Source organism: Brucella daejeonensis, assembly GCF_014199265.1.
Classification (GTDB): Bacteria; Pseudomonadota; Alphaproteobacteria; order Rhizobiales; family Rhizobiaceae; genus Brucella; species Brucella daejeonensis.
In genome coordinates, this window is sequence record NZ_JACIJG010000007.1 from 170,949 (window position 1) to 225,467 (window position 54,519).

Consider the following 54,519-nt stretch of genomic DNA (forward strand, 5'->3'; position numbering starts at 1 on the left):
CTGCGGACCGGTGCCACCATGACGAACAAGGAACGTTTCGCCCGTCAGATCGGCCCAAGTAATTGCCTGCTGTCCAGCAAGGCAATGCCCCTCCGGCAATACGGCCATCAATGTTTCGGTCCATATGCGCCGGGAATGGCAGTCCGGCAGTTCGGGCGCACCCGCTACGAACGCCACGTCCAGTCGGTTGGCGCGAAGCTGCATGACCGCATCGCGTGCCGTGCCCTCGGCAATCTCAACCTCGATGCCGGGATGGTCTTCCCGATACTGCCCGATCAGCTCGGCGGGGAAGCTACCCGGAATCAGGGCATGGACACCGATGCGCAAGCGGCCACATTCTCCCGCCGCCGCCACGCCAGCCGTCTTCACCGCATGGTCCAGTTGATCGACGCCTGCCGCTATCCGCTCGACGAAGTGGTGTCCGGCCTCGGTCAGTCGGACGCCGCGCGCGTGACGCTCGAACAGGAGGACGCCAAGGTCTTCTTCCAGCGCCTTCACGCGGGCGCTGACGCTGGATTGCGCTACGCCGAGCGCATTGGCCGCGTGGCGGAAGTTCAGATACTCAGCGACGGCAAGCGTCTGGATCAGCGATGCGAGGGGGATGCGCGAGCCGAGCGTGGTCGGCACGCCCCATGGGCAACCATTCATCGGTGCTGATCGCCGCCGTCGCATCGCTCAAATGCCACTACAGTCCTTCATTGCACGCCGTAGCGGACGCAGTTGCTTGGCTTCCTTAGAATGACGCATTGGATTGCCCCCTCCCTCTATGTCGCCTACTACGCACAAGTGACTTGCATGATGGAAGTTACACCATTATGGATGTGTCATGCAACGAACAAGCTTTCTGTCATTAGAGTGTCCCGCAGCCCGAGCGCTGGAAAGCGTCGGTGACTGGTGGAGCATCCTGATCCTGCGGGACGCCTTCCAAGGGTTGAGCAAATTCGATGAATTCGAGAGGAATCTCGGTATTTCCGCGAACATTTTGGCGAGGCGATTGAAACATCTCACAGCCGAAGGGTTGTTTGAAAGGCAACGATACAATGATCATCCGCCTCGATTTGAATACGTCCTTACCGACAAGGGGCGAGATTTCTATCCGGTAGCAATCGCCCTGTTTGCATGGGGAAACCGGAACCTTGCGCCCAATGAAATAGCCATGCGCCTTGGCGACAGAGCAACCGGTAGGGAACGAAACGCCATCATAGTCGATGCGGATACTGGAGAAAAAATCACTCCTGAAAACACGGTTCTTCTAGCAGGCCCAGCGGCAACGGAAGAAACGATGCGCGTCATAAACCGCGTGAAGCGGATAAGCTCAGAAAAAGGAGCGGAATAATCCAATGCGTCGAATTGTTGTGACCGGCATGGGTTTAGTCGGCCCCCTTGGTTCCGGGGCTGAAATAAGCTGGAAAAGACTCCTTGACGGGAAATCGGGAATTAGGAGTTTGCCCGATGAAATCTCCAACGATCTGCCGGTGAAAATCGGGGGAATCGTTCCTAGCCAGATTGAAGATTCCGAAGCCGGTTTCGATCCCGATTTGATCGTTGACGCAAAGGATCAACGAAAAATGGATCGCTTCATTCTGTTTGCACTTGCGGCCGCGAAGGAGGCTCTTGAAACGGCGGGATGGCATCCCACAAGCGACTACGAACGTGAGCGCACGGCGACAATTATCGCCTCTGGTATAGGCGGGTTTCCTGCAATCGCTTCGGCAGTTCGCATAACGGATACACGGGGAGCACGGAGGCTCTCACCCTTTACCGTGCCATCGTTCCTCGCCAACCTCGCGGCAGGACAGGCTACCATTAGGTATGGATTTACAGGCCCAATTGGCACGCCTGTAACCGCCTGCGCTGCCAGCGTTCAGGCCATCGGCGACGCCGCGCGGCTGATACGCTCCAACGAGGCGGATATCGCTCTGTGCGGCGGAGCAGAAGCTTGTATTGACAAGGTTAGTCTCGGGGCATTTGCCGCCGCGCGAGCACTATCCACCGGCTACAATACTACCCCGGAACTGGCGTCGAGGCCGTTCGACACCGAGCGCGATGGTTTCGTAATGTCTGAAGGGGCGGGTCTGATCGTCATAGAAGAATTAGAACATGCCCTCGCTCGGGGTGCCAAGCCCATAGCGGAATTGGTGGGATACGGCACAAGCGCCGATGCACATCATATGACTGCCGGTCCAGAGGACGGCCGAGGCGCGGCCCGTGCGATGGAAATTGCACTCCAGAGTGCCGGGTTGAAGGCAATCGATATTCAACATTTGAACGCTCATTCGACCTCCACCCCCGTAGGAGATCGAGGAGAAATTGCCGCGATAAAATCCGTGTTTGGCAATCATGATGTGGCCGTAAGCGCCACGAAATCGGCGACGGGGCACCTACTTGGTGCCGCAGGTGGTATTGAGGCAATCTTCACGATACTCGCCCTACGGGATCAAATCGCTCCCCCCACGAGAAACTTAGAAAACCCCGATCCTGTTGCCGCAGGTATCGACCTAGTTCACCAATCTGCGCGGCCCATTCTCATGGAACATGCCATTTCCAACGGATTCGGCTTTGGCGGCGTTAATGCAAGTGTCGCTTTCCGGCGATGGCAATAACAGTCCCGGACGGTGCTTCCGCGACCACTTCGGCTCACGCCCTCGCTATCCGTGGCAGTACCGAATTCGTGCAGACCTGCCGGCCCATGTCGTTGGCGAGACTGAGCAGGTTACGAAGCGCCGCGCTGCGGTTGGACGGCGACCAGACAGCCGAGAAGGCGACCGGCTCCGGCTCGTCGGCGAAGGGCAAGAAGACAATGCCGGTTGACGGCAACAGCGCCGTGGCCGCACTGACGATGGTGATACCGAAGCCCTGTCCGACCATGGACAGCAGCGCGCCGCGCCCCACGTCGAAGCGCAGGATCGACGGCGCGGGCCAGAGTCCGGCATGGCGCAGCACGATATGGCTATGAACTTGCGGGCCAGTGCCGCCATGCCGAACAAGAAACGTCTCGCCCGCCAGATCGGCCCATGTAACGGCCGACCGCTCGGCGAACGGATGCCGCTCCGGTAACACCGCCACGAGCGGTTCGGTCCATATGTGGCGGGAATGGCAGTCGGGCAGCTCGGGCGTGCCGGCCACGAACACCACGTCCAGCCGGTCGGCGCGAAGCTGCATGACCGCATCGCGGGCCGTACCTTCGGTCATTTCGACTTCAACGCCGGGGTGGTCTTCGCGGTATTGGCCGATCAGCTTTGCGAGGAAGCTGCGAGGGATCAGGGCATGGATACCGATGCGAAGCCGGCCGCTTTCTCCGGCTGCCGCCATGCCGGCGGTCTTCACCGCATGGTCGAGTTGGTCGATGCCTGCGGCTATCCGCTCGACGAAGTGGCGTCCGGCCTCGGTCAACCGAACACCCCGCGCATGGCGCTCGAACAGAACGATGCCAAGGTCTTCTTCCAGCGCCTTCACGCGGGCGCTGACGCTGGATTGCGCCACGCCGAGCGCATTGGCGGCGTGGCGGAAGTTCAGATATTCGGCGACGGCGAGAGTGTGAACTAAGGTCATCATCGGCACTCGCCCCGAGAGGAGATGATGGCTCAACGGATTTAATCCGTCATTCCTCGTAAGTCTACGCATACCAATTCGCCATGACTCAATCACAATGAAGTTGCGAAAGGTCTGCGTAGTATTGGCAGACATATTAAATAGAGAATCGCGCCGACAATCCAAACCCAACCGTTCCATGCTCCTATGGTAGCAGAATAGAGTGCCGTGAAGCCAAGCGGTCCCGCGATAGAGCTTAGATTGGTGAGGCTTGTAAGCGTTCCCTGTAAAGCTCCTTGCTTGTTACTGCTGACATTGTTTGAGAGCATTGCCTGCAAGGCCGGCATGCCAACACCTCCGGCGGCAAGCAGCAACAAAATCGGGAACACCATCCATCCCTGCGTGGCAAAAGCCAGAAGAATGAAGCCAGTCGCATCCGCAGCCATGCCAAAGAGTAGCGTACGCCGCTCTCCAAGCCGGCCTGAAAGCGGGCCGGTAACAAACGCTTGGAAGATCGCATGTGTTGCTCCAAACGCCGCAAGCGACAAACCAACAGTCGTGGTGTCCCACTGAAAACGGTCCTCGCCATAGATGACCCATAGAGCCGCAGGCACTTGGCCGATCAGTTGAATGATGAAGAAAACTGCGAAAAGCGCAGCTAGCCCGCGCAATGTATCATCCAGCCGGAACAGAATGAATGGTTTGATGCGAACCGGCTTTCCGGTCCCGCCATGGCTGCGATGAGTCTCCTTGAGAAAAATGCAGGCAAGCAGGAACGCGAAGCCGTTGAGAAGGGCAGCGGCGATAAACGGAGTATGGGCAGAAATACCACCGAGCATACCACCAAGTGCTGGCCCGGCAATCATGCCTGCCCCATAACAGGCCCCCATGTAGCCGAACCAGCGTGCGCGAGAACCTTCCCCAGTCGAATCCGCAATGGTTGAGGCAGCTACAGCTCCGGTTGCGCCCGTGATGCCGGAGACGAGCCGGCCGATATAGAGCACCCATAAGACCGGCGCTGATGCCATAATCGTGTAATCGACTGCGGCTCCCGCAAGGGAAGCCAGAAGCACCGGACGCCGACCGTAAGCATCTGAAAATTGTCCAAGCACGGGCGCGAAGATGACCTGCATCAACGCATAGAGTGACAGCAAGGCACCATAGTGACCAGCGACCTGCTCCGCCGGCACAAGCTCGCGCAGAAGCGTCGGAAGGACCGGCATGATGAGGCCGAGTCCCATGGCGTCGAGACTGACGATCAGCAGGGCGATGATGGCAGAGCTGCGCACCTGAAACTCCAGCGCCGCTCAATGCGAGCGACTTTATCAATGATAAGGACATAGACATAGAACTTATCGGTGATAAATTGTCAAGCGTTGGCGAAGGAACGTGAATGACCAAACTGGACAAGGGCACCGTGATCGCAGCGGCGCTGGAGCTGCTGAACGAGGTTGGCATGGACAACCTGACGACGCGAAAGCTCGCTGAACGCCTCAAGGTTCAGCAGCCTGCGCTTTACTGGCATTTCCAGAACAAGCGCGCGCTGCTTGACGCACTGGCCGAGGCAATGCTGACGGAACGCCACACCCGCTCGCTACCCGAAGAGAACGAAGACTGGCGGCTATTCCTGAAAGAGAACGCCCAGAGTTTCAGAACGGCGTTGCTCTATTATCGCGACGGGGCGCGCATCCATGCCGGCACTCGACCGACAGAACCGAATTTTGGCGCTGCCGAGACACAAATACGCTTTCTCTGCGCGGCGGGCTTTGGTCCGAAGCACGCTGTTTGGGCGCTCCGGGCGGTCAGTCACTATGTGGTCGGTTCCGTTCTCGAGCAGCAGGCATCTGATGCCGATGAGAGAGTTCCGGACAGGCCAGATGTGTCCGAGCAATCACCGTCGTCCTTCCTGCACGATCTGTTTCACGAGTTGGAAACAGACGGCATGGATGCTGCGTTCAACTTCGGACTCAACAGCCTCATCGCGGGTTTCGAGCGGCTGCGTTCATCTACAACAGATTAGAGGCTTATGCCCCTTTGCCGCCCCAACTGCCACGACACCGAACCGCCCTGCATGATACCCGCGACCTCGCGGCCGAGCTGGCGGTCGATGACCGGCCGCCACGGGACAAGCGTGAACTCATGGCTCTTTTCCACCACGGCGAACTTGCCGCTCGTTAGCTGAACAGTCCCGGTGAACTTGCCGCTGACGTTCTCGCCGTCCGTAGCGGCACGGAACGGCAACCCCTTGCCCTCGGCCATCTCCGCGCCGATGCGAGCAACCTCGCGTTCGCGCAGCGTAGCGAGAAGGTTGCGCCGATAGAAGATGCGACCGTCCCGCGCTCGGCTGGCGTCGCGCTGCTCGACATGATGCTCGCGGCGCTGCTCCATCGCCTCGCGCACCTGCTGGCCGAAGCCGGTCGGCGCAGGGCCGGCCGTCTCGCCATGGATCAGCCGCCGGTCCAGCCAGGTCGCGCCGTCCGATCCGATCTGCCTGTCCAGATTGACGGGAGAGACGACGCGAACGCTGGCCTGCCGGTCGCGGCCGGCATCATAGGCGGCGGCGCGGCTCTCGAAATCTTCGGGAATGCGCCACTGGTCGGCGTCGATGCGCTCGACGATTCCGGCGCGGCGTAACGCCTCCAGCCGGCGCACATGAGCATCGACATAGCCCTCGTAGTCGCCGCCCGGAACACGGCCCTCGAATTTCGCCTGCTCCAGATGACGGCTCGGCCGATAGATACCGTCCTCGGCGATGGCGGTGATGGTGCGGTCGGACGGCCGGGGTGCTGCCTCGGCCGGGCCGATCTGGATGACGCTGCCGATGCGGGCGTCCTCCAGCCGCTCGGGCGCGATGCCCGCGATGTGGTGGGTGCGGCCGTCGATCCCGTCCACCACAACGGTCAGGTTCTCCCCCAACTCGTCGGACAGGTGCTTGTCCACGACGCTGCCGATGATGGGCGTCTCGGGCGCTCCGTCATGGATTTGGAAGCTCATGGGATCGCGTTCGCCGCCCTGCGGGCCGAGCGCCTTCTGCATGGTGCGGATAATGTCGCCGCGCTCGCCTAGCTCGCGCAGGGCTGGCTCCATGTCCTTGCTCAATTCCCAAACGGCGGGCGCGTGCTCGGTCGCCAGCCCCATCTTCTCCAGCTTGCCGAGACGGCGCAGGCGTAGCGTCCGCTCGAACTGCCGCCTCGGCTCTGCCGGTTCATGGCGCAAGTCGAGGAAACGGGCATCGGCTTCCTCGGTCATGGCGCGGTCGATCCGGGTGAAACGATCTTGGTCGATTTCGGCCGACAGCTTGCGGGTCTGCTCGATCTCGGTGACGGGGCCGAGTTCCAGACTGGCAAGCTCGCTGGCGCGTTCGCGCAGGCCGGCGGAAAGGTAGTCGCCGTTAATGACTAGATCCACGCCCGTATCGTCGCGGCCGTTGACGATGATATGCACATGAGGATGGCCGGTGTTGTAGTGATTGACGGCAACCCAATCGAGTTTCGTGCCGAGGTCGGCTTCCACCTGTTTCATGAAATCGCGGGTGTAGGCCGTGAGGTCCGATAGCTCCGCGCCGTCCTCGGGCGAGACGATGAATCTGAATTGGTGGCGGTCGTCCTTGCCGCGATCAAGGAAGGCGTCGCCATCGGCGCGGTCCTCGGTCGCCGAATAGAGCCGGCCGCGCTCGCCGACGCGTGAGGTTCCGTCACGCTGGACATAGCGCAGATGCGCGCGGGCACGGCCGCCCTTCCACGCGGCCCTGACGCTGCGCTGCTTGACGATCACGCGGCGGCTGCCCGACTGGCGATGATGCCAATGGCCGGAGATATTGCGAGCGCGCACGAAGCTCGCGCCCCGGCCGCGCTTCACGCCCTTGCCGCTGGCGACCTCGGCACGGGACCGGCCCGGCGATGACGGGCGGGCGGATGACGGCATGGAAGGATCGCGGGAGGCTGCCGCCTGATGCTGCCGGGTGATCTTCTTGACCTGCGTGAAAAAGCTCTTGGTCTTGCCGGCCTTCGGCGTGTCGGATCGGATGCGGCCGGGCTTCGGACGGAAGCGGTTTTCGTCGTCGGCGCTCAAGGATGCGACTCCGGCCAAAACCCCCGGAAACCGGCCGATCTGCGCCTATGGTGCCGCTCGAAACCCAGCAAAGCCAAGGCTTTGCGCAAAATCGCGGCACGCGGCCCCTCAAAACCATGGTGCCGGAACCGGCCACCTAACCAGTGTGCAGACAACAATAATTTCCAGAAGCGGCCCGATATGGTGCCGTCTTCTTTAATCTTGCCCTCCGCCCTTTCTGCCTTTTCTGCCCCTCCTGCCGGGAAGCCTGCCGGGCGAAAACCTGCCCGACTGGACACCGGAATGAGCGCCGCCGAGCGCGGGAACGCCGTCCTCATGGCGTTCCCGAACCGCTCGCGTCGGCGACGAAAATGCTGTCGCCCTGCGGCTCCGCACGGGCGGGGTCGCGCGCCGGAACGGCAGCGCGGCCGTCGCCTGTTTGCACCTCGAACGGCGGCGCGGCGACAGCCCGCGCGTCGCCCGGACGCATGACGAACAGCGGTGCCTCGCGCCAATCGGGCGGCGGTGGCGGTGCCGATGACGGCGGTTCGGTTGCAGCCGCGCCGCCGAGGATCGGCGCTAGCGCGGCGATATACGCCCGCGTTTCGGCGGGAAGCGGGCGGCCCGTCGCGCGGTGCTCGTCATAGCGGCCGGGGCCGGCATTGTAGGCCGCAAGCATCGCCGCGACATTGCCGTAGCGGTCGAACATTTCGCGCAGATAGGCGGTGCCCGCCAAGATGTTGTCGCGGGGGTCGTAGGGATCGCGGCCGAGGCCATAGCGATCGCGCAGTTCCGCCCATGTCACGGGCATCACCTGCATCAATCCCATTGCCCCGGCCGACGAAATCGCGCGCACGTCGCCCGCGCTCTCGGCGCGCAGCACGGCGCGAATCCAGTGCTCGGGGATGCCGAAACGCTGCGACGCCTCGGCGATGTGCGCCGCGTAAGGATGGGCGGCGGCCGGGCGCTCGACCGGCACGGATTGCGCGACCGCGACGCCCGATCCGGCGCAGACGGAAAGCGCGCCGGCCAGCAGCAGGACGGCATAATGCCATGCCGGCCTGTCTCCGCAACAACGGCAGCCTGCCAGCGTGCTCGCTGCGGTCAAGGGCAAGGCGCAAGCGCCGGCCGATGGCCGCCCCTGACCTTCGCTGCGCGCGCCGGCCGTCTGGTCGCCGAGCGGGACGGAGGGATGAGACGGTTTTTTCGCGAACAAAGGGATGCCGATCTTTGACCGGATGGCGGGCCGGACGCGCGCGGCCGTCATTCCTCATCCTCGATCTTCCGCGCGTGCTTCCAACGCAGGGTCCAGACCGAAGGATCGTCGTTCGACTGGAACAGTTTGGCGCGGATCGGGGACGGGAAGATTGGCCCCTCCAAACGCATCGACACGAACTCGCCAGCGTTCTCGCTGGAGTCTTTCCATGCGGGGCCGGCGTCCGGGCCGTCCTCGCTATCGAGGCGCACGCGATAGTCGGGCGCGTTCTTCACGTCGCTCGGCTTGGCCGGGACGATGAACAGCTTTTCGTGGAGGCCGAACGAATGAAGCTCCCCCGCATAGCCGGTTTCGGTGCGGGTGAAGGTGCCTATCTCTGCCATGGGAAATCTCCTGCGGTTGGTTTTCGGGGGGTGGTTTCAGTGTGTCGGCGCGCGCCACTCGTAGCGGCCGACGCCTTCCTCATCGGTCCAGAGCGGGACCGCTCGGCCGATGATGGAAGCTGCGGGGATGGGTCCGAAGTAGCGGCCGTCGAGGCTGTCGCGGACCTCCCAATTCATGAGGAAAAGCTGGTCGTCGCCGATGACGCGGCAGCCCTGCCAGATGGGCAGATCGCGGCCGAGGCTGTCACGCTCCAGCGCCTCGCCCATCTCGATCCTGTTCACCGTGATCGTGCGGCCGGTGCGGCAAACCCGCTGTCCGGGCAGGCCCAAGACGCGCTTCAAGAGCGGGACGCCTCGCGCGATATAGCCGCGCTCGACCATGAAGGCGGCGAGCGGTTCGGGCGGCATGACGGCGACCAGCTCGGGCACGTCGATCCGCTCGGCCGGCTCGATGGTGTAGAACCCGACCGGCGCGCTGGCGGTGGCGTTCCAGATGAGCCTCAATGGCGTCTCGACCGCGCTTGCGGCGGCGATGCCGATCACCGCCAGCGCCGTCACCGTAAGGGTGCGGCGGCGCGTCATGGGTCGATCCTTCGGCGGTGAAGCCAAGCGGCATGTCGCTCGGGCGTGTAGGCGTGCGGTTCCAGATTGGCGGTCAAACGGTTGTGGACGTGCCGCCAGTGATCCGGCGAGGCGTCGGCCGGATCGAGGCCGAGCGCATCCACGGCGTCGATAGCGGCAAGCGCGCGCTGCACCTTGGACCAGCTATCGAGGCGCAACAGGATTTCGCCGCCGGGGCGCACAAAGGGCAATGTCTGGAACGGCTCGCCCCGGCCGATGGCGCGCACAATGTCGATGCGCGAAACGACAGTGCCGTGCTCGCCTTTCGCCCATCGCACGAAGGCAAAGACGCTGCCCGGCGCGAAGCCGACGACGCTGCGGCGGCGGTCGATGATCTGCTCGTAGCTCTTGCGGCCGAAGCGTATCCAGTGCTCGACCTTGCGTTTCTCGAAGGTCAGTTCGACCAATGTCGTGAAGGGCGCAGGCCCGTCCGGCAGCGGACGGTCGTGCGCGCTGCGGTGGGCGCGACGGGTCATTGTTCTTCTCCGGTGATGTGCTGGGGGCTGCGCGGGCGCAGCGCGTCGAGCGCGGCCGTCATGGCTCGCCCCTTCGGGCAGAACCGGCACCACGCTTCGCCTGCGCGCGTGTCAAAGAAAAAGAGTTAGATTCTCTGTTAGATAAGTTAGCGGTCGGATTCCGCTTTTCAGGCCAAAGCGTTAGCTGCGGTTCGTGCGCCTGATCTGCCGATAGTGGTGCGCCCGATGTGCCGATACCCCGTGCGCCTGATCTGCCGATGGCATTAACAGGGTTATCAACAGTGCCTGTTGACAGGTTTTCGGGGCGGATGCGCAGCAGCTCGCGGCCGTCTTCCCGCTCGATCTGGAGGCGATAACCGGGGAGCTGCTGGCGGGCCGCGATCCGGCGCAGGTCAAGCGCGAAGTCGGACGGCCGGGCGAGGCTGCCGGATTTCTGGTGAAGGTGCGCGACCTCGAAAATCCAGCCGTGGCGCTGGTGCCCGGCGTGCTTTCTGGCGACACGGTAAAGCCAACGCTCGATGCCGCCAGTCAGCCGGAAATAGGCCGGGTCGATTGTCAGGACCAGCGAACGGTCGATGACGCTGTTGTAGAACCATTCGGGCAGGACGAACTCCATGCCCTCGACGCGGCCGGCGCGCGTGGTCATTTCCTCCCACTCGTTGATCCATGAGAATTGCCGGCGACGCCAATGCGGGCCGTTGCGGATGGTGGTGGCAATGACGGTCGATTGCAGCCGCGCCAGTGCAGCTTTCAGAAGCCTGTATTGGTGATTGCCGGTCGGCCGCCCGATGGCGCGCAACAGATGGTAAGGCGTAAACCGGACAAAGCGCGAAGTGGTGAGGCCGTTGTTCTCGGCCGCGACGATCTGCGAGGCCGCCCATATCAGCACATCGGCATCCCATATGGTCGCCATCCCATGCTCGGGCATCCCGAACACCTGCACCTCTATGTCGGCGGTCTTGTAGAGAATCGGCTTGGTGCGCGGGGTCTTCGCCAGCGAGAAAAACGGCCGTTCCATCAAGTCGCGCTGGTCGCGCGGCGGCGCGTCGCCCGTTGCGACCACGAAGGGGTCTAGACGGCTGCGCTCGCTATCCTCGGCCGGCTGCGCGGGGTCGTGATCGTCCTCGCGCAGCATCTAGCAGTCGCCCCGTTCTTCGGGCGTGAGGGGACGCGCGGGAAAGACTGTGCCGGCGGTCTTGTCGCGGGTGGATTTGCGCTCGCCGGCCGCGCTCCAGTCTTCCAGATCGCGGACGGTGTAGAGGACGCGACCGCCGACCTTGCGATAGGTCGGCCCGGTGCCATAGGTGCGATGCTTCTCAAGGGTTCTGATGGATATGCCGAGGAAGCGCGCGGCTTCCTTGGTGCGCAGCAGGCGCGGCGGCAGGCCCGCAAGCGGGTTGGGCATGGATCACCTCCAGTCGGGATTGGGCTGCCGGGGGGCGGCAGCGGACTGTGGCGAACCATGGCGAGGGATCGGCGGCGCGTAGCGTGCCGCATTTGCGCCTATGCGCTGGCGGCACCCCCCTTCGGGGCGGCGCGGCTAATAGTTGAGGGATTTCAGCGGCTCGATGCCTGCCGCGCCGAATAGGCAAAGACATTCGCGTGCAGCTCGGCTAAGATTGTGGGTGGAGCAGACGCGCTGCTCTGGGGCGTAGTAACCCCTCACGAATGGCCGGTGCCAGCCAGAACGGCACCAACTCCTTGACCTATGGTCGGGGAGCCTGTGGCGTATACAACAGGCTTTCCGAGCTAAAGGCCATGGGGCCGTTTCGTGACGGTTACTAACTCCCCGATCACCAAGAGTCAGAGAGAATCGTTTGCGGGGGCGCACCGCAGACAAGCTCTCTCAGATACGGGGAATGACTATGCGGGTTCCTGTCGAACTCGATCCCGATGTGGACGACGAAGCGCCGACCGGCGACACTATAACCGTCTATGACGAACGGCACTACGTCACCTATCTACGCTTGCTGGATGCCAAGGCCGAGGGCGCGGACTGGAAAGAAGTCGCGCGGATCGTGCTTCACCGCAATCCGGCTGCCGAGGAACTTCGGACCTATCGTTGCTGGCAAAGCCATCTCGAACGCGCGCAATGGCTTTCGCATGAGGGCTATAGGAAGATTCTGGAACAGGCGGCAGCTAACAAGGCGTGAGCATCGGCGGTTTTCAGCTTACTTCACCTCGCAGGCTTTGGAATTTTACGATATCTGACCGACAGGAATCGACCTAATCGCTGACGTTTCGAGTGGCTTTGACGCGTCCTAAAAGCTGATATGCCCCTCAATTGTTGGCCCATTCTGAACAGGTCAACTCATACGTTACCTCGCCGTGCTCCGTGCCGGGTATGGGGTCGGGAAAATCCAAGAAATCCGTCCGCGTGTGTTTCATACCAATCTTCTCCATTACACGGCGCGACCCTTGGTTGACCGCCATTGTATTGGCCACAATCTTGTCATATCCTGCGACCTCGAAGCCCCAACCGATAAGAGCCAAAGCTCCTTCAGTTGCCAGCCCCTGACCCCAAGCTTCCCGGCGCAGTCGATATCCGATCTCAGCTAACGCCCTCCCTTTCGGCAACAAGCAGAACCAGCCGACGAACTCGTCATCCGCATTGCGTCGCGCTGTCCAGACGTTCGGCTCGGTTCCTCGTGGCATGAGAAATGGCGCGGTCGTCGAATCGATCCTGTCATGATCAACCGCACCATTGTTAAGAAACCGCATCACTTCTGGGTCAAGCTCTAGCTGGATGAAGTTAACACGATCCACCGGGGCGCAAGGACTGAGAATCAAACGCAGCGTCTTTAGTAAGGTCATGGAACATTCCTCAAAATAAATTTCCGGCATGGTCGTGCGAAACCATGGATTGCGCAACGAGTTATTCAGTTGAGCAGCCGCCTTGCCGTTCTTGACACATGAAGCAGTCTGTTAGCTCCACTCCATTCTTGCTGAAATTCTCGTAGGAATTCTAAAGTCCGCAACATTTCCCCGAGGGCTGGCTTTCCGGCTCTTTTCGTATCGCACCTCTTTGTTGCAACTGGCAGTAAGTTTGCGACTTGCAACAAGACGGTGCTCGCTAACGATCAACGCTTGCCGGGCTTGATAGGGTAGTGGAGCAACAGGCGATAGCCGCCGCACATCATCTTGATGCCGTGCGCAACCAGACGGCGGGCCTTGTTCTTGCGCGGGTCATTCTCGAAATCCTCCTTGGTGCCGCGAAAGCCGAGCAGGACTTCGGCGACGGTGCGATAGCTCTCGTCGCGTAGGCGGGCGTCGAGCGCGCGGAGGGAAAGGGTGTGCCATTGCCGGAGCTGGGCGGGAACGGCCCGGAAGTCGGGACCGGGTGCGCGGCCGTTGAGGGACCGCCAGAAACGGCGCGCAGCGTGTGCGCGAAGCTCCAGAAAGGAATCCATCGGCAGGGTGACGGCATAGAAGGCGGCGGCATCCGGCACCGGCTCGGGAAGCCAGAATTGATGTGCGACGCCATCCACCTGCCAGATGCCGTGCCAGCCATCGGCAGCGCGGCGCAGATCGAGGCCGGCGAGATGGGCAAGCGTCAATATCGGTTCGGTGTCGCCGTCCTTATGCTCGACCGGCGAGAGCATCACCGCTTGCGGTTGAAGGCTCGGACTCCAGATTGGTGGCGGCCGGTCATGCGGCGCGTCGGGATCGCACGGGAAATCGCAACCCCCAGCGATCTGCGAACGCTTCAAGGTCACGGCCGGACGGTCCTCCGGTTAGTGCGATGGTCTGGAACTCCTGACGATAATCGTCATTCCGGCGCAGATATTCCCAAGCGAAACCGGCGGCCGAAATGTGCTTCGCGTGCCTGTATGCCACCGGCGAACGCCAGTCGATGCTAAGCATGGCGTCACCTCCCAAAGCCGGGGCGCGCAAGGCAGCGCCCAGCCCTTAGAGGTTCAAAGATCGCTGGAAATATAGAAGCCGCTCAAAGCAGATACCTTGAGCGGCCAGCCCGATCATTCTTGGTTATTTTCTGCTTAACACTATTTCGATGATTCTGCGAGACGCCCGCCCGCAAAAGTGCGGGCAAGACGCTCCGGCTTTCATTGGCTGGAAAACACATGCACCTCGTCATGTGCGGTTTCGACTGTGAAAAACTCGCCGTTCATTTCAGCGTCGCGGGCCATTGCTTTCCAATCAATGTAGTAGCGTAGCGCCTCGGGGATCGCCATGCCGCTTTCAGCGGTCAAGTCCTCCATGAAGTCGGCAAGGCTGGCGAACTGGCCGTGATAGCAGTCCCGCAAGGCGGTTTCGGCTTGGTCCATGTCATCGTCGCACTGATCCAGCAGGCCAGCGCCTAGCGCGCCATGCTCGGCGATGAAAGCGCCCATGCGTGCCACGGTGTCGATGCCGGCATATTCGCTGATCGTGACGCCCTCGAAGCCCTCATAATCATGGATGGCATATTCCTCCGCGTGCTCGATGGGGGACCGTGCGAGCATGGCCGCAATCTCGTCCCTGATTTCGTCCGCGTCCTGATCCGCCTCGATCCAAGCCCCATGCAGATAGCCGTTATTGTAGGCGGCAAGGCAGGCGACATAGATGCGGGGATTGCTGTCGGAAAGGTTGGTCATGTCTCTGATCCTCGGGTTTGGGGTTCAGAGCAGCGCAGCGCCGCTCCTGAACCCTTGCCCGGCGGCGAGCCACGGGTAGCAAGGCGCAGGAGAAGTCTTTGGCACCGTGGAATAAATGGAGGGGACCCGCTTGCGGGGAGCGGGCCGTTTATGCCGCGAAAGGCCGGAGAGTTTTCTTGCGCCGCGCGAGGGCAACGCCCTTAGCAATTTTCTTCGTAACGATCAGATGAGACGCGGCGGCAGCCGCGCCGGCCCGGAGGCGAACGCGCTACCACATTGCGCTGTAGAGAGCCGGAGAGCCGCCAGTGACAAAGCCCCGGCGCTTTAGCGCCGGGTCCGCAGAAACACATGGTGAAAACGTATCGACCGGAAACCCATTGTAATACCATTGGTTTCCGGTCGATTCTCGGTCCCTGATTTATAGGGCTATGGAGTAAACGTAGTTGTCATCTTCACCCGGTGGGGCGCGCCATTTCTTCTTCATCACTACAGTATAGTAGCTGTGCCTCGACAATAATCTTGGCCATTGGAAAGCTACTGCGTATTTTACCGCCGATAGCCGGTTTCGGCAGGGATCACGTTTCGATCTGATTGAATCAGACCAGCGCTCTAACGTCTTTTTTGCTAAGGTCGCCCGAACATTACAAAATCCGGAAGTCATATGTCCCAGGTCGACTGGCTGAGCCAGCTTTCGCGCATGATCACCGTCACCGGTCAACTGGAGGTGCGCTGCGCCTACGGCGCGCCATGGCGCGTCGCCTGGGCCCGGTCCGCGGCGCATGAAATCCCCTATCACGTCGTGCTCAAGGGGCGCGCCGTTATCGAGGACCCGGAAACAAAAGCCGTCAGGGAGCTTGTGGGCGGCGATATCGTGCTTTTGCCGCACGGGGCGGCGCATGTGCTGCACGACGGCAGCGGACACGAGCCGGGGCTTACGCACAATCGTCAGGGGTCGGCCGGATGGATGCTCAGCGAGAATGACGGTCAGGGCGAACATCTGGACATGCTGTGCGGACGTTTTTTTATCGCGCCGCCGCATGACCGGCTGATCCATAATTACCTGCCCACGAATCTCGTGGTACGGGCCATGGACGACCATGGTCAGGAAAACGTCGGAGGCGCTTCGGGCCAGTTGGCCAGCCTCGTGGGGCTGATGCGGATGGAGTCCGCCAGCGACCGGCCGGGCGGACGCGCCATTCTCAACGCACTTTCCTCGGCGTTGTTCACACTGGTCATGCGCGCGGCGAGCGAATCGGAACAGGCCCCGGAAGGCCTGCTCGCGCTGGCAGGCCATCCAAGACTGGCCCCCGCAATCTCGGCAATGTTCTCCGATCCCGCGCAGCCGTGGAAGCTGACCGAGCTGGCCGATTTGTGCCATATGTCGCGCGCCACCTTCATGCGGCACTTTCAGAACAGGCTGGGGCGTTCGGCAGCCGAACTGCTAACCGATATCCGGATGAGTCTGGCTGCCAACGAGCTGAAAAAACCGGCAATGGCCACCGAAGCCGTGGCCGAACTGGTCGGCTATCAATCCATTTCGGCCTTCCGGCGCGTGTTCGCCGACAGAATGGGCATGACGCCGGGACAATGGCGGCATCTGGCCAGCGAACGCGAATAATACCAAAGCCCGTGCGGCGGCGCCCTCAATGACCGGGGAGCATTTCGCGCGGGCACCGCGCCGCGTGAGCTATCATCCGCAGATTTGATCCTTTTGAGCATTATATTGAGGTAATATCGTCTCGAAGTTAGCATTTCCGAGACCTAAAGTGGGGTTCCTAACCAACTGATGAGGAACCGCCATGACAAACGCCGTCATCGAGAATCTTTTAAGCCGCAGCGCCGCCAAATATTACGATCCCGCCGCAACCCTGAGCGACGACCAGATTCGCGAACTCGTGCGGATCGGCACCTCGGCCCCGACTTCCTTCCACTTGCAGAACTGGCGCTTCATCGCCGTGCGGACGCCCGAAGCCAAGGCGCGGCTGCGCCCGATCGCCTGGGACCAACCGGCGATCACCGATGCCGCCGTCACCTTTATCGTCATCGGTCGGCTGGCCGATGCCAGCACAATACCGGACCGCCTCGCGCCGGTGGTTGAGGCCGGCATCATGCCGGCAGAGATGGTGCCGGACTGGGAGATCGCCGCGCGCGGCCTGTATTTCGAGCAGCCGCAGCGCCAGCGAGACGAGGCCGTCCGCACTGCAACCTTTGGCACGTCGGCAATCATCTATGCGGCCCGTTCGCTGGGCCTCGGTTCCACGCCGATGATCGGGTTCGATGCGGAGGCCGTACATCGCGAATTCGGCCTCGCCGAAGACGAAGTGCCCGTCATGCTTCTGTCGATCGGGCCGGAGCGCCCCGGAAACTGGCCGCAAAAGCCGCGCCTGCCGGTGATCGATGTCCTCGATCTCGCATAACTTCCCAAAAAACAGCAACTTAAGGAGAATACAATGTCCAGAATCACTGTGCCTAATCCGGAAAATGTGCCAGCCGCTTCCAAACCGACGCTCGATGCGTTCACCAAGAATATCGGGTTTACCCCGAACATGATGGCGGCTTTCGCGCTGAGCCCGATCGCGTTCAATTCCTGGGCCACCCTGCTTGGATCCCTGAGCAAGGCGCTCGACGTGAAAACGCGCGACAGCATCGGCCTTGCCGTCTCCGAGGTGAATGGCTGTGACTATTGCCTGACGGTTCACAGCTTTACGGCCGAGCACATGGCCAAGTTACCGGCCGATGAAATCGTTCTGGCCCGCAAGGGCCATGCCAGCGACCCGAAGCGGGACGCCGCCGTCCAGTTTGCCCGCAAGGTCATCGAAACCCGCGGCAAGGTCAGCGATGCCGACATAAAAGCCGTTCGCGATGCCGGTTATACGGATGCGAATGTCATGGAGATCGTTTCGCTGGTTGCCATGTATTCGCTCACGAACTTCTTCAATAACGTGTTCGATCCGGAAAGGGATTTTCCGGCTGTCATACCGGCTGGCTCGATCTGATCTCTCGTGTGGTTTACGGATTCGAAGTTCCTAAACGTGGATGCCAGACAAATGATAGAAACTTCAAATCCACCACACCAGCCCGGCCCGGATGCACCCGGAATTCTTTTCGGGTGCATCCGGGCCTTTCGTATATAAAGTTACGCAAACCAAGTCCCGGAGAAAGAAATGACGTTGGATCATCCGATTTTCGCACGCTGGCCCGCAAAGCATCCCGACAGGCTCCAGCTCTTTTCCCTGCCGACGCCAAACGGGGTAAAGGTCGGCATCATGCTGGAGGAGACGGGCCTTGCCTATGAGCCGCACCGCATCGATATTGGAGCGAACGAGAGCCATGACCCGGCTTTCCTGGCGCTTAATCCCAATGGCAAGATACCCGCAATCTACGATCCTCACGGACCGAACGGAAAGCCGCTCGCGCTGTTCGAATCGGGCGCGATACTGCTCTATCTCGCCGACAAGACCGGACAGTTTATCGCCTCCGATCCGAATAGCCGCTACGAGACGATCCAGTGGCTGATGTGGCAGATGGGCGGTGTCGGACCGATGTTCGGTCAGCTCGGCTTCTTCAACAAATTTGCCGGCAAATCGTATGAGGACAAACGTCCGCGCGACCGCTATGCGGCGGAATCCGCGCGACTGCTTGGCGTCCTCGACGAGCGGCTTGCAACTCGTGACTGGGTGATGGGCGCCGATTACAGCATCGCCGATATTTCGCTGCTCGGCTGGGTGCGCAACCTGATCGGCTTTTACGAAGCGCGCGAACTTGTAGGCTTCGACCGTTTTCTTCATGTGCAGGCGTGGCTCGATCGCGGTCTGGAACGTCCGGCGGTGCAGCGCGGGCTGAAAGTGACCGAAGCTTGAGACAAACTGCCATTTGCCGCCACCCATGGCGGCTTTTGGCACAGGCTCTCGGGTCAGGGCTGGACCCGAATGATCGTCTTGCCCCTGCGCTTTTCGGACGGGTTGAAAGCCGCCACAGCATCGTCAAGCGTGGAAATGCGGCCGATATTCGTTCTCAATCGCCCGTCCCGCACCCGCTGGACGATCTCGTTCAACTGGGCACGATTGGACTCGACAACGAAATCGACCGCGAGACCATCGACGGGTCTTGCCTCGACCGGTCCGACGACGGAAACCAGCGTCCCGCCTGCCCGAACCAGATTCGCGGAACGCTTGCCGATATCGCCACCGATGACATCGAACACCAGATCGATCCGACCAGCTTCCTCAAGGGGATCGTTGTCGAGGTCGACAAATTCCCGCGCGCCGATGTCGAGCACCGTCTGACGGTCGGCGGCGCGTCCGGTCCCGATGACGTAACCGCCAGCCTCGCGGGCGAGTTGCGTCACCATCGACCCGACAGCGCCAGCCGCACCATGCACCAGAACGCTCTGGCCCGCCTGAAGGCGGCCATGATCGAACAGTCCCTGCCATGCGGTCAGCCCGGAAATCGGCAGGCTGGCGGCCACCGCGAAATCGACATCGCCCGGCAAGGGAGCGAGATTGCGCGCCTCGACAGCCACATACTCCGCAAGGGTTCCGTCGCGGGTCCAGTCCGTGAGGCCGAAAACGCGCTGCCCCACCGTCAGTCCGGTCGTGCCGTAGCCAAGGGCGGTGACGACCCCGGCCACTTCGTGTCCGGGGATCGAGGGCGTCCGGTCCCGATCAAGACGATCGGTCCATGTCGAAGGCCACTCCAGTTCGGTGGAAACAAATCCCGAGGCGAAAACCTGAACGACCACGTCGTTTATCGATGCCTGCGGCTCCGGGCGTTCGGCAAGTTTCATCCCGGCCGTTCCCGCGGCCTGCTCCGTCACTACGATAGCCTTCATGTGTATTGCCTCCTCGGCCGAATATCCATGTGAGCCTGTTCCAGAAATCGCCATTTGCAGTCGCTCACGGCAATTTTTGAAACAGGCTCCGACACTTTCAATGTCGATGGCCATTTGTCGCATGGCGAAATGGCAATTTCCAATGCGCGGAAAACATAGTTTCCATAGTTGCGATGTATATACCGGAAATACCATCGCCACTTGAGAAACATATTGAATTACAAAGCTTTCTTTTATGGAAACTATACATTTCAGTCTTTGATAAAGTCGCATTTTTGACAGCTATTACCGCCCGAAATCAAACAGACCATGCCCCGATTCAAGTTTTCCGTGCAATTTTCCGATTTATCGGCTTGCGCACATCAAGAGCGCCTGCTATCCATAATATATGAGTGAGTCATATATATAATTCTGAGGGCAATACGATGGAAGCGTCGGATCGGCTGGTAAATCTCCTTGGCGTCCTGGCTGTAGGCGTGTCGGACAGGATACGTTCGGCAGTGGCCGAGGCAATGCCGCAAGGGGGAGAGACCGTGTCGGCGGTGATTGTGATCGGACATGCGCCGGCAATGTCCATCGATCAGTTGAGCCGCGTCCTGAGATTGACTCATGCAGGAGCGGTTCGGCTCGTTGATCGTCTGATCGGGCGCCAGCTCGTCGTTAAACAACCCTCCGCGAGCGACCGCAGAATGATGACTTTGACCCTGACGCCGGACGGACTGCAATTGCGCGACAAAATACTCGCCCTTCGTCATGAGGCATTGGCCTCCCTGCTCGGGCATGTGTCCCCGGAAGATCTGGCCGTTCTCGAACGCATAGCCGAAACAATCGTCGGCACGTTGCCGGAGAACGCTCTTACCGCGCTGACAACCTGTCGCTACTGCGACGAGAGGTGCTGCGGCGACTGTCCGATGGACGTCTTCGGGCCGATTGAAACTCCGGGTAGCTCAGGCGTGACGGTATGAGCCGCCTTCCACCAGAAACCAACCTGAAAAGAGATTCCAGATGACCAGTTCCCCCAGCCGGTTTCAACCCCGGATTGCCGAAAAGAACACGGGTTCCTACAGATCCCTCGCCCTGCTCCGATGGGCTCTCGTCGTAATCTTCCTTTGGTTCGGCGGCATGAAATTTACCGCATATGAAGCGGCCGGCATTGCTCCGTTCATTGAACACAGCCCGATCATGAACTGGCTGCACATGCTGTTCGGCGTTCAAGGCGCAAGTTATGTCATCGGCGCGCTTGAATTGTCGACCGCGGCGGCTCTCATCGTCGGGGCCTTTCAGCCCGTTTTTTCCGCCCTGGGAGCGGCGATGTCGGCTGCGACCTATCTCGTCACGCTCACGTTTTTCCTCAGCACGCCCGGCGTGGCCGAGCGAACGGCCGGCGGATTTCCGGCGATATCGGCAGCGCCGGGACAGTTTCTGCTCAAGGACCTCGTTCTGCTGGCCGCTTCGCTCCTGCTTCTCCATGCATCTGTCTCGGTTCCCGTTTCCAAGACAGTGAAGCCATAAGTGGACAAAAACCCGAATAGGGTGACAGCCACACGCAAATCATGCTGAATTGCAGCCCCGAATGGAGAGATCATGATCCGCTTCTATTTCCATCCGACACCAAACCCCGCCAAAATCGCTCTCTTTCTGGAAGAGTCCGGTCTGGACTATGAGGCTATTCCGGTCGACACCAGCAAGGGCGAGCAGCATATGCCATCCTTCCTTGCGATAAATCCGAACGGCAAGGTGCCCGCCATCGTCGACACCGAAGGCCCCGGCGCACGCGAGACACGGATTTTCGATTCCACCGCGATCCTGATCTATCTTGCCGAAAAGACCGGGAAATTTCTCGGCGCTCCCGAAGACCGGCCGGAGCTGCTTTCCTGGCTCCTGTTCATCGCCTCGGGCCTTGGCCCGTTTTCCGGTCAGGCCGTGCATTTCCAGTTCTCCGCGCCTGAGGGTCTCGACTACGCGGTGAACCGCTACCGGCGCGAGGCCGAGCGCCACTATCAGGTTCTCAACGATCATCTGGAAGGCCGAAACTATATCGTCGGCGAGACCTATACGATCGCCGACATTTCCGCCTGGGGCTGGCTCGACCGCGCCTCGCGCGTCATGAAAGGCGCAGACGACCCGCTCGCGCCGTTCCCCAACCTCAAACGTCTGTTCGAAACGGTCGATGCGCGACCGGCCGTGGCCCGTGCGCGTGACATCGGCAAGGACCATCCCTTCAAGCGTGTGAACGATGAGGAAACCAAGCGCGCGCTCTTCCCGTCGAATTTCCCGCCCGCGGCATAACCGGTTTCAGGAGAACATATCATGAGCACTAACAGCGAATATACTCCACCGAAGGTCTGGACCTGGGAGAAGGCCAGCGGCGGCACCTTTGCCAATATCAACCGGCCAATTGCCGGTGCGACCCATGAAAAAGAACTGCCCGTGGGCAAGCACCCGCTACAGCTCTATTCGCAAGGCACCCCGAACGGCCAGAAGGTTACGATCATGCTGGAGGAGCTGCTGGCTCTCGGCCATGGCGGCGCCGAATACGATGCCTGGCTGATCAGGATCGGCGACGGCGACCAGTTCGGCTCCGGCTTTGTCGAAATCAATCCGAACTCCAAGATTCCGGCGCTGATGGATCGCAGCGGACCGTCGCCGATCCGCATCTTCGAATCCGGCGCCATTCTGGTATATCTCGCCGAAAAGTTCGGCGCATTCCTGCCGACGGGTCCCGCAGCCCGCGCCGAAACGCTCTCGTGGCTGTTCTGGCAGATGGGTTCCGCACCTTTTCTCGGCGGCGGATTCGGCCATTTTTATGCTTATGCGCCGACCAAGCTGGAATATCCGATCAACCGTTACGCCATGGAAGTAAAGCGGCAGCTCGACGTGCTCGACCGCCGTCTTGCCGACAATGAATTCATCGCAGGCAGCGACTACACCATCGCCGACATGGCGATCTGGCCCTGGTATGGCGGACTGGTAAAGGGCTGGCAATACGATGCGGCGGAGTTCCTTTCGGTGAGCGATTACAAGAACGTCATGCGTTGGGCAGACCAGCTCTTCGCACGTCCGGCATTGAAGCGCGGCCGAATGGTCAACCGCACCAGCGGCGCCCCGTCGGAGCAGCTTCATGAACGGCACGACGCCTCCGACTTCGATACGAAGACCGAGGACAAGAACAAGGCGAAAACGGCATGAACGCCGCCGGTCGCGGGAGAGAAAGCTGACGTGCGATGGAATTCAACCAGATCCGGTATTTCCTGAACCTGGCGGATACGCTGAACTTCACCGAAGCGGCCACGCGCAGCGGAGTGTCCCAGCCGACGCTTACCCGTGCCATACAGCGGCTTGAACAGGAGTTGGGCGGCACGCTGGTTTATCGCGACGGGAAAGACAGCCGGCTGACGGCGCTCGGCCGCGATATACGGTCCGAATTTACGGCTATCCTGGAAGGCGAGCAGCGTATTCGGGCCATCTCCCTCAATCGGGTGCGCGGCCGGCGGGAAACGCTTACATTGGGGGTCGCCAACACCATCGCGCCCTCGATGATTACCGGTTTCGCCGCTCATGCGCTGCGCCAGATGCCCATGCTCGAACTGGTTTTTCAGCCCACAAGCCGCGACGACGCGCTGGAACGGCTCCTGAACGGCCAGATCGACGGTTGCTTCTGCACCGATCCCCCCACGGGAAACACGAAAGTCGCCACTGTGGAATTGGGCCGGGAGCGGTTGTTACTGGCCATGTCGAAAGGGCACATCCTGGCGGATCGAAGCTCGGTTTCACTTCCCGAACTGTCGGAGCAGCCCTATCTCGACCGCCTCAGTTGCGAATTCCGCACGCGCGTGCAAACGCATCTGCGCGACCGTGATATCATCATGCTTCCGCGGTTGCGATCCGAACGGGAGGATTTGATTCAGCAGGCGGTGGCCGAGGGTGCGGGCGTTTGCATGTTGCCCGAGCACTCCGCAATCGTGAACGGCCTGACATTGCGCCCGGTCGAAACGCTCAACCTGTCGCGCGTAATCGCATTCCAGTCGATTTCGGGGTCGGGAACAGCTACGGCCCTGCGACAGCTCCGCATGTTGGTCGAGCGTTTTGCGTGGTCCTGAATTTGCAGGATTACCGGCGTTTTGGCCTTGTGACCGGGCAAAAGATCCTAAACATCGAAACTATAGCCGCGACGTATTGGATATCTTGAGATCGAACATCCATCTCTATGGCAGAAAGGAGTTTCACATGACGACCTACAGGAAAACAGAAGCTGCGATCGCCAATCTTTCGCCGGAAGAATATCGGGTGACCCAGCAAAGCGGAACCGAACGTCCGGGAACCGGCGCCCTTCTCCATAATCATGAGCCCGGCATTTATGTCGATATCGTTTCGGGCGAGCCGCTTTTTGCGTCTTCCGACAAATATGAATCGGGCTGCGGATGGCCGAGTTTCACCAAGCCTATCGAGCCTGCGAATGTGAACGAATTGCGCGATACCAGTCATGGCATGATCCGCACGGAAGTGCGCTCGACCCATGGAGACAGCCATCTTGGCCACGTTTTCCCGGATGGACCGAGCGATCGGGGCGGCCTTCGATATTGCATCAATTCGGCTTCGCTGCGTTTCGTGCCGCGGGACGAAATGGTCGAACAGGGTTACGGTGAATTTCTCGATCAGGTGGAGGACATCTAATGTCAACTGAACGCGCTGTACTCGCCGGCGGTTGTTTCTGGGGTATGCAGGACCTCATCCGCAAGCTGCCAGGCGTGATCTCGACCCGCGTCGGCTATACGGGTGGCGACGTGCCGAACGCGACATACCGAAATCACGGCACCCATGCCGAGGCAATCGAGATCGCTTTCGATCCGGCAAGGACCAGCTATCGCCGGTTGCTGGAGTTCTTTTTCCAGATCCACGATCCGACGACACGCAATCGTCAGGGCAACGACATCGGCACAAGCTATCGCTCGGCAATCTATTTTACCGACGAACAGCAGAAGGCCGTTGCGCTGGACACGATAGCCGATGTCGACGCGTCGGGGCTGTGGCCCGGCAAGGTCGTCACCGAAGTCGAGCCGGTCGGAGACTTCTGGGAGGCAGAACCGGAACATCAGGACTATCTCGAACGCATTCCGCACGGATATACCTGCCATTTTGCCCGGCCCGATTGGGTGCTGCCACGCAGGACCGGCGACGCAGCCTAGGGTCTAAACCCAATTAGGATTTGGCGAATTCACGGCGCGCGGTGCAACGCCGCGCGCCGACCGAAGGAGAATTTCATGAAAACGGGAATTGTCGGATTGCCTGCGCCCGAACTTGAGAATGTCCAGTGGATCGATCGAAACGGCAATGAGAGCCATCCCCTGAGCCTCGCCGACTTCGGGCAGGGCTTTAAAATACTGTATTTCTTTCAGGATTGGTGCGCGGGTTGCCATGCCCACGGCTTCCCCACATTCGTGAGAATTGCGGAGGGATTTCGTGACCAGAAGGTCGGGCTGGCGGCTATCCAGACCGTATTCGAGGGCTCGGACGTTAACACCATCGAGCGCCTGCGAGAAAATCAGCTGCGATACGGCCTGCATGTTCCTTTTGGGCACGCGGTTTCCAACGATGCTTCGGCAGATGCGGTTCCCGCCATCATGGAAGCATATCGAACCGGCGGCACCCCGTGGTTTGTCGTGATCGCGCCGAATGGGCGCGTCGTCTATGACGGGTTTCAGCTCGACGCAGAGAGCCTTATCCAGACGCTTCGACCACTTGCCGCCTGAGGGCCTGAATCAAAAAGCGACATAAACCGACAAAGAGGCCGGACTGTTTTTCAGATCGTGGGGACTTTGGAGTGGTGCCCGGAGGCGGATTCGAACCACCGACACGCGGATTTTCAATCCGCTGCTCTACCAACTGAGCTATCCGGGCATCCGTAACAAGCAACCAGCTTGTTCAGGGCGGTGTTGGTTCCCGCCGGAAGTGGGTGGGTTATAGCATTAAATTTCGCGCTGTCCAGCACCGGATCGCAATTTTTATCAGCTTTTCTCACAGTTTCGATAAATAGCTGATTTCGTTGGATCAAATCGCCATAAAGAGGCTCAGTTTCCCTCTTCTTCCTCTTCATCGAGCGGCTTGCCGGGGATCACATAGCTGCCCGACAGCCAGCGATTGAGATCGATGCTTTTGCAGCGCGGCGAGCAGAACGGATAGGATTCGCGAGCCGAAGGCTTGCCGCATTCCGGGCAAGGCCGCGTCGGGCGCAGCGGCGTCACACGCGATCCCGCCGCCGCCGATATGTCCTTCTTGTCAGTCATTTCAGTCCTTCGGGGTCATTCCAAAAATCGCCATTTTCGCCGAGGCTGCCGCTTTTTGATTCAGACGCTCAGACCTTGCCGCTGCCCCAGTTGGCATAGACCGGATAACCGGCGTCGCCGAGCAGGCTGACCGTTTCCTGAAGCGGCAAACCGACCACATTGGTGTAGGAACCGACCAGTTTCACCACGAAACTGCCCGCCAGCCCCTGGATCGCATAGCCGCCCGCCTTGCCGCGCCATTCGCCCGAGGCGAGATAGGCGTCCATCTCGATACGGGACAGCCGCTCGAAGCGCAGGCGCGTTTCGACCAGCGTCTGGCGCAGATTGCCGTTCGGGAGAAGCAGGCTGACGCCCGTGAAAACCTTGTGCGTGCGACCGGAAAGCAGCCGCAGGCACTCCCGCGCCTCATCGGCAATTTCCGCCTTGGGCAGAATGCGACGTCCCACCGCCACAACCGTGTCGGCGGCAAGAACGAGGGCGCCGGAGAAATTCGCATCGTCCTTCAGCCGCTCTCCGGCCCTGCGCGCTTTTTCGCGCGACAGACGTCGCGCCAGCGAGCGCGGATGTTCCGTGCGCTGGGGCGTCTCGTCTATATCCGCCGGGCAGATATGGTCCGGCTCGATGCCTGCCTGCCCCAGAAGCTCGATCCTGCGTGGAGAACCGGAGGCCAGAACCAGCTTGTGTTGCGCGCTCATCGAATGGACATTTCCTGGAACGGGAACGGATCGCTTACTTGAAGCGGTAGGTGATGCGGCCCTTGGTCAGATCGTAAGGGGTCATTTCGACCAGAACCTTGTCGCCTGCCAGAACGCGAATGCGGTTCTTGCGCATACGGCCTGCCGTATGAGCGATGATTTCATGTTCGTTTTCGAGCTTTACGCGGAACATTGCATTGGGCAGCAGTTCCGTAACAACACCCGGAAATTCGAGGACTTCTTCTTTCGCCATGCGATACCTGTTTCTTTCTTCGGTAAAATGCCGCCCGCGGGCGGACTTCTGGTCTGAATTTGCGCGGAACCTATATGATTAGGCGGCATTTGTGAACAACGGAATTCGGCGAACTTATTGCTCACCAAAACGGTGCATGATCTGGCGCTTCAATCGATCGCGCACATCGCGATAGGCGGCCATGATCTGGTCGCGGCTGCCGGTCACAAGCGTCGGGTCCGGTGTCGGCCAGTATTCGACATCCACCGAGAAGCCCTGCATCCGTTCCAGAACCGTATGATGCGCGAGCGGCGTCAATGTCACGATGAGGTCGAAATAGCCGTCCGCCAGTTCTTCGAGGCCGCGCGGCTGCCGGTTGTCGAGCGACAATCCTTCTTCCCGAAGCACGGCATCGACAAAGGGATCGCGCTCGCCCCGCATGACACCCGCGGAAGCGATATAAATATTGGGTGGCAGGGACCGTCTTGCAAGAAGTTCGGCAATCGGCGAGCGAATTGCATTCTTGCCGCAGACAAAAAGAAGCGACGTCGGCAATTGCCGTTTGTCGCGCCGTTTCAGGTCTTCCTCGTTTTCGGCGGCGCCGCTCGCGGCGGGCACATCGGCGACTGTCATCGTCGATCAACCTCGCCAGTGCAGGACGCAGACCAGCGTGAAGAGCCGCCGCGCCGTGTTGAAGTCAACCTCGATCTTGCCCTTCAGGCGGGCCTGAAGGGTTTGCGATCCTTCGTTATGCAGGCCGCGCCGCCCCATGTCGATCGCTTCGATCTTGCTGGGCGAGGCCGACCGGATCGCCTGATAATAGCTCTCGCAGATCATGAAATAATCCCGCACCACGCGGCGCAAGGGCGTGAGCGAAAGAATATGGGTGGCAACCTCCTCGCCCGCTTCCCGCGTGATGGCGAAGATCAGCCGCGATTCCATCAGCGACAATTTCAGCCGGTAAGGTCCGCCGGTTTCGTCGCCGACGGGATGGAACGAATTTTCTTCGATGAGGTCGAAGATGGCGACCGCGCGTTCATGCTCGACATCAGGCGTCGACCGCCCGATGGATTCATCGAGCTCGACATCAACAAGGCGGGCATTTGGAACACCGGCGCTCATGTCACCTCATAGGTTCAGCCGGATCGCGACGGACTGCGCATGGGCGTCAAGCCCTTCCGCACGGGCGATCTCGATCGCCGCAGGTCCAAGCGCACGCAACTGATCCGGGCCGAGTTTGAGAAGCGATGTGCGTTTCATATAATCGAGCACCGACAGGCCCGACGAGAAACGCGCCGAACGCGCAGTCGGCAGCACGTGATTGCAGCCGCCGACATAATCGCCGATCACTTCCGGCGTATAACCGCCGATGAAGATCGATCCCGCGTTGCGGATTCTGGGCAGCAGCGCTTCGGCGTCGACCGTGGCGATCTCCAGATGCTCGGCCGCGATGCGATTGGCGAGGGGAATGGCCGCCTCGAAATCCTCGACCAGAATCACGGCCCCGAAATCACGCCAGCTTGCAGCCGCCGTTTCAGAACGCGACAAGGTCAGAAGCTGACGCTCAACCGCCGCCTCGACCGCTTCGGCAAGCGCCTCGTCATTCGTCATGAGGATCGATTGCGCGGCGGTGTCGTGCTCCGCCTGGGCCAACAGATCAGCGGCGATCCAGTCGGGATTGTTGTCCTTGTCGGCAATGACCAGAACTTCCGAGGGGCCTGCGATCATATCGATGCCGACCGTGCCGAAAACGATGCGCTTGGCAGCGGCGACATAGGCATTGCCGGGGCCGACGATCTTTGCCACCGGGCGGATTGTCGGAGTGCCGTAGGCAAGCGCCGCCACGGCCTGCGCGCCACCGACCCGATAAATCTCGGAAACGCCTGCAAGGCGGGCGGCAACGAGCACCAGCGGATTGAGAATGCCATCGGGTGCCGGCACCACCATGACGATCCGGTCCACACCCGCCACCTTGGCCGGCACCGCATTCATCAGCACCGAGCTTGGATAGCTCGCCGTGCCTCCCGGCACATAAAGCCCGACGGCTTCGATTGCCGTCCAGCGCGAACCCAGCTCCACGCCAAGCGCGTCCGTATAGCGATCATCCTGCGGCAATTGCCGCGCATGGTGTTTTTCGATGCGCTCATGCGCCAGCTTCAAAGCCTCGACGGTGGAGGCTGGCGCTGTTTCGAAGGCCGCGTCGATTTCAGCTTCCGTGACGGCGATTCCAGTCTTTTCGAGATCGATCCGGTCGAAGCGGCGGGAATAGTCGATCAATGCGCCGTCGCCTTCGAGGCGTACGCGCTCGACGATTTCACGGGCGGCGCGATCCACATCTTCCGACACTTCTCGCTTGCCGGCAAGAAATGCCGCGAACTGATTTTCAAAGTCGGGATCGGTTTGTCTGAGCGTCTTGGCCACGCTTTCATTCCTTCATGTAATAATAAAAAGCTGCCTGTCAGACGTGCCGTGGGAGAGATTCCGTCTCCCAGGCCGCACCCAGATCGGTCAGTTGCGCCTCGATGCATTCCACTTCGAGACGGATAGCGGCGTTTGCGGAAAAAGTCAGTTCTATTGTTCCGGCGGGCGCCTCTTCGGCGACAAAACGGATCGCCAGCAGCGAAAGCACGTCATCCGGCTTCCGGCGGTCGATGCCCGTGGCCCTGGCGAATGTTACGCGATTGAAATGCAAGGCGGCGCGGCGACGCTGATATTGGGGCTTGCGCAGGAATTTGGGCTTGCTTTCTTCCCATGCAAAACGGTTTGCGGTGAGAAGGAAGCGCTTTTCGCCTGCAAGATACTGAAGATCGGATACTTTCAGAACCGCGTCCTGAAGATGGGCTGACAGGACCTGCAAATCCTCCTCATCCAGCGCCACAAGCTTCAACATATCCATATTTCAGCACCAATTCCCTGTTGCATGTCTTTTCGGGAAAACTGGCTCCCCCACCTTTCCCTGTCAAACCATAATCGTCAACTTGGCATGTCAGGGCAAAAAAATCGACAGGCTTTTCAGGCCTGTCGATGTCCGCGGCGATATTTGGCGCCGATACGGGATCAGCCGCTGATACGTTCAACCTGCGCGCCGCACCGCGACAGTTTTTCTTCCAGTCGCTCGAAGCCGCGATCCAGATGATAAACGCGGTTGACCATGGTTTCGCCCTCGGCCGCCAGACCGGCGATCACCAGCGAAACCGACGCGCGCAGGTCGGTTGCCATGACCTGTGCGCCCTTCAGGCGCTCGACGCCTTCGACGGTCGCGGTCTGGCCGGAAAGAGAAATCCTTGCCCCGAGACGCGCCAGTTCCTGCACATGCATGAAGCGGTTTTCAAAAATGGTTTCGGTGATGCGCGAAGTGCCCTTGGCCTTGGTCATCAGGCCCATGAACTGCGCCTGAAGATCGGTCGGGAAGCCGGGGAACGGGTCCGTGGTGACATCGACCGGGTGAATGCCATGGCCGTTTCGCACCACGCGCAGGCCGCTATTGGTCTCGGTGATCTCGGCTCCGGCCTGCCGCAGCGTGTCCAGCGCCGACGACAGCAGGCTTTCCTGCGCACCTTCGAGAAGCACGTCGCCGCCGGTCATCGCGACGGCCATCGCATAGGTGCCGGTTTCGATCCGGTCGGGAATGACGCGAACGCGCGCGCCAGAAAGGCTGGTCACGCCTTCCACGTGGATGGTGCCGGTGCCCGCGCCGCTGATTTTTGCGCCCATGGCATTGAGGCAGTCGGCGAGATTGACGACTTCCGGCTCGCGGGCCGCATTCTCGATGGTCGTCTCTCCCCTGGCGAGCGCCGCCGCCATCAGCATGACATGGGTTGCGCCGACGGAGACCTTCGGAAAGCTGTAGCGGGCGCCGACAAGACCGCCCTTCGGCGCGCGCGCCCTGGCATAACCGTTTTCGATATCGATTTCCGCGCCCAGCGCCTGAAGGGATTCCAAAAGCAGGTCCACGGGACGGGTGCCGATGGCGCAACCGCCCGGCAGCGACACGGTTGCCTCGCCGGTGCGCGCCAGAAGCGGACCGATAACCCAGAAGCTCGCGCGCATCTTGGAAACGAGTTCGTAGGGAGCAGTCGTATCGACGATATTGCGGGCGGTGAAGTGAATGGTGCGCGAATAGGCGCCGTTCTGGTGCTCGCGACGCCCGTTCACCGAATAATCGACGCCGTGATTGCTGAGGATGCGTATCAACTGCTCGACATCGGCCAGATGAGGCACGTTTTCGAGTGTCAGCGTATCGTCGGTCAGAAGCGAAGCGATCATCAATGGCAGGGCGGCGTTTTTCGCGCCGGAGATCGGAATGATGCCATTGAGCTTGTTGCCACCGACGATTTTGATGCGATCCATGCTGTTTCACCTTCTGGGCAGACCATTGCCCGATAATCGAATTTGTGTGCCGTATCCGGGCAGCCTTGCGGCACGGCGGCAATGCGTCATGAAATTACGAGTCCTGCGGCCAAATTACGTCGATACGAATCACATTCGGACGATATCGCCGCCAAGAATAGAAATGAGCTTTTACCGCACAGCCCCCCAATCTTCAAGAAAGGGCTTGGGCGTATATCCGTCACTCTTCGGCGTCGTCGCGCGCCGCCTTGATGCCGTCATCGCGCTCGTCGGCATCGCCGGCGCGGCGCGAACGCAGCTGCGCCTTGCGGCGCATCAGATTCGCCCGCAATTCATCGGCGCGGCGCTTCTTGCGCTGGTCCGATTGCCTCTGTTTTTCCTTGTTGGTCGTATTTTCGCTCATGATCCGTGTTCTACAACGAGAAAAATGGCGGGAAAAGCGGCTTTCCGTGGCCCACCCCGGAGATTTCCACATTATGTGCAAAGAAATGTAAATGCTCGCTTGCGATTCACGTAATGATGTGGCAGAAGTCCGCCGCACTCAAGAGATTGCTGCGGTAGCTCAGTGGTAGAGCACTCCCTTGGTAAGGGAGAGGTCGAGAGTTCAATCCTCTCTCGCAGCACCAGTCATCCTCCTGAAATGAGTGTCTTTTCCAGACAGAACCGACATTTTCCAGATGCACCGGGATCGTGTGCCGGTCGTCTGGCGAACCATTCGCTCCCATATCGAGGGGGCGCTTCCCTTTCTTCAAGCGCAATTTCGGCGTATGATATTTCCATGTCCATACCGGCTCTCCGGTGAGCCGGACCTGCCGGTCCCCGAAAGCGCGGCTTTCATTTGAGAACCGTCGGGAAACAGGAAATTGCGCACAGGCAGATGCCTTGGCCATATCCCCGCTTGTCAGGGCTGCCCAAGGGCCTGCTCCAACACGCAGGAGGCGCATTATGCCACAGTTTCATGCCATCGCAGGCCGCGATCACTCGGCTTTCTATCCTCAGGTCAGGCGTGTTCACCTGTCCGATATAAAGGATGCCTTGCGTCTCGGATTCGAAGATTTCTGGGCCAAGCCGTCGCATTATGTCTTTCTCTGTCTCATCTATCCCTTCGCGGGGCTGCTCATCACCTATTGGAGCACCAACGCAAACGCCCTGCCATTATTGTTTCCGCTGATGTCCGGCTTCGCGCTGATCGGCCCGGTCGCCGCCCTGCCGCTCTATGAGATGAGCCGCCGTCGCGAAGAGCGCCTCGACACATCCTGGAAACGGGCCTTCGATGTCAGCCACTCCGCCGCCCTGCCGTCCATTCTGGTGGTCGGAGCCCTTCTTTTCGCGATCTTCGTGGCGTGGCTCCTGGTCGCGCAGAACCTCTACGTTCATTATTTCGGCCCCATGCCCCCCGAAAATCTCACGGTCCTCATGAATCAGGTCTTCGCGACCGAAGAAGGACGAAGCCTGATCTTTGCCGGTTGCGGCATAGGACTGCTGTTTGCGCTGGCGGTGCTCTGCCTCACAATCGTGGCTTTCCCCCTGCTGCTCGATCAGGACTGCGGCGCGGCAGCGGCAATCATGACCTCTATCCGGGTGGTCATGCGCAATCCGGTGGAATCCCTTTTATGGGCAGTCATCGTGACCGCGATGCTGATCGTCGGCTTTGCGACCATGTTTGCCGGACTGGCGGTGGTCATACCTATCCTCGGTCACGCCACATGGCATTTCTACCGCAAGACGGTCGAGCGGTCGGCCACGACCGCCCGCAGGTAACGGCACTCCCGCCCGGAGCGCGGCTCCGGGCGGAATTTCCATGCTTTTCAACCAGACATTTTCGAGAATAATGGAATGTGGCGGCGTCCCGCCGCGCACCCTCCCCTTATGAATCAGCCGGACAAGATTCCTCCCATGACGATAAACGACGACACGCCAGCAGACCTTTCCTCGCAGCGCATCGATGGGCTGGGCGGGCTTTCGGTGCAGTTCAAGGACGGACGTTCGCGCCTTTCCAGACTGTATCAGGAAGGCGCGGCCAAGATCCGTATGCCGCAGGTCGCAAACGATCCGATGGAAGCCATCCTGATCAACATATCGGGCGGGCTGACCGGCGGCGACCGCTTGCGTTGGGATGTGGCGCTTGGAGAGAACGCCGCCGCTGTCGTCACCACACAGGCCTGCGAGCGCATCTATCGCTCGGGCGGCGGCGAGGCGCGCATCGCCACACGCCTGAAAGCGGCAAAAGGCACGCATCTTGCATGGCTACCTCAGGAGACGATTTTGTTTAACGGTTCCGCGCTGTCGCGGACACTGGATGTCGATGTGGAGGAAGACGCGGAATTGCTGCTGGTGGAAGCGACCATATTCGGACGTCTCGCCATGGGGGAGCGGCTGGAACAGGCCTCCTTCCGCGACCGCTGGCGGGTGCGCATGGCGGGACGCCTCGTTCACGCGGAAGAATTCCGGCTGGGGCCTGATGTTGCCGCCGAATTGCAGGCGGGAGCGGTCGCGAACGGGGCCAATGCGGTCGCGACGGTGCTGCTGATCTCCGGCAATGCGGAAAGCCATATGCAGGCCGTTCGCGACATCGTTGGGGAAGAAGGCGGGGCGAGCCTGTGGCAGGTCGGGAAAGCCACCAAGCTCGCGGCGCGGCTTTATGCGCCGGACAGTTATACCTTGCGCAAGCGGCTCGCTCCTTTGCTGGCCCTGCTCAATGGAAAGGCAGGACTGCCTAAAGTTTGGACAATGTGAATATGCGGCCTGCGCGCCGCCTTCGGGAAACAGGGTCTGGAATGAAGTCATGAATTTGACGCCGAGAGAAAAAGACAAGCTGCTGATCGCCATGGCCGCGATGGTCGCCCGCCGCAGGCTGGAGCGTGGCGTGAAGCTCAATCACCCGGAAGCCATCGCGCTCATCAGCGATTTCGTCGTGGAAGGCGCGCGCGACGGGCGCACGGTGGCCGATCTGATGGAGGCGGGCGCGCATGTCATCAGCCGTGAGCAGGTGATGGAGGGCGTGCCGGAAATGATCCACGACATTCAGGTCGAGGCGACGTTTCCCGACGGCACCAAGCTCGTCACCGTGCACGAGCCGATCCGCTGATTTTCAGTTTTGTTTTCAGAAGGGTAGCAACATGAAAAAGATGACGGTCCTGACGGCGGCGGCGTTCGCGCTCGTTGCAAGCCCCGCCTTCGCCCACCTCGATCCCGCCGAACACGGTTCGTTCGCCGCCGGTTTCACGCATCCGCTGTCGGGGGCGGATCATATCCTGGCGATGGTCGCTGTCGGTCTCTGGGCCGCGATGCTCGGCGGGCGGGCGCTTTTCGCCGTACCCGCCGCCTTCGTGGGCGTGATGCTCATGGGCTTCACCGCCGCGCTTCTCGACATGTCGCTGCCCTTCGTCGAGCCGGTCATTCTGGCATCGGTGGTCGTGCTCGGCCTTTTGGTCGCGCTCGCCTTGCCGGTGTCTCCGGTGATCGGCGCGGCGATTGCCGGCTTCTTCGCCCTCTTCCACGGCCATGCCCATGGCGGTGAGATCGGTGGAGCGGCGTTCCTTTCCTATGCCGCCGGTTTCGCTCTCGCGACCGCCCTGCTTCATGTGGCGGGCATCGGCACGGCTTTTACCGCCGGTCGCCTTCTGGCTAGCCGCAACGGCCGCTTTGCGCTGCGTGTCGCGGGAGGCGCAACCGCGCTTGGCGGCCTGATGCTGATGGCCGGGTGAGGTTCATCATGATCCCCGGAGAAATCATTACCCAAGACGGCGAGATCGAACTCAATCAGGGCCAGCCGACGGTCACGATGAAGGTCGCCAATACCGGCGACAGGCCGATACAGGTGGGCAGCCATTACCATTTCTACGAGGTGAACGCGGCGCTTTCCTTCGACCGCGAGAAGGCGCGCGGCCTCAGGCTCGACATAGCGGCGGGCACCGCCGTGCGTTTCGAGCCGGGACAGGAACGGGACGTGACGCTGATCCCGATCGGCGGCAAGCGCGAAATCTACGGATTTCGGCAGATGGTCATGGGCAAGCTGTAGGATCAAGGTGACGGAGACATTTCATGCCAGCCAGAATCAGTCGCGCCACCTATGCGCAAATGTTCGGCCCCACCGTCGGCGACAAGGTCCGCCTTGCCGATACGGAACTTTTCATCGAAGTTGAACGCGACCTGACCACCTATGGCGAAGAGGTCAAGTTCGGCGGCGGCAAGGTGATCCGCGACGGCATGGGCCAGAGCCAGCTATCGCGTGCCGAAGGCGCGATGGATACGGTCATCACCAATGCGCTCATTCTCGACCATAGCGGCATCTACAAGGCCGATGTAGGCCTGCGCGACGGACGCATCGCCCTTATCGGCAAGGCCGGAAACCCGGATACGCAGCCCGGCGTCTCGATCGTCATCGGGCCGGGCACGGAAATCATTGCCGGGGAAGGCAGGATTCTCACGGCGGGCGGCATCGATTCGCATATTCACTTCATATCGCCGCAGCAGGTGGACGAAGCGCTGAATGCGGGCATTACCTGCATGGTCGGGGGCGGCACGGGGCCTGCGCATGGCACGCTCGCCACCACCTGCACGCCGGGGCCATGGCATATAGCGCGCATGATCCAGTCCTTCGACGGCCTGCCGATGAATATCGGCCTGTTCGGCAAGGGCAACGCATCGCTGCCCGGCGCGCTGGAGGAAATGGTGCGCGCAGGCGCCTGCGGCCTCAAGCTTCATGAGGACTGGGGGACGACACCCGCCGCCATCGACAATTGCCTCTCGGTCGCCGACCGCTTCGACGTGCAGGTGGCGATCCACACCGATACGCTCAACGAGGCCGGTTTCGTCGAGAACACGCTGAACGCCTTCAAGGGGCGCACCATCCACTCCTTCCATACCGAGGGAGCGGGCGGCGGTCACGCGCCGGATATCATCCGCGTGTGCCAGTATCCGAACGTCCTGCCCGCCTCGACCAACCCGACCCGGCCCTACACGATCAACACCATTGCCGAACATCTCGACATGCTGATGGTGTGCCACCATCTTTCACCGGCCATTCCCGAAGACATCGCCTTCGCGGAAAGCCGCATCCGCAAGGAAACCATCGCCGCCGAAGACATCCTGCACGACATGGGCGCCTTCTCCATCATCTCCTCCGACAGCCAGGCGATGGGCCGCGTCGGCGAGATGATCATCCGCTGCTGGCAGACGGCGGACAAGATGAAGAAGCAGCGCGGAAGCCTGCCGGACGACAGGCCGGGCAACGATAATTATCGCGCCCGCCGCTATGTCGCCAAATATACGATCAATCCGGCCATCGCCCAGGGCATGGCGCATGAGATCGGCTCGGTGGAAGCTGGCAAGCGCGCCGATCTCGTTTTGTGGAACCCGGCCTTCTTCGGCGTCAAGCCGGACATGGTTCTGCTCGGCGGATGGATCGCGACCGCCCCGATGGGCGATCCGAACGGCTCGATCCCCACCCCGCAGCCGATGCACTACCGGCCGATGTTCGGCTCGTTCGGCAAGGCGCGCACGAACACGTCCGTCACCTTCGTTTCGCAGGCCGCGATGGACGACGGACTGCGCGGGAAGATCGGCGTGGACAAGCAGTTGGTTGCCGTCGCCAATACGAGAGGCGGCATCGGCAAGCATTCGATGATCCTCAACAATGCCATGCCGCAGATGGAAGTGGACCCGGAGACCTATGAGGTGCGCGCCGATGGCGCGCTTCTGACCTGCGAGCCGGTGGACGTGGTGCCGATGGCGCAGCGCTACTTCCTGTTCTGACCTGGAAAGGACCAAAATGTTTCGGGCAACAGCCATCATCCGCGCAGATCGGGTCATCGATGCCGTTCCGGCCGGTCATGCCGTTCTGGAGCGCGACGAACGCCATTTGCGGCGCAAGGCCATCCTTCTCGAAGGCGGCGAGAAAATTCTCGCCGATTTCGCCGAGCCCGTCGTGCTGGAACATGGCGACCGGCTCGTTCTGGACGACGGACGCGAGATCGAAATCCGCGCCGCAAGCGAGGAACTTTACGAAATCCACGGCCGCGACCAGCTTCATATCGCCGAACTTGCCTGGCATATCGGCAACCGGCATCTCGCCGCCCAGATCGAGACCGACCGCATCTTCATCCTGCGGGACCATGTCATCAAGGCGATGCTCGAAGGGCTTGGCGCGACTGTAACCGAGGTGACGGCAATTTTCAGCCCGCTGCGCGGCGCCTATTCCGGCGGGCACACGCATCACGGCCATCATCACGATCATGACCACCATCACCACCACGACTGACGCCAGCACGGCCCTGCTGCGGCTGATGGCATGGCTGTCTCCGGTCTTTCCGGTCGGCTCGTTCAGCTACAGCCATGGGCTGGAACGCGCCGTCCACGACGGCTTCGTGACCGATGCCGACACGCTGAGGGACTGGCTCCGCTGGCTCGTGACGCGCGGCTCCGGCTGGAACGATGCCGTTTTGTGCGCGCAAGGCTGGCGTCAGGCAGTTACGGATGACGGCGACCTCACGGAAGTCGCGGAACTGGCGGAGGCGCTCGCAGGCTCGCGTGAGCGTCACATGGAAACCATGTTGCAGGGCGCGGCATTCCTGGCCGCGGCGCGAAGCTGGCCCGCCGCCGTTTTCGAGCGGCTTCCCGCCGAAACGCCCTATCCGGTAGCCGTCGGCGCCGTAGCCGGCGCCCATGGCGTTCCGCTGGCATCGACGCTTGCGGCCTTTCTGCAAGCCTTCAGCATCAACCTGTTGCAGGCGTCGATCCGTCTCTCGGTCACCGGGCAGAACGGCGTGACGGCGACGATGGCGGCACTGGAGCAGGCTATTGCCCGGACGGCGGCGCGGGCTGAAACGACCACGCTGGACGATCTCGGTTCCGCGACATACGTCGCCGATATGATGGCGATGAAACATGAAACACAGCATTCGAGGCTTTTCCGCACATGACCCAGAAAAACGGACCCTTGCGCATCGGCATCGGCGGACCGGTCGGCTCCGGCAAGACCACGCTGACCGAAAAGCTCTGCAAGGCGATGCGCGACCGGTATTCGGTCGCGGTCATCACCAACGATATCTATACGCAGGAGGATGCGCTCATTCTCGCGCGGCGTCAGGCCCTGTCCGAAGACAGGATCATGGGCGTGGAAACCGGAGGCTGTCCGCATACGGCGATCCGCGAGGATGCGTCGATCAATCTTCAGGCCATCGCCGAGATGAACCGGCGCTTCCCCGATCTGGATATCGTGTTCATCGAATCGGGCGGTGACAATCTCGCCGCAACCTTCTCGCCCGATCTGGCCGACCTGACGCTTTACGTGATTTCGGTTTGCCAGGGCGAGGAAATCCCCCGCAAGGGCGGTCCCGGCATCACGCGGTCCGATTTTCTGGTCATCAACAAGAGCGACCTTGCCCCTTATGTCCATGTCGATCTCGACGTGATGGAGCAGGACGCCGCGCGGATGCGCGGCAAGCGCCCCTTCGGCTTTACCGACCTGCAACGCGGCAAGGGCGTTCAGGAGGTCATCGACTTCATCGTGAAAAATGGCGGGCTTGAATTCCGCCCGGCATGACACCGGAAATGGAAACAGAAAGCCGCGCCACAGCATTTCCAGCAAAAGTGTGAAACGGTTTTGCGTTCGGAAATGCAGTAAAAAACAAACAGCCGCGCTGTCACCAGCGCGGCTTTTCCGATCAACCCTTGAAGGTGTATTCCGCAATCGACTGCGGCTTCATTTCAATGGAGAAACCGGGCAATGACGGCGGCATATAGGCCGCGTCCCTGATCACGCACGGATCGAGGAAATGCTCGTGCAGGTGATCGACATATTCGATCACACGACCGTCCAGCGTGCCGGAAACGGCCACATAGTCGATCATGGAAAGATGCTGCACATATTCGCACAGGCCCACGCCGCCCGCATGGGGCCAGACCGGCTTGTTATACTTCGCGGCAATCAGCAGCACGGCCAGAACTTCGTTCAGACCGCCCATGCGGCATGAATCGATCTGCACGATATCGATGGCGCCTTCCGCGATGAACTGCTTGAACATGATGCGGTTCTGGCACATTTCGCCGGTCGCGACCTTCACGTCGCCAATGGCTTCGCGAATCTTGCGATGGCCCGCCACATCGTCGGGGCTGGTCGGTTCCTCGATGAAGAAAGGCTTCGAAAAGGCCAGCTTGTTGACCCACTCAATCGCCTGATCGACTTCCCAGACCTGATTGGCGTCGATCATGAGATAACGGTCCGGGCCAATCACTTCACGGGCAATTGTTAGCCGGCGAATATCGTCTTCCAGATCGCGGCCAACCTTCATCTTGACGTGGTTGAAGCCTTCGTCGATGGCTTCCTGGCAGAGGCGACGCAGCTTGTCGTCGTCATAACCGAGCCAACCGGCGGAAGTCGTGTAGCAAGGATAGCCCTTTTCTTCGAGCTTCGCGATACGCTCCGCCTTGCCGCTCTGCGCTTTAAGCAGAATTTCAACCGCCTCGTCGCGAGTCAGCACATCGGTCAGATAGCGGTAATCGACAATGTCGGCGATTTCTTCGGCCGACAATTCCGACACCAGACGCCAGACCGGCTTGCCGGACTGTTTGGCGAGCAGATCCCAGAAAGCATTGACCACTGCGCCGGTGGCCAGATGCATCGCGCCCTTTTCCGGGCCGATCCAGCGCAACTGGCTGTCGCTGGTCAGGTGCCGCCAGAATTTTCCGGGGGCGGCGCGAACCTCATCGAGATCGACGCCCACCACGAGGTGACGCATGGCAAGAATGGCCTGGCAACAAATATCGTTGCCGCGACCGATGGTGAAGGTCAGGCCGTGGCCCTTCAGCGCCTCGTCATCCGTATCGAGGATGACATAGGCCGCCGAATAATCCGGGTCCGGATTCATCGCGTCGGAGCCGTCCAGACTTTGCGAAGTCGGGAAGCGCAGATCGAAGACGCGCAGGCCGGTAATTTTCGTCATGATTTATCCGTGATCAAAGCATGGTCCCGAAAAGTTGCAGACCTTTCGGGGACCATGCTCAAAAAACTAAATGTCGGCGCGCACGTTCTGCTTCTGCGTGCCAAGGCCTTCGATGCCCAGTTCGACAACATCGCCCGCCTTGAGATAGCGCGGCGGCTTCATGCCCATGCCGACGCCGGGAGGCGTACCGGTGGAGATGATGTCGCCCGGCTGAAGCGACATGAACTGCGACAGATAGGAAACCAGTTTGCGCACGCCGAAGACCATCGTCTTCGATGAACCATCCTGCATGGTTTCGCCATTGACCTTCAGCCACATGCCGAGATTTTCCGGGTCTGCGATCTCGTCCTTCGTCACCAGCCACGGGCCGGTCGGGCCAAACGTGTCGCAGGACTTGCCCTTGGTCCACTGGCCCTGACGCTCGATCTGGAAGGCGCGTTCGGAAACATCGTGAACCGTGCAATAGCCGGCAACATAATCGAGCGCGTCTTCCTCCGAGACATATTTTGCCGTCTTGCCGATGACGACGCCAAGCTCGACTTCCCAGTCGGTCTTTTCAGAACCGCGCGGGATCAGGAGATCGTCGTTCGGCCCGACGATGGCCGACGTGGCCTTCATGAAGATGATCGGCTCGGACGGTACCGCTGCGCCGGTTTCGGCGGCATGGTCGGAATAGTTGAGACCGATGCAGATGAACTTGCCGGTGCCTGCAACGCAAGGGCCAAGGCGCGGATTGCCTTCCACCTTCGGCAGCGCATCCACGTCAAGCGCACCAAGCTTTGCCAGCGCTTCCGGGCTCAAAACCGCGCCCGACAGATCGCCGATATGCGCGGAAAGATCGCGGATATTGCCATCGGCGTCGAGAAGGCCGGGCTTTTCCTGTCCGGCTTCACCATAGCGAAGAAATTTCATAAGTTTGCTCCAAGTGAGGGTATGAAAGGGGTAGCTTTAGGGTGGTTGAGATTCTGGTTATGGCGTGCCGAAAATGGTGTTTTTCGAGAACCGGAGCGGAGTGTACTTAAGGTACATGAGCACCGGAAGCGAAGAAAAGCGCCATTTGCAGGCCGCCAGAGCCTGAATATCGATGACCCTAAATCGTCCAGCCGCCATCGATATTATAGGCCTGACCGGTCGTGTAGGTCGCGCCAGCCAGATAAACGGCAAGATCGGCGATTTCTTCGGGCTGGCCGATGCGGCCGATCGGCTGGCGCGCGATGAAGGCTGCACGCTGTTCTTCATAATCGCCCTGCGCACGCAGGCGGTCCTGCAAGGACGGGCTTTCGACCGTACCGGGGCAGATGGCGTTGCAGCGGATGCCCCTGGCGACATAATCGGCGGCGACGGCCTTGGTCAGGCCGATGACGGCGGCCTTGGTGACACCATAGGCAAACCGGTTCGGGACGCCCTTCACGCTGGACGCGACCGAAGCCATATTGACGATGGCGCCCTCTTCACGCTCCAGCATACCCGGCAGCACGGCGCGGATGGTGCGGATCATCGCCTTGACGTTGAGATTGACGGCGAAGTCGAGGTCTTCATCCTTCATCTCAAGGATCGAACCGCCGTGGACCACGCCAGCGCAATTGAACAGGATGTCGATCTGGCCGATCTCGGCCACCAGCGCATTGACTTCCGCTTCGTCGAGAACGTTGAGCTTGCGCGTCACGATGCCGGAAACGCCTTCGATTTCCTTCAGCGCTTCCATATTGATGTCGGTCGCATAGACTTTTGCGCCGGCTTCCGCGAAGGCCAGCGCGCTGGCGCGGCCGATCCCTTGCGCTGCCGCTGTCACCAGCGCGGTTTTTCCGTCAAATCTTATCGTCATCTTCAAGCCTTCCGTTCGACAAGCAGGATGTGGCCGCAAGCCAGCACCACTTCATTCCGCTGATTGAGCATTTCGCACCGCTCGGTCACGCGGCCAAAATTTTCGCGTTTGGGATCGTCTTCCTTTGCGCTGATCGTCGCCCTTGTGCGAATCGTATCGCCAATATGCACCGGGCGCACGAAGCGCAGACGATCATAACCATAGGAAAAAGCAACCGGATTGCACTCCTTTGCCTATCCCGATTGTGAATTCTATATTTATATGCAAACATAGTATTCAAAACCGGTCAAGGCACTTTCCCGGAAACTGGCCAGTGCCCGACGGCTTTCACTGCCCGCTATATTCGTATATGAAGCCTTGAATTTACGAAGGGGACCGATTTGGAAACGGACGACCGTTATCGCGCACCCGCGCTGGACAAGGGACTCGATATTCTGGAACTGCTGGCCGGCGTCGATGGCGGGCTGACGCAGGCCGAGATCGCCAAGCAACTCGACCGCAGCCCCAACGAATTTTACCGGATGCTCGATCGCCTGGTGAAACGCGGCTACGTGACCAAGCTGGAAGGCGACCGCTATTCGCTGACGCTGAAACTGTTCGGCCTTGCCCATCTTCATGCGCCGGTGCGCAGGCTCGCCTCCTTCGCCACGCCCTATATGCGCGACCTGGCCGACCGCTCGCGGCAGGCCAACCAGCTGGCGGTTTTCGACCGCGGCTCGGTGGTGGTCATCGCCCAGCAGGAAGCGCCCGACTACTGGGGCATTTCCATCCGCGTCGGCTCGCATATCAGCCTGTTCGACACCGGCTCCGGCCACGTGCTGCTTGCCTTCCGTTCGCCGGAAGAACGCAAGATGATGATCGCCGAATACGTCAAGGACAGCGACGGCGTGAAGCTCGACCAAAACTTTTACGAACGGCTCGACCAGATACGCGCGCGCGGCTATGAAATGATGCCGAGCGCGCAGGTTGCAGGCGTCTATAATCTTTCCGCCCCGATTCTGGGACCGGACGGAACCTGCATCGCTGCCATCACCTGCCCCTATGTCACGCTTGTCAATTCAGCCTCCGCTCCCGACATTACCCAGACGATCACCCTTTTGCAGAAAACGGTGGGCGACCTGTCCCGGCTGGTGGGGTCGGATATTGGCGCGGCTGAATAATTCTTATTTGAAAACTTTCTTCTTTCTTGAAAAGATACGGGAAGGAGAAAACTCATGATTATCGATACCCATCTGCATCTGATCGACAAAAGCGCGCTTGACTATCCGTGGCTTGGCGGCGTTCCCGCGCTCGACCGGGATTTTCTGTTTGCGACCTATCGCACACAAGCCGAACGCTGCGGCGTAAGTGCTGCCCTGCATATGGAAGTGGATGTCGCGCCCGACGCCATGCAGGCCGAAACGGACCATGTGCAGGAGACCGCCGTCCAGTCCGGCGGATTCATCAAGGGCGCGATTGCATCCTGCCGCCCCGAGGAACCCGGCTTTGCCGACTATCTGGAGCGGCAACGCGGCAATCCTTTCGTGAAAGGCTTTCGTCGCGTGCTGCATGTCGTGCCCGACGACCTGTCCGAAGGCGCGCTGTTTCGCGAAAACATCCGGCGACTTGCAGGCACCGGACTGACCTTCGATCTCTGCACCCTGCCGCATCAGATCGACAAGGCGATAGCGCTCGTCGATCTCGCGCCCGACGTGCAATTCATCCTCGACCATTGCGGCGTGCCGGACATCAAATCGGGCGCGCTGGGAAGCTGGCAGAAGGGCATTGCCGACATCGCCCGCCGACCCAATGTCACGGCAAAAATTTCCGGCGTCGTGGCCTATGCAGACGCGCAGGACTGGACCGTCGAAACGATCCGGCCCTATGTGGAACACGTTATCCGGTCATTCGGCTGGGATCGCATCGTCTGGGGCAGCGACTGGCCGGTCTGCACGCTTGCGAGCTCTATCGATGCCGGGCTTTCGACATGGGTTGCGGCCACCCACGCCCTGCTCGAAGGATGCAGCAACGACGAGAAGACGCGTCTTCTGTCACTCAATGCGCGCCGCATCTGGAAGCTTTAAGCCAACGACATGCCTCCTTCCCTGCCCCTCATCCTGAGGAGGTTCCTGAGCCTGGCTCAGGAACCGTCTCGAAGGACGAGGGCAAGCACCGTGCGTTTTCCCTCAGCCCTTCGAGACGCCGTTTTCAACGGCTCCTCAGGATGAGGGAAAAGAAAGGCGGTAGAGCCATGCGACTGAATTTGAAATCGTCCCGCTCTAAAACGTCATTCAGATCGCGAGTTCGACTTCGTTGCTGGCAAGCTCCAGCAGGGTCCAGACATGATCGGCAAAGGAGTTCCACACTTCGATGCGATAATGTTCGGCATCCCATTTCATCAGGATAATCTGGGCATGGTCGAAGATGGTGCGGGCAGCGCCCGGCGCCGACATTTCGGCCAGATTGAGCGGAGACGCGGCATTGAGCAGCCACTCGGCCTGCGGGCCGGTAATATCTATTCCCGTCTCGCGATGGCTGACATCGACAAGGCTATGCGGCTCGCTTTCGTAAAGCTTTGCAAAAGCCTCAACGACGGCCACCGCCTTGCTCTCATCGGCCCAGATATACCATTCGTCCGGGCCGAGACAGGCGACTGCAATATCGCCGGTGCGGACAAGCGCACCGATCTTTACCGGAATTTTCGCGCCCAGCGCCTTTTCAGCCGATGACAGCTTTTCCGGCGCGATGCGCAGGCTGAAGCGGGCGGCATCGTCGGCAGCGTGGATTTCCAGACGGCCGGGAATGACGGTCTTGCGGTTCGAATAAGGTTTTGTCTCTTGCAGCATGATCTTATCCTTCACCGTTCAGCCTTTTGCCTTCCACGTCATAGAAGACCATTCCCGAAACGACAGCCTCATGCACGGTGCCATCCGGCATCGGCATATACATGGTTTCGCCCATCCGGTCCTTGCCACCGGCAATGACTGCAAGTGCGATGGAACGGCCAAGCACCTCGCTCCAGTAGGATGACGTCACATGACCGAGCATGGTCATCGGCACGGCCTGCTTCGGATCGGCGACGATCTGCGCGCCTTCTTCCAGCACCAGTTTCGGGTCCCTGGTCAAAAGCCCGACCAGATGCTTGCGGTCGTTCTTCAGCATGTCCGGGCGGCTAAGCGAGCGTTTTCCCACGAAATCCGGCTTCTGCTTGCCGATGGCCCAGCCGAGGCTGGCATCGTCGGGCGTAATGGTTCCGTCCGTATCCTGGCCTACGATGATATAGCCCTTTTCGGCGCGCAAGACGTGCATGGTTTCGGTGCCGTAAGGTGTGATGCCATATTGCTGGCCAGCCTCGTAAAGCGCCTTCCACAGCGACAGGCCATAGCGCGACGGAACGTTGATCTCGAAACCCAGTTCGCCGGTAAAGCTCATGCGGAACAGCCGCGCCGGAACACCGAGGAACTTGCATTCGGCGACCGACATATGCGGGAACGCCTCATTGGAAATATCCAAGCCCTCGACCATCGGCTCGATCAGCTTGCGCGCATTGGGCCCGTTGATCGCCACCACCGCCCATTGTTCGGTGGTCGAGGTCAGCGACACTTTCAGGTCCGGCCATTCGGTCTGGAGATAGTCCTCCATCATGTTCAGGACACGCGCCGCGCCGCCGGTGGTGGTGGTGACGTGGAAGCGGTCCTGCGTCAGCCTGCCGACCACGCCGTCATCGCGGATAAAGCCGTCTTCGCCCAGAAGCAGGCCATAACGGCAGCGTCCGACGCCGAGCTTCGTCCACGGATTGGTATACATGCGGTTCATGAATTCCGCAGCATCCGGGCCGACAACCTCGATCTTGCCGAGCGTGGAGGCGTCGAACATGCCAAGCGTTTCCCGTGTGGCCCTGCATTCGCGGGCGACCGCCTGATGCATGTCTTCGCCGGATTTCGGGAAATACCAGGCGCGACGCCATAGCGACACCGGCTCGAAAGCTGCGCCATGCTGTTCGGCCCAGCTATCGATCGGCGTCTTGCGCGTCACATCGAACAGCTTTCCACGATTATAGCCACAGAATGCGCCGAAAGTCGTCGGCGTATAGGGCGGGCGGAACGTCGTCAGCCCCACTTGCGGGACGGAGCGCTTGAGCGCATCGGATGCAACCGCCAGACCGTTGATATTCGAGGTCTTGCCCTGATCGGTCGCCATGCCGGTGGTGGTATAGCGCTTGACATGCTCGATGGAATGGAACCCCTCGCGCACGGCCAGACGAATATCCTTGGCGGTGACATCGTTCTGGAAGTCGATGAAAGCCTTGGCCTTGCCGGGATCGCAATCCGTCGGCAATTCGCGGCAGCTTACGCCATCGCAGATGAAATCACCGGCCACCGCATAGTCGGAAGCCCTGGCCTTGTAGCCCGCATCGCCTGCGGCGGCGCTACCGGCTTTCGTCCCTTCCGCAAGAGCGGAAGCCAGATCGAAATTGCCGTTGCCAGCACCGGCGCAGCGGGTTTCCTCGGTGCGTTCGCCCGGAAGATAAATCTGCCGCTCTTCGTCCCAGACGAGCTTGCCCTTGGTATGCGAGAACAGATGCACGCTCGGGTTCCAGCCACCGGACATCAAAAGCACATCGCAGGCGATGATGCGAGCCGCGCCCACGACGCCATTCTTGACCGGATTGGCGCGAACGGACGATACGCGATGCCGCCCGCCCGTATCGCTGACGGTCCAGCCGGTCAGCGTTTCAATGCCGAGCATTTTTGCGCGATTGACGAGACTGTCGGCCACATTGTCGCGCACGTCGATGATCGCCGGAACTTTTACGCCCGCCACCGCGAGATCGAAGGCGGCAAGCCATGCGCTGTCATGCGACGTCACGACAACGGCCTTGTTGCCAACCTTGACGCCATAGCGATTGAGATAGGTGCGCGCGGCGGAAGCCAGCATGACGCCGGGGCGATCATTGCCCGCGAAGACCAGCGGCTTTTCGATTGCGCCCTGCGCCAGCACAACCTGTTTTGCGCGTACGCGCCACAGGCGCTCACGCGGCGCATTGGAGGCGGGGTTGGCCTGATGATCGGTCAGGCGCTGGCAAAGCCCGACCATGTTCTGGTGATAATAGCCAATCGCCGTGGTGCGCGGCAGAAGCGTGACATTGGGCATGGAGCCGAGCGCGGCCAGCGTTTCATTGAGCCAGTCCCAGCTTGCGCGACCATTGATGACCGGCTCCGGCTCGGACAGAAGCGAGCCGCCCATTTCCGCCTGTTCGTCGCAGAGGATCACCTTCGCGCCGCTTTTTGCCGCTTCAAGGGCTGCGGCAAGACCGGCAGGCCCGCCGCCCGCCACCAGCACGTCGCAATAGGCATAGCGGCTGGCATAGGTGTCGGGATCAGGCTCGGACGGCGACTTGCCAAGACCGGCAGCTCCACGGATGAAAGGCTCATAGACCTTGTTCCAGAAGCTTTTGGGCCACATGAAAGTCTTGTAATAAAAGCCTGCCGAGAAGAACGGGAAGAATGCATCGTTGATCGCGCCGACATCGTGCTTCAGCGACGGCCAATGGTTCTGGGTTGTCGCGTTCAAGCCGTCATAGAGCTCCAGAACCGTGGCGCGGGTGTTCGGCTCGAAACGGCCAACACCACGCGAAACGCCCATCAGAGCATTCGGCTCTTCGGAACCGGCGGAAAGGATGCCGCGTGGCCGGTGATATTTGAACGAACGCCCGGCGAGGTGTTCGCCGTTGGCAAGCATCGCGGATGCAAGCGTGTCGCCTTCAAAACCGGAGTAGGTCTTGCCGTTGAAGGTGAAACGTACCGGCTTGGATGTGTTGATGCGGCTTTTATTGTTCACGCGCATATCGGTCATTATTTCGTCTCCACCGGGCGCGTTTCGCCTGCCTTATAGGTCATCGCAAACTTGTCGCTCACCGTGTCGCGCACCGCATTGAAAAAGCGGCCGCAGCCGTTGATATGCCGCCAGCGCTCATAATGGGTGCCGCGCGGATTGGAGCGCGTGAACAGGAAATCGCGCCATTCATCGTCGGTCAGCGTCGAAGGATCGGCAGGACGCGCAATATGCGCCTCGCCCGCATAGGCGAATTCGAGTTCGGGACGTTCCATCTCGCAATAAGGGCAACGGATCAGAAGCATTTTATTTCTCTCTTAGTGCGCAACAGCGGCGGCAGCGGCTTCGTCGATCAGGCGACCCGTCTTGAAACGGTCAAGCGTGAACGGCGCGTTGATCCAGTGCGGCTCGTCGCGGGCAATCGTATGGGCGAACACATGCGCCGAGCCGGGCGTGGCCTTGAAGCCGCCGGTGCCCCAGCCACAATTGACGTAAAGTCCAGGAACCGGCGTCTTGCCGATGATCGGCGAGCGATCCGGCGTGACATCGACAATGCCGCCCCATTTGCGCAACATGCGCATGCGGGTGAAAATCGGAAATATCTCGCAGATTGCCGCCAGCGTATGCTCGATCAGCGGCAGGCCGCCACGCTGGCTGTAGGACGTGTATTGATCCGTCCCCGACCCGATGACCAGCTCGCCCTTGTCGGACTGGCTGATATAGGCATGAACCGTGTTCGACATGACCACGCAGGGGAAGATCGGCTTGACCGGCTCGGACACCAGCGCCTGCAACGGAAAACTTTCCAGCGGCATGCGCACGCCTGCCGTGTCCATAACCACCGAGGTGCTGCCCGCAACCGAGACGGCAACCTTTTTCGCCTTGATGAAGCCGCGCCCGGTTTCAACGCCGGATACACGGCCAGACGCATCGCGGCGGATCGCCAGCACCGGGCAGTTCTGGATAATATCGACACCGCGCTGCGTTGCGCCACGCGCATAGCCCCACGCCACCGCATCGTGACGCGCCACGCCGCCGCGCCGCTGCAAGGTCGCGCCCACCACCGGATAGCGCGCATTGGGCGAAATATCGAGCGGCGGGCAATAGTCCTTCGCCTCTTCCTTCGTCAGCCACTCATTGTCGATGCCGTTAAGGCGATTGGCATGAATATGGCGCTTGAAGCTCTGCACGTCATGCACGGTGTGCGCCAGCATCATGACGCCGCGCTGCGAGAACATGACATTGTAGTTGAGATCCTGGCTCAGCCCTTCCCACAATTTCACCGCATGTTCGTAAAGATGCGCGCTTTCATCGTAGAGATAGTTGGAGCGGATGATGGTGGTGTTGCGCCCGGTATTGCCGCCGCCGAGCCAGCCCTTTTCGATCACCGCGACGTTGGTGATGCCGTGCTCCTTGGCCAGATAATAGGCAGCACCCAGGCCATGACCGCCCGCGCCGATGATGACGACATCATACTCAGCCTTGGGTTCGGCATCGGGCCATTGCTTCTCCCAGCCCTTGTTGCCGGAAAGTGCATTTTTGATAATCGAAGCGGCAGAAAATCGGGACATGGGCAACAACCAGTTCAGGCATCAAAACATCTGGCGTTATTTCTATTGTCTCGGCGCGTGTTCCGACAGCAGGCTTGCGTCAAAAGACGCCACAAATACGACATCCCCTCCATTTCGCGACATGAGGGGCCGAACAAAATCGCCCCTCCTGCCAGCATTCTGTCAGGAGGGCTGGCACCAGTGGTTTCCTTTTCCCGGCAGCGCTATAGTTTAGCCCGCAAGGACTCATGAGCGACGAGACGAAACGGGAGACGAAAATGCTTTTCAAAAGCCTTCTCAAAGGGGCGGCGCTGACGCTTACCCTTTTGACCGGGACTGCGAGCCTGAGCGCTACCGCCGAGGCGCAGGTGGTCGTCTCGTCGAAGATCGACACCGAAGGGGGTGTGCTCGGCAATATCATCCTGGCCGTTCTCAACGCCAATGGCATCGAGACGACAGATCGCATCCAGCTTGGCGCGACGCCGGTGGTGCGCAAGGCCATCACGGCGGGCGAGATCGACATCTATCCCGAATATACCGGCAATGCGGCCTTTTTCTTCAACAAGGCCGACGACCCGCTCTGGAAAGACCCGGCCAAGGCCTTTGAGACTGCGAAAAAACTCGATTACGACGCGAACAAGATCGTCTGGCTCAGCCCCTCTCCCGCCAACAACACATGGGGCATCGCCATCCGCAAGGATGCGGCCGACGAGAACAAGCTCGCGAGCCTCAGCGATTTCGGCAAATATGTCGCGGACGGCGGCACGGTGGTTCTGGCCGCTTCATCAGAATTCGTGAACTCCGCCGCGGCGCTGCCCGCTTTCCAGACCGCCTATGGCTTTACCCTGAAGCCCGACCAGCTCATCACGCTTTCGGGCGGCGATACGGCAGCGACCATCGCCGCCGCGGCCAACCAGACAAACGGCGCCAATGCGGCGATGGTTTACGGCACCGATGGCGGTATCGCGCCGTCCGGGCTGACCGTTCTGGACGACGACAAGCATGTGCAGCCGGTCTACCAGCCTGCCCCCATCATCCGCGAGGAGGTTTTGAAGACGAACCCGAAGATCGAGGAACTGCTGAAGCCCGTTTTCGAAAAGCTCGACCTCACCACCTTGCAGGACCTCAACGGCCGCGTGCAGCTTGGCGGCGAACCGGCAAAGGCGGTGGCGGAAGACTTTCTGAAAAAGAACGGCTTCCTGAAATAAGCGGATAAGGCAACAGGCCCTTGCCGGATAACATCGCAGCATCGGGCACAGCTTCCCGCCTGACCGGTCGCATGGCCGGTCGCCTGTCCGGGCGGCTCGACAAGCTCGGCTTCGTCATCGCCATGCTCGCGGCGGGCGGGCTGGCGCTGCCCTTCGCAACCGCGCGCGCCAACCGGATCGTGCCGGGCGAAGCGCGATTTCTATTCGACGCCCTGCCCATGGCAACCGCGTTCCTGCTGGTCGCCGTCGTGACGGCGGGTCTTCTCGTCGGGCTTTTTTCAAGGCGCCGCCTGATGCGGCTCGTCGCGAGCCTTGCCAGCCTCGCTTTCCTGACGGTGGCCATCGGGCTTGCCGCATCGCATCTTGCGCCGGACGGCAACAGCTATGCCCGCGTTTCTCCGGCATCGGGCTTCTGGCTCCTGCTCTTTGCCAGCGCGCTATATGTGGCCGACAGCCTGGTGCGCCTCGAAGTCCGCTCGCTGCTGCGCCTTGCCCTGCTGGTCGCGGCGGCGCTGTTTCTCGCCCTCCTGCTGTCCTCCGGCCTCTGGGACGATATTTCCTTCATGAAGGAATATCGCAGCCGCGCCGACAGTTTCTGGAATGAAGCGCAACGCCATATCGCCCTGGCGCTCGGCTCGCTCGTCGCGGCGACCGTGGCCGGCATTCCGCTCGGCCTTCTCTGCCATCGCCTGCCGCGCCTCCGGGCGCTGGTCCTCAACAGCCTCAACATCGTGCAGACCATCCCGTCCATGGCGCTGTTCGGCATATTGATCGCGCCGCTCGGCTGGCTCGCCGCGCAGTTTCCATTGGCGGCGAGCCTTGGCATACGCGGCATCGGCGCGGCCCCGGCCTTCGTCGCGCTGTTCCTCTATTCGCTCCTGCCCATCGTCGCCAACACCGTGGCCGGACTGGCGCAGGTGCCCGACCCCGTGACCGACGCCGCGCGCGGCATGGGCATGACGCGGCTGCAACGGCTGTTCAGGACCGAGTTTCCGCTGGCCTTTCCGGTCATTCTCACCGGCATTCGCATCGTCATGGTGCAGAATATCGGCCTGACCACCATCGCCGCGCTGATCGGCGGCGGCGGGTTTGGAACATTCGTCTTTCAGGGCATCGGCCAGACGGCGATGGATCTCGTTCTGCTCGGCGCGCTGCCCACCGTGCTTCTCGCCTTTGCCGCCGCCGTCATCCTCGATGCCGCCATTGAAATTGCCGAAAGAGGGAAAACCTCATGATCGAGTTCGACCAGATCACCAAGCGCTACAACGGACGCGCGGCTGTGGATGCGGTAAGCTTCATGGTGGAACCCCACAGCATCGCGGCAATCGTCGGCACGTCCGGTTCCGGCAAGACGACGCTCCTGCGCATGGTGAACCGCCTCGTCGAACCGACGGAAGGCGAAATCCGCATCGACGGCCAGAGCATCCTCAACGAGCCGGGGCATGTATTGCGGCGGCGGATCGGCTATGCGATCCAGCAGCACGGCCTGTTTCCGCATCGCACCGTGGCGGAAAATATCGCAACCGTTCCGGTGCTCCTGCGCTGGCCGAAGCAGCGCATCGACACGCGGGTCGACGAGCTTCTTTCCCTGTTCCAGCTTGAGCCTGCGGATTATCGCAACCGCTATCCGCACGAGCTTTCCGGCGGGCAGCAGCAGCGCGTCGGCGTGGCGCGGGCGCTTGCCGCCGAGCCGAACATCCTCCTGATGGACGAACCCTTCGGCGCGCTCGATCCGGTGATCCGCGCCAAGGCGCAGGAAGACCTGAAAGCCATCCAGCGCCGTTTCGGCACCACCATCCTTCTGGTCACGCACGATATGGAGGAAGCGATTTCGCTCGGCGACCGCATCGCCGTGATGGATGACGGCAGGCTTCTGCAATACGGCTCCCCCGCCGATATCCTGACCCGCCCCGCCACCGAATTCGTCGAGCGGCTCGTCGGGACCGGAGAGCGTCCGTTCCGCCTTCTCTCGCTGGCTGATCTCAAGACGGTTCTACAGCCGGGCGCCGCCGGCGGCGAAGCCTTGCCGGTCACCGCCTCGCAGCGCGATGCCCTCGCCGCGCTCCTGTGGTCGGGACGCAAGGCGCTTCCGGTGCTCGACGGCGAAGGACGGCCGCTCGGCCGGGTGACGCTGGAAACGCTGCTTCATCAGGCAGAGCGCCCCGCATGAAACGGCTGCTCTCCCTTCTTCCCCGCATTGCCCTTCTGGCGGTGCTTCTCCTGTTTCTCCTCTATCCGCATCTCTTCGAGCCGGTTTTCCGCCCGCTGGTCGAAAATGGCGCGCCCGCCATCTACGACCGTGCGAACCTGATGACGCTGACCTTGCAGCATCTGGGTCTGGTGGCGCTTGCCACATCCGGCTCGGCCCTTCTCGCCATCGCCATGGCGATCCTCGTGACGAGGCGGCAGGGCGCGGAATTCCTGCCGCTTTCACGCAGTCTGGTGAATATCGGCCAGACCTTTCCGCCGGTTGCCGTGTTGGCGCTTGCCGTGCCGGTTTTCGGCTTTGGCGACAAGCCGACGCTGATCGCGCTGTTTCTCTACGGGCTGCTGCCGATTTTCGAGAACACGCTGGCCGGGCTGACCTCGCTGCCTGCGCCGATCACGGAAGCCGCGCGCGGCATGGGCATGACGGGTATGCAGCGGCTTGTCAGGGTGGAACTGCCGCTGGCCCTGCCGGTGATCCTTGCCGGGGTCCGGCTGTCCGCCGTCATCGGCCTCGCCACCGCCACCATCGGCTCCACCGTTGCGGCGAAAACGCTGGGCGAGGTCATTATCGCCGGGCTTATTTCCAGCAATCTCGCCTTCGTGCTGCAAGGCGGCCTGGTCGTGGCGGCGCTCGCCATTCTCATCTTCGACGCCTTTCAGGCAATCGAACGCTATCTGATGAAGCGAGCGGGCCGGGTTGCCTGAAAGATCAGCCTCTTTGAAAGAGGCCGCAGAAATCCTATATTCCGGGCCTATATTCCTGCAAATGAACAGCCAGCGAGGCACGGGATGAATATCGGGCAGGCGGCAGCCGCATCGGGCATATCAGCAAAGATGATCCGCCATTATGAGACTATCGAGCTTATCGGCGCTGCCGAGAGGACCGGTTCGGGCTATCGTGTCTACACACAGAAAGATGTCGAGACGCTGCGCTTCATCCGCCGCAGCCGCGACCTTGGATTTCAGGTCGATCAGATCAGGGAGCTTCTGGCGCTGTGGCGCGACCGGAACCGCGCCTCCGCCGATGTGAAGAAAGTGGCTCTCAGCCATGTGGAGGAGCTGGAAGCGAAAATGCGCCAGCTTCAGGATATGGCCGATACGCTGCGCTATCTGGCGAAGAATTGCCATGGCGACAACCGCCCCGATTGCCCGATCATTCACGAACTTTCCGAAGACAGCGGTGAAAGCCGCAACCGACCGGCCGCGCGGAAGGGTGAATTGCTGCACAGCAAGGTCTGAGAACCTGTTCCAAAAGTCGCCACGAGCGGCTGCAAATGGCAATTTCCTGCGCTCCGGTGCTCATGTACCCAAAAGTACACTCCGCTCCGGTACTCGAAAATCACCATTTTCGCACGCACATGCCGCTTTTTGATTCAGGCTCTGACACCAAAGCTCATGCGGCGATTGAGCATTTTCAAGGCTTGGATAGCGTTAGGGTCTAAACCCAATCAGGATTTGGAGCGTGGTATGGTCGAAAATGGCACAGTTTCAGGAGCGAAACCGAAGGTGGGGTGGTTCCCCATCGAGGTTTCGCGACGCCAAAATGGGTTATTTTCGTCATATCCCTTCGGGACGTGGCGGATTTTGCCCCCGAATGCGTCGAAAAACCCTCGTGGTGGGGGACACCACGTCGGCCTTTCCTCCTGTTCAGGAACAAAATCCGGCTCACGCCACGCCCGAAACCTGATTGAGTTTAGACCCTAGA

At 60.8% G+C, this 54,519-nt stretch carries 64 protein-coding genes, 2 tRNA genes and 2 pseudogenes (1 of these 68 cut by a window edge); 33 read left to right on the plus strand and 35 right to left on the minus strand.

Features of this window, described 5'->3' with window-relative positions; all coding sequences use genetic code 11:
* Positions 1-648 carry the 5' portion of a LysR family transcriptional regulator gene (locus tag FHS76_RS11165; RefSeq protein WP_112330130.1) on the minus strand. The gene continues 333 nt to the left of window position 1, outside the view, so the window shows 648 of its 981 coding nt (coding positions 1-648); it begins with the start codon at positions 646-648; its stop codon lies off the left edge, out of view.
* Between the two features lie 178 nt (positions 649-826).
* Between FHS76_RS11165 and FHS76_RS11170 the strand changes: the two genes are divergently transcribed.
* Positions 827-1,336, plus strand: a complete 510-nt coding sequence (locus tag FHS76_RS11170; protein ID WP_034115566.1) for a winged helix-turn-helix transcriptional regulator — start codon at positions 827-829, stop codon at positions 1,334-1,336.
* Between the two features lie 4 nt (positions 1,337-1,340).
* Positions 1,341-2,603, plus strand: a complete 1,263-nt coding sequence (gene fabF / locus FHS76_RS11175; RefSeq protein ID WP_026226846.1) for a beta-ketoacyl-ACP synthase II — start codon at positions 1,341-1,343, stop codon at positions 2,601-2,603.
* A gap of 34 nt (positions 2,604-2,637) precedes the next feature.
* Here the strand turns inward: fabF and FHS76_RS11180 are convergent, their stop codons facing one another.
* Positions 2,638-3,555 carry a LysR family transcriptional regulator gene (locus FHS76_RS11180; protein WP_018426325.1) on the minus strand — a complete coding sequence of 306 codons (918 nt, stop codon included), beginning with the start codon at positions 3,553-3,555 and terminating at the stop codon, positions 2,638-2,640.
* 89 nt (positions 3,556-3,644) lie between these two features.
* Positions 3,645-4,820, minus strand: coding sequence for a tetracycline efflux MFS transporter Tet(G) (gene tet(G), locus FHS76_RS11185; RefSeq protein ID WP_183652155.1), 1,176 nt, complete (start codon positions 4,818-4,820; stop codon positions 3,645-3,647).
* Between the two features lie 104 nt (positions 4,821-4,924).
* Here tet(G) and tetR(G) point away from each other — a divergent pair, with 104 nt between their 5' ends.
* Positions 4,925-5,551, plus strand: coding sequence for a tetracycline resistance transcriptional repressor TetR(G) (gene tetR(G) / locus FHS76_RS11190; protein WP_183652158.1), 627 nt, complete (start codon positions 4,925-4,927; stop codon positions 5,549-5,551).
* Here tetR(G) and FHS76_RS22895 read toward each other — a convergent pair.
* The 8 genes and pseudogenes from FHS76_RS22895 to FHS76_RS11225 all read right to left on the minus strand — a co-directional run bounded on the left by FHS76_RS22895 (position 5,548) and on the right by FHS76_RS11225 (position 11,682).
* On the minus strand, positions 5,548-6,780 hold the full coding sequence (locus tag FHS76_RS22895) for a DUF3363 domain-containing protein (RefSeq protein ID WP_268902677.1): 1,233 nt from the start codon (positions 6,778-6,780) through the stop codon (positions 5,548-5,550). The two genes, tetR(G) and FHS76_RS22895, sit on opposite strands and share 4 nt — an antisense overlap.
* A 180-nt stretch (positions 6,781-6,960) precedes the next feature.
* A pseudogene (locus FHS76_RS22900) lies at positions 6,961-7,455 on the minus strand (relaxase/mobilization nuclease domain-containing protein); the annotation flags it as partial.
* 460 nt (positions 7,456-7,915) lie between these two features.
* Entirely contained in the window at positions 7,916-8,848 is a 933-nt protein-coding gene (locus FHS76_RS11200; RefSeq protein ID WP_183652161.1) for a lytic transglycosylase domain-containing protein, read from the minus strand.
* Entirely contained in the window at positions 8,845-9,180 is a 336-nt protein-coding gene (locus FHS76_RS11205) for a DUF736 domain-containing protein (RefSeq protein ID WP_018426330.1), read from the minus strand. Before FHS76_RS11205 ends, FHS76_RS11200 begins: the two co-directional genes overlap by 4 nt.
* Positions 9,181-9,216: 36 nt before the next feature.
* Entirely contained in the window at positions 9,217-9,762 is a 546-nt protein-coding gene (locus FHS76_RS11210; protein WP_183652164.1) for a S26 family signal peptidase, read from the minus strand.
* Positions 9,759-10,277, minus strand: a complete 519-nt coding sequence (locus tag FHS76_RS11215) for a DUF2840 domain-containing protein (protein ID WP_183652167.1) — start codon at positions 10,275-10,277, stop codon at positions 9,759-9,761. The genes FHS76_RS11210 and FHS76_RS11215 overlap by 4 nt, the downstream gene beginning before the upstream one ends.
* 58 nt (positions 10,278-10,335) lie before the next feature.
* Positions 10,336-11,412: a replication initiator protein A gene (locus FHS76_RS11220; protein WP_183652170.1), complete on the minus strand. Its 1,077-nt coding sequence runs from the start codon at positions 11,410-11,412 to the stop codon at positions 10,336-10,338.
* Entirely contained in the window at positions 11,413-11,682 is a 270-nt protein-coding gene (locus FHS76_RS11225; protein WP_018426335.1) for a helix-turn-helix transcriptional regulator, read from the minus strand. It abuts the gene before it with no gap.
* 460 nt (positions 11,683-12,142) lie between these two features.
* On the opposite strand from FHS76_RS11225, the gene FHS76_RS11230 reads away from it, so the two are divergent.
* Positions 12,143-12,430 carry a DNA -binding domain-containing protein gene (locus FHS76_RS11230; protein ID WP_018426336.1) on the plus strand — a complete coding sequence of 96 codons (288 nt, stop codon included), beginning with the start codon at positions 12,143-12,145 and terminating at the stop codon, positions 12,428-12,430.
* A gap of 127 nt (positions 12,431-12,557) precedes the next feature.
* On the opposite strand, the gene FHS76_RS11235 is transcribed toward FHS76_RS11230, so the two are convergent.
* The 4 genes from FHS76_RS11235 to FHS76_RS11250 all read right to left on the minus strand — a co-directional run bounded on the left by FHS76_RS11235 (position 12,558) and on the right by FHS76_RS11250 (position 14,872).
* On the minus strand, positions 12,558-13,091 hold the full coding sequence (locus FHS76_RS11235) for a GNAT family N-acetyltransferase (RefSeq protein WP_034115564.1): 534 nt from the start codon (positions 13,089-13,091) through the stop codon (positions 12,558-12,560).
* Between the two features lie 266 nt (positions 13,092-13,357).
* Positions 13,358-13,879, minus strand: coding sequence for a DUF2285 domain-containing protein (locus FHS76_RS11240; RefSeq protein WP_018426338.1), 522 nt, complete (start codon positions 13,877-13,879; stop codon positions 13,358-13,360).
* Positions 13,880-13,925: 46 nt separating this feature from the next.
* Positions 13,926-14,141, minus strand: a complete 216-nt coding sequence (locus tag FHS76_RS11245) for a transcriptional regulator domain-containing protein (protein ID WP_080758809.1) — start codon at positions 14,139-14,141, stop codon at positions 13,926-13,928.
* A gap of 200 nt (positions 14,142-14,341) precedes the next feature.
* A complete protein-coding gene (locus FHS76_RS11250; protein WP_018426339.1) occupies positions 14,342-14,872 on the minus strand; it encodes an antirestriction protein ArdA in 531 nt (176 codons plus the stop codon).
* A gap of 661 nt (positions 14,873-15,533) precedes the next feature.
* Between FHS76_RS11250 and FHS76_RS11255 the strand changes: the two genes are divergently transcribed.
* From FHS76_RS11255 to FHS76_RS11270, 4 genes are all read left to right on the plus strand, one after another.
* Entirely contained in the window at positions 15,534-16,490 is a 957-nt protein-coding gene (locus tag FHS76_RS11255; protein ID WP_183652173.1) for an AraC family transcriptional regulator, read from the plus strand.
* Positions 16,491-16,671: 181 nt separating this feature from the next.
* The gene (locus FHS76_RS11260; RefSeq protein ID WP_183652176.1) at positions 16,672-17,289 is read left to right on the plus strand and encodes a nitroreductase family protein; all 618 of its coding nucleotides are present in this window, start codon (positions 16,672-16,674) and stop codon (positions 17,287-17,289) included.
* Positions 17,290-17,322: 33 nt separating this feature from the next.
* Entirely contained in the window at positions 17,323-17,868 is a 546-nt protein-coding gene (locus tag FHS76_RS11265) for a carboxymuconolactone decarboxylase family protein (protein ID WP_183652179.1), read from the plus strand.
* 168 nt (positions 17,869-18,036) lie between these two features.
* Positions 18,037-18,732, plus strand: coding sequence for a glutathione S-transferase N-terminal domain-containing protein (locus tag FHS76_RS11270; RefSeq protein ID WP_183652181.1), 696 nt, complete (start codon positions 18,037-18,039; stop codon positions 18,730-18,732).
* Positions 18,733-18,785: 53 nt separating this feature from the next.
* Here the strand turns inward: FHS76_RS11270 and FHS76_RS11275 are convergent, their stop codons facing one another.
* Positions 18,786-19,703, minus strand: coding sequence for an NADP-dependent oxidoreductase (locus tag FHS76_RS11275; RefSeq protein ID WP_183652184.1), 918 nt, complete (start codon positions 19,701-19,703; stop codon positions 18,786-18,788).
* Positions 19,704-20,128: 425 nt separating this feature from the next.
* On the opposite strand from FHS76_RS11275, the gene FHS76_RS11280 reads away from it, so the two are divergent.
* From FHS76_RS11280 to FHS76_RS11315, 8 genes are all read left to right on the plus strand, one after another.
* Positions 20,129-20,668, plus strand: a complete 540-nt coding sequence (locus FHS76_RS11280; protein WP_183652187.1) for a MarR family winged helix-turn-helix transcriptional regulator — start codon at positions 20,129-20,131, stop codon at positions 20,666-20,668.
* Positions 20,669-20,708: 40 nt separating this feature from the next.
* Entirely contained in the window at positions 20,709-21,215 is a 507-nt protein-coding gene (locus tag FHS76_RS11285) for a YkgB family protein (protein ID WP_183652190.1), read from the plus strand.
* A gap of 72 nt (positions 21,216-21,287) precedes the next feature.
* Positions 21,288-21,992, plus strand: coding sequence for a glutathione S-transferase family protein (locus FHS76_RS11290; protein ID WP_183652193.1), 705 nt, complete (start codon positions 21,288-21,290; stop codon positions 21,990-21,992).
* 21 nt (positions 21,993-22,013) lie between these two features.
* Entirely contained in the window at positions 22,014-22,892 is an 879-nt protein-coding gene (yghU, locus tag FHS76_RS11295) for a glutathione-dependent disulfide-bond oxidoreductase (RefSeq protein WP_183652196.1), read from the plus strand.
* A gap of 35 nt (positions 22,893-22,927) precedes the next feature.
* Positions 22,928-23,803 (plus strand): LysR family transcriptional regulator, encoded by an 876-nt coding sequence (locus FHS76_RS11300; protein WP_183652199.1) that lies wholly within the window; start codon positions 22,928-22,930, stop codon positions 23,801-23,803.
* Between the two features lie 127 nt (positions 23,804-23,930).
* Positions 23,931-24,377, plus strand: coding sequence for a peptide-methionine (R)-S-oxide reductase MsrB (gene msrB / locus FHS76_RS11305; RefSeq protein ID WP_183652202.1), 447 nt, complete (start codon positions 23,931-23,933; stop codon positions 24,375-24,377).
* The gene (gene msrA / locus FHS76_RS11310) at positions 24,377-24,889 is read left to right on the plus strand and encodes a peptide-methionine (S)-S-oxide reductase MsrA (RefSeq protein WP_183652204.1); all 513 of its coding nucleotides are present in this window, start codon (positions 24,377-24,379) and stop codon (positions 24,887-24,889) included. The genes msrB and msrA overlap by 1 nt, the downstream gene beginning before the upstream one ends.
* Positions 24,890-24,964: 75 nt before the next feature.
* On the plus strand, positions 24,965-25,453 hold the full coding sequence (locus tag FHS76_RS11315) for a peroxiredoxin family protein (RefSeq protein ID WP_183652207.1): 489 nt from the start codon (positions 24,965-24,967) through the stop codon (positions 25,451-25,453).
* A gap of 72 nt (positions 25,454-25,525) precedes the next feature.
* Here the strand turns inward: FHS76_RS11315 and FHS76_RS11320 are convergent.
* From FHS76_RS11320 to FHS76_RS11370, 11 genes are all read right to left on the minus strand, one after another.
* Positions 25,526-25,601, minus strand: a tRNA-Phe gene (locus tag FHS76_RS11320).
* Positions 25,567-25,797: a hypothetical protein gene (locus tag FHS76_RS11325; RefSeq protein WP_183652210.1), complete on the minus strand. Its 231-nt coding sequence runs from the start codon at positions 25,795-25,797 to the stop codon at positions 25,567-25,569. Before FHS76_RS11325 ends, FHS76_RS11320 begins: the two co-directional genes overlap by 35 nt.
* Positions 25,772-25,987 (minus strand): DNA gyrase inhibitor YacG, encoded by a 216-nt coding sequence (gene yacG, locus FHS76_RS11330; protein ID WP_183652213.1) that lies wholly within the window; start codon positions 25,985-25,987, stop codon positions 25,772-25,774. Before yacG ends, FHS76_RS11325 begins: the two co-directional genes overlap by 26 nt.
* 68 nt (positions 25,988-26,055) lie before the next feature.
* Complete coding sequence (locus tag FHS76_RS11335) at positions 26,056-26,682, minus strand: Maf-like protein (RefSeq protein WP_183652216.1); 627 nt, start codon at positions 26,680-26,682, stop codon at positions 26,056-26,058.
* A gap of 34 nt (positions 26,683-26,716) precedes the next feature.
* The gene (gene infA, locus FHS76_RS11340) at positions 26,717-26,935 is read right to left on the minus strand and encodes a translation initiation factor IF-1 (protein WP_002965531.1); all 219 of its coding nucleotides are present in this window, start codon (positions 26,933-26,935) and stop codon (positions 26,717-26,719) included.
* 114 nt (positions 26,936-27,049) lie between these two features.
* Positions 27,050-27,547, minus strand: a complete 498-nt coding sequence (locus tag FHS76_RS11345) for an arsenate-mycothiol transferase ArsC (RefSeq protein WP_235992643.1) — start codon at positions 27,545-27,547, stop codon at positions 27,050-27,052.
* A gap of 6 nt (positions 27,548-27,553) precedes the next feature.
* Positions 27,554-28,036: a UPF0262 family protein gene (locus tag FHS76_RS11350; protein ID WP_183652218.1), complete on the minus strand. Its 483-nt coding sequence runs from the start codon at positions 28,034-28,036 to the stop codon at positions 27,554-27,556.
* Between the two features lie 6 nt (positions 28,037-28,042).
* Entirely contained in the window at positions 28,043-29,335 is a 1,293-nt protein-coding gene (gene hisD, locus FHS76_RS11355) for a histidinol dehydrogenase (protein WP_183652221.1), read from the minus strand.
* Positions 29,336-29,372: 37 nt separating this feature from the next.
* On the minus strand, positions 29,373-29,810 hold the full coding sequence (locus FHS76_RS11360) for a DUF2948 family protein (protein WP_183652224.1): 438 nt from the start codon (positions 29,808-29,810) through the stop codon (positions 29,373-29,375).
* A gap of 161 nt (positions 29,811-29,971) precedes the next feature.
* Positions 29,972-31,264, minus strand: a complete 1,293-nt coding sequence (gene murA / locus FHS76_RS11365) for a UDP-N-acetylglucosamine 1-carboxyvinyltransferase (protein WP_183652227.1) — start codon at positions 31,262-31,264, stop codon at positions 29,972-29,974.
* Between the two features lie 220 nt (positions 31,265-31,484).
* Positions 31,485-31,667: a hypothetical protein gene (locus FHS76_RS11370; RefSeq protein WP_183652230.1), complete on the minus strand. Its 183-nt coding sequence runs from the start codon at positions 31,665-31,667 to the stop codon at positions 31,485-31,487.
* Positions 31,668-31,815: 148 nt separating this feature from the next.
* Here FHS76_RS11370 and FHS76_RS11375 point away from each other — a divergent pair.
* The 10 genes from FHS76_RS11375 to ureG all read left to right on the plus strand — a co-directional run bounded on the left by FHS76_RS11375 (position 31,816) and on the right by ureG (position 38,810).
* Positions 31,816-31,890 (plus strand) — tRNA-Thr (locus FHS76_RS11375).
* 319 nt (positions 31,891-32,209) lie between these two features.
* A complete protein-coding gene (locus FHS76_RS11380) occupies positions 32,210-33,025 on the plus strand; it encodes a DUF2189 domain-containing protein (protein ID WP_183652233.1) in 816 nt (271 codons plus the stop codon).
* Positions 33,026-33,160: 135 nt separating this feature from the next.
* Positions 33,161-34,000, plus strand: coding sequence for an urease accessory protein UreD (locus tag FHS76_RS11385; RefSeq protein WP_183652235.1), 840 nt, complete (start codon positions 33,161-33,163; stop codon positions 33,998-34,000).
* 49 nt (positions 34,001-34,049) lie between these two features.
* Positions 34,050-34,352 carry an urease subunit gamma gene (locus tag FHS76_RS11390; RefSeq protein WP_183652238.1) on the plus strand — a complete coding sequence of 101 codons (303 nt, stop codon included), beginning with the start codon at positions 34,050-34,052 and terminating at the stop codon, positions 34,350-34,352.
* Positions 34,353-34,383: 31 nt separating this feature from the next.
* Entirely contained in the window at positions 34,384-34,971 is a 588-nt protein-coding gene (locus FHS76_RS11395) for a HupE/UreJ family protein (protein WP_183652241.1), read from the plus strand.
* An 8-nt stretch (positions 34,972-34,979) separates the two neighbouring features.
* Positions 34,980-35,285, plus strand: coding sequence for an urease subunit beta (locus tag FHS76_RS11400; protein WP_183652245.1), 306 nt, complete (start codon positions 34,980-34,982; stop codon positions 35,283-35,285).
* A 23-nt stretch (positions 35,286-35,308) separates the two neighbouring features.
* Positions 35,309-37,021 carry an urease subunit alpha gene (gene ureC / locus FHS76_RS11405; protein ID WP_183652248.1) on the plus strand — a complete coding sequence of 571 codons (1,713 nt, stop codon included), beginning with the start codon at positions 35,309-35,311 and terminating at the stop codon, positions 37,019-37,021.
* A gap of 16 nt (positions 37,022-37,037) precedes the next feature.
* A complete protein-coding gene (ureE, locus tag FHS76_RS11410; RefSeq protein WP_183652251.1) occupies positions 37,038-37,526 on the plus strand; it encodes an urease accessory protein UreE in 489 nt (162 codons plus the stop codon).
* Complete coding sequence (locus FHS76_RS11415; RefSeq protein ID WP_183652253.1) at positions 37,501-38,187, plus strand: urease accessory protein UreF; 687 nt, start codon at positions 37,501-37,503, stop codon at positions 38,185-38,187. Before ureE ends, FHS76_RS11415 begins: the two co-directional genes overlap by 26 nt.
* Positions 38,184-38,810, plus strand: a complete 627-nt coding sequence (ureG, locus tag FHS76_RS11420) for an urease accessory protein UreG (RefSeq protein WP_183652255.1) — start codon at positions 38,184-38,186, stop codon at positions 38,808-38,810. Before FHS76_RS11415 ends, ureG begins: the two co-directional genes overlap by 4 nt.
* A 121-nt stretch (positions 38,811-38,931) precedes the next feature.
* On the opposite strand, the gene FHS76_RS11425 is transcribed toward ureG, so the two are convergent.
* The 4 genes and pseudogenes from FHS76_RS11425 to FHS76_RS11440 all read right to left on the minus strand — a co-directional run.
* On the minus strand, positions 38,932-40,209 hold the full coding sequence (locus FHS76_RS11425; protein ID WP_183652257.1) for an L-fuconate dehydratase: 1,278 nt from the start codon (positions 40,207-40,209) through the stop codon (positions 38,932-38,934).
* Positions 40,210-40,275: 66 nt separating this feature from the next.
* Complete coding sequence (locus tag FHS76_RS11430) at positions 40,276-41,121, minus strand: fumarylacetoacetate hydrolase family protein (RefSeq protein ID WP_183652259.1); 846 nt, start codon at positions 41,119-41,121, stop codon at positions 40,276-40,278.
* Positions 41,122-41,299: 178 nt separating this feature from the next.
* Complete coding sequence (locus FHS76_RS11435) at positions 41,300-42,034, minus strand: SDR family oxidoreductase (protein ID WP_183652261.1); 735 nt, start codon at positions 42,032-42,034, stop codon at positions 41,300-41,302.
* Between the two features lie 2 nt (positions 42,035-42,036).
* Positions 42,037-42,255, minus strand: a pseudogene (locus FHS76_RS11440) (dehydratase); the annotation flags it as partial.
* Positions 42,256-42,414: 159 nt separating this feature from the next.
* Between FHS76_RS11440 and FHS76_RS11445 the strand changes: the two are divergent.
* A complete protein-coding gene (locus FHS76_RS11445; protein ID WP_183652264.1) occupies positions 42,415-43,194 on the plus strand; it encodes an IclR family transcriptional regulator in 780 nt (259 codons plus the stop codon).
* A 54-nt stretch (positions 43,195-43,248) separates the two neighbouring features.
* The gene (locus FHS76_RS11450; protein WP_183652267.1) at positions 43,249-44,097 is read left to right on the plus strand and encodes an amidohydrolase family protein; all 849 of its coding nucleotides are present in this window, start codon (positions 43,249-43,251) and stop codon (positions 44,095-44,097) included.
* A gap of 207 nt (positions 44,098-44,304) precedes the next feature.
* Here the strand turns inward: FHS76_RS11450 and FHS76_RS11455 are convergent, their stop codons facing one another.
* Genes FHS76_RS11455 through FHS76_RS11470 form a run of 4 tightly spaced genes read right to left on the minus strand, consistent with a single transcriptional unit; the run spans position 44,305 to position 49,419 of the window.
* Positions 44,305-44,859 carry a sarcosine oxidase subunit gamma gene (locus tag FHS76_RS11455; protein ID WP_183652270.1) on the minus strand — a complete coding sequence of 185 codons (555 nt, stop codon included), beginning with the start codon at positions 44,857-44,859 and terminating at the stop codon, positions 44,305-44,307.
* 4 nt (positions 44,860-44,863) lie between these two features.
* The gene (locus tag FHS76_RS11460) at positions 44,864-47,869 is read right to left on the minus strand and encodes a sarcosine oxidase subunit alpha (protein ID WP_183652273.1); all 3,006 of its coding nucleotides are present in this window, start codon (positions 47,867-47,869) and stop codon (positions 44,864-44,866) included.
* Positions 47,869-48,153, minus strand: a complete 285-nt coding sequence (locus FHS76_RS11465; RefSeq protein ID WP_183652275.1) for a sarcosine oxidase subunit delta — start codon at positions 48,151-48,153, stop codon at positions 47,869-47,871. The genes FHS76_RS11460 and FHS76_RS11465 overlap by 1 nt, the downstream gene beginning before the upstream one ends.
* Before the next feature lie 12 nt (positions 48,154-48,165).
* On the minus strand, positions 48,166-49,419 hold the full coding sequence (locus FHS76_RS11470) for a sarcosine oxidase subunit beta family protein (protein ID WP_183652278.1): 1,254 nt from the start codon (positions 49,417-49,419) through the stop codon (positions 48,166-48,168).
* 257 nt (positions 49,420-49,676) lie between these two features.
* Here FHS76_RS11470 and osmF point away from each other — a divergent pair, with 257 nt between their 5' ends.
* The 5 genes from osmF (at position 49,677) to cueR (ending at position 54,053) form a co-directional block, all read left to right on the plus strand.
* Positions 49,677-50,606, plus strand: a complete 930-nt coding sequence (osmF, locus tag FHS76_RS11475; RefSeq protein WP_183652281.1) for a glycine betaine ABC transporter substrate-binding protein OsmF — start codon at positions 49,677-49,679, stop codon at positions 50,604-50,606.
* Between the two features lie 71 nt (positions 50,607-50,677).
* A complete protein-coding gene (locus FHS76_RS11480) occupies positions 50,678-51,841 on the plus strand; it encodes an ABC transporter permease (RefSeq protein ID WP_183652373.1) in 1,164 nt (387 codons plus the stop codon).
* Positions 51,838-52,776 (plus strand): ABC transporter ATP-binding protein, encoded by a 939-nt coding sequence (locus tag FHS76_RS11485; protein WP_183652284.1) that lies wholly within the window; start codon positions 51,838-51,840, stop codon positions 52,774-52,776. Before FHS76_RS11480 ends, FHS76_RS11485 begins: the two co-directional genes overlap by 4 nt.
* Complete coding sequence (locus FHS76_RS11490; protein ID WP_183652289.1) at positions 52,773-53,519, plus strand: ABC transporter permease; 747 nt, start codon at positions 52,773-52,775, stop codon at positions 53,517-53,519. Before FHS76_RS11485 ends, FHS76_RS11490 begins: the two co-directional genes overlap by 4 nt.
* An 84-nt stretch (positions 53,520-53,603) precedes the next feature.
* On the plus strand, positions 53,604-54,053 hold the full coding sequence (gene cueR, locus FHS76_RS11495) for a Cu(I)-responsive transcriptional regulator (RefSeq protein WP_183652292.1): 450 nt from the start codon (positions 53,604-53,606) through the stop codon (positions 54,051-54,053).
* Positions 54,054-54,519: the final 466 nt, after the last annotated feature.

Bases quoted from the DNA above. Each gene is read 5' to 3' on its own strand.
- FHS76_RS11200 (WP_183652161.1), bottom strand. From the start codon at position 8,848: ATGACGGCCGCGCGCGTCCGGCCCGCCATCCGGTCAAAGATCGGCATC.
- FHS76_RS11250 (WP_018426339.1), bottom strand. From the start codon at position 14,872: ATGACCAACCTTTCCGACAGCAATCCCCGCATCTATGTCGCCTGCCTT.
- FHS76_RS22895 (WP_268902677.1), bottom strand. From the start codon at position 6,780: ATGACCGAGGAAGCCGATGCCCGTTTCCTCGACTTGCGCCATGAACCG.
- FHS76_RS11280 (WP_183652187.1), top strand. From the start codon at position 20,129: ATGGAAGCGTCGGATCGGCTGGTAAATCTCCTTGGCGTCCTGGCTGTA.
- FHS76_RS11385 (WP_183652235.1), top strand. From the start codon at position 33,161: ATGACGATAAACGACGACACGCCAGCAGACCTTTCCTCGCAGCGCATC.
- FHS76_RS11450 (WP_183652267.1), top strand. From the start codon at position 43,249: ATGATTATCGATACCCATCTGCATCTGATCGACAAAAGCGCGCTTGAC.
- FHS76_RS11465 (WP_183652275.1), bottom strand. From the start codon at position 48,153: ATGCTTCTGATCCGTTGCCCTTATTGCGAGATGGAACGTCCCGAACTC.
- osmF (WP_183652281.1), top strand. From the start codon at position 49,677: ATGCTTTTCAAAAGCCTTCTCAAAGGGGCGGCGCTGACGCTTACCCTT.
- FHS76_RS11180 (WP_018426325.1), bottom strand. From the start codon at position 3,555: ATGATGACCTTAGTTCACACTCTCGCCGTCGCCGAATATCTGAACTTC.
- FHS76_RS11255 (WP_183652173.1), top strand. From the start codon at position 15,534: ATGTCCCAGGTCGACTGGCTGAGCCAGCTTTCGCGCATGATCACCGTC.
- FHS76_RS11240 (WP_018426338.1), bottom strand. From the start codon at position 13,879: ATGCTCTCGCCGGTCGAGCATAAGGACGGCGACACCGAACCGATATTG.
- infA (WP_002965531.1), bottom strand. From the start codon at position 26,935: ATGGCGAAAGAAGAAGTCCTCGAATTTCCGGGTGTTGTTACGGAACTG.
- FHS76_RS11455 (WP_183652270.1), bottom strand. From the start codon at position 44,859: ATGCTGCAAGAGACAAAACCTTATTCGAACCGCAAGACCGTCATTCCC.
- FHS76_RS11370 (WP_183652230.1), bottom strand. From the start codon at position 31,667: ATGAGCGAAAATACGACCAACAAGGAAAAACAGAGGCAATCGGACCAG.
- FHS76_RS11260 (WP_183652176.1), top strand. From the start codon at position 16,672: ATGACAAACGCCGTCATCGAGAATCTTTTAAGCCGCAGCGCCGCCAAA.
- FHS76_RS11350 (WP_183652218.1), bottom strand. From the start codon at position 28,036: ATGAGCGCCGGTGTTCCAAATGCCCGCCTTGTTGATGTCGAGCTCGAT.
- FHS76_RS11325 (WP_183652210.1), bottom strand. From the start codon at position 25,797: ATGAAGAGGAAGAAGAGGGAAACTGAGCCTCTTTATGGCGATTTGATC.
- FHS76_RS11285 (WP_183652190.1), top strand. From the start codon at position 20,709: ATGACCAGTTCCCCCAGCCGGTTTCAACCCCGGATTGCCGAAAAGAAC.
- FHS76_RS11220 (WP_183652170.1), bottom strand. From the start codon at position 11,412: ATGCTGCGCGAGGACGATCACGACCCCGCGCAGCCGGCCGAGGATAGC.
- FHS76_RS11245 (WP_080758809.1), bottom strand. From the start codon at position 14,141: ATGCTTAGCATCGACTGGCGTTCGCCGGTGGCATACAGGCACGCGAAG.
- FHS76_RS11170 (WP_034115566.1), top strand. From the start codon at position 827: ATGCAACGAACAAGCTTTCTGTCATTAGAGTGTCCCGCAGCCCGAGCG.
- FHS76_RS11215 (WP_183652167.1), bottom strand. From the start codon at position 10,277: ATGACCCGTCGCGCCCACCGCAGCGCGCACGACCGTCCGCTGCCGGAC.
- FHS76_RS11235 (WP_034115564.1), bottom strand. From the start codon at position 13,091: ATGACCTTACTAAAGACGCTGCGTTTGATTCTCAGTCCTTGCGCCCCG.
- FHS76_RS11485 (WP_183652284.1), top strand. From the start codon at position 51,838: ATGATCGAGTTCGACCAGATCACCAAGCGCTACAACGGACGCGCGGCT.
- yghU (WP_183652196.1), top strand. From the start codon at position 22,014: ATGAGCACTAACAGCGAATATACTCCACCGAAGGTCTGGACCTGGGAG.
- ureE (WP_183652251.1), top strand. From the start codon at position 37,038: ATGTTTCGGGCAACAGCCATCATCCGCGCAGATCGGGTCATCGATGCC.
- FHS76_RS11205 (WP_018426330.1), bottom strand. From the start codon at position 9,180: ATGGCAGAGATAGGCACCTTCACCCGCACCGAAACCGGCTATGCGGGG.
- msrA (WP_183652204.1), top strand. From the start codon at position 24,377: ATGTCAACTGAACGCGCTGTACTCGCCGGCGGTTGTTTCTGGGGTATG.
- FHS76_RS11430 (WP_183652259.1), bottom strand. From the start codon at position 41,121: ATGAAATTTCTTCGCTATGGTGAAGCCGGACAGGAAAAGCCCGGCCTT.
- msrB (WP_183652202.1), top strand. From the start codon at position 23,931: ATGACGACCTACAGGAAAACAGAAGCTGCGATCGCCAATCTTTCGCCG.
- ureG (WP_183652255.1), top strand. From the start codon at position 38,184: ATGACCCAGAAAAACGGACCCTTGCGCATCGGCATCGGCGGACCGGTC.
- FHS76_RS11360 (WP_183652224.1), bottom strand. From the start codon at position 29,810: ATGGATATGTTGAAGCTTGTGGCGCTGGATGAGGAGGATTTGCAGGTC.
- FHS76_RS11390 (WP_183652238.1), top strand. From the start codon at position 34,050: ATGAATTTGACGCCGAGAGAAAAAGACAAGCTGCTGATCGCCATGGCC.
- FHS76_RS11490 (WP_183652289.1), top strand. From the start codon at position 52,773: ATGAAACGGCTGCTCTCCCTTCTTCCCCGCATTGCCCTTCTGGCGGTG.
- FHS76_RS11415 (WP_183652253.1), top strand. From the start codon at position 37,501: ATGACCACCATCACCACCACGACTGACGCCAGCACGGCCCTGCTGCGG.
- fabF (WP_026226846.1), top strand. From the start codon at position 1,341: ATGCGTCGAATTGTTGTGACCGGCATGGGTTTAGTCGGCCCCCTTGGT.
- FHS76_RS11225 (WP_018426335.1), bottom strand. From the start codon at position 11,682: ATGCCCAACCCGCTTGCGGGCCTGCCGCCGCGCCTGCTGCGCACCAAG.
- FHS76_RS11210 (WP_183652164.1), bottom strand. From the start codon at position 9,762: ATGACGCGCCGCCGCACCCTTACGGTGACGGCGCTGGCGGTGATCGGC.
- FHS76_RS11300 (WP_183652199.1), top strand. From the start codon at position 22,928: ATGGAATTCAACCAGATCCGGTATTTCCTGAACCTGGCGGATACGCTG.
- FHS76_RS11480 (WP_183652373.1), top strand. From the start codon at position 50,678: ATGGCCGGTCGCCTGTCCGGGCGGCTCGACAAGCTCGGCTTCGTCATC.
- FHS76_RS11265 (WP_183652179.1), top strand. From the start codon at position 17,323: ATGTCCAGAATCACTGTGCCTAATCCGGAAAATGTGCCAGCCGCTTCC.
- FHS76_RS11435 (WP_183652261.1), bottom strand. From the start codon at position 42,034: ATGACGATAAGATTTGACGGAAAAACCGCGCTGGTGACAGCGGCAGCG.
- FHS76_RS11230 (WP_018426336.1), top strand. From the start codon at position 12,143: ATGCGGGTTCCTGTCGAACTCGATCCCGATGTGGACGACGAAGCGCCG.
- ureC (WP_183652248.1), top strand. From the start codon at position 35,309: ATGCCAGCCAGAATCAGTCGCGCCACCTATGCGCAAATGTTCGGCCCC.
- FHS76_RS11470 (WP_183652278.1), bottom strand. From the start codon at position 49,419: ATGTCCCGATTTTCTGCCGCTTCGATTATCAAAAATGCACTTTCCGGC.
- FHS76_RS11460 (WP_183652273.1), bottom strand. From the start codon at position 47,869: ATGACCGATATGCGCGTGAACAATAAAAGCCGCATCAACACATCCAAG.
- murA (WP_183652227.1), bottom strand. From the start codon at position 31,264: ATGGATCGCATCAAAATCGTCGGTGGCAACAAGCTCAATGGCATCATT.
- FHS76_RS11425 (WP_183652257.1), bottom strand. From the start codon at position 40,209: ATGACGAAAATTACCGGCCTGCGCGTCTTCGATCTGCGCTTCCCGACT.
- FHS76_RS11380 (WP_183652233.1), top strand. From the start codon at position 32,210: ATGCCACAGTTTCATGCCATCGCAGGCCGCGATCACTCGGCTTTCTAT.
- cueR (WP_183652292.1), top strand. From the start codon at position 53,604: ATGAATATCGGGCAGGCGGCAGCCGCATCGGGCATATCAGCAAAGATG.
- FHS76_RS11275 (WP_183652184.1), bottom strand. From the start codon at position 19,703: ATGAAGGCTATCGTAGTGACGGAGCAGGCCGCGGGAACGGCCGGGATG.
- FHS76_RS11400 (WP_183652245.1), top strand. From the start codon at position 34,980: ATGATCCCCGGAGAAATCATTACCCAAGACGGCGAGATCGAACTCAAT.
- yacG (WP_183652213.1), bottom strand. From the start codon at position 25,987: ATGACTGACAAGAAGGACATATCGGCGGCGGCGGGATCGCGTGTGACG.
- FHS76_RS11335 (WP_183652216.1), bottom strand. From the start codon at position 26,682: ATGAGCGCGCAACACAAGCTGGTTCTGGCCTCCGGTTCTCCACGCAGG.
- FHS76_RS11315 (WP_183652207.1), top strand. From the start codon at position 24,965: ATGAAAACGGGAATTGTCGGATTGCCTGCGCCCGAACTTGAGAATGTC.
- FHS76_RS11395 (WP_183652241.1), top strand. From the start codon at position 34,384: ATGAAAAAGATGACGGTCCTGACGGCGGCGGCGTTCGCGCTCGTTGCA.
- FHS76_RS11345 (WP_235992643.1), bottom strand. From the start codon at position 27,547: ATGACAGTCGCCGATGTGCCCGCCGCGAGCGGCGCCGCCGAAAACGAG.
- FHS76_RS11290 (WP_183652193.1), top strand. From the start codon at position 21,288: ATGATCCGCTTCTATTTCCATCCGACACCAAACCCCGCCAAAATCGCT.
- FHS76_RS11270 (WP_183652181.1), top strand. From the start codon at position 18,037: ATGACGTTGGATCATCCGATTTTCGCACGCTGGCCCGCAAAGCATCCC.